This window comes from Streptomyces sp. NPDC006655, assembly GCF_040703965.1.
In the GTDB taxonomy this organism is placed as follows: Bacteria; Actinomycetota; Actinomycetes; order Streptomycetales; family Streptomycetaceae; genus Streptomyces.
On sequence record NZ_JBEYJU010000016.1, the window covers coordinates 1 to 57,306 of the forward strand.

Sequence of the window (57,306 nt, forward strand, 5' to 3'; positions counted from 1 at the left end):
GCGCCCCTTTCAGGGGCGTACACGTGGCGCCCCTGAAAGGGGCGCGGGGAACTGCGCGACCAGCCCCCACGCGCCCGCACCCGACCACGCTCCCTCACCTCTCCAGCAGCATCCTCTGCAACTCCCTGGCGGCCCGTGGCGGCGCCACATCGCTCCGGTGCGCCAAGGCGATGGTCCGATGCAACCCCGGCTTGGCCAACGGAGTGACCCGCAGCCCCCGCCCCGACCGAGCGGCGACCATCCGAGGTACGACGGCCACCCCCAGCCCCGCCCGCACGAACCCCAGCACCGCGTCCATCTCACCCCCCTCGACCGCGAAACTGGGCTCGAACCCCGCGGAGCGGCACGCGGCCACGGTCAGTTCCCGCAGGTCGTACCCGTGCCGGAACATCACGAGCCGCTCGCCCTCCAGGTCGGCGATCCGTACGCCGCCGCGCCCCCGCCCGGGCACCGTCGCCTCGGGCGCGGACACCACCACCAGGTCCTCCCGCAACAGCTCCACCGTGGTCAGCGCGGGCGACGCCGGGGGCAGCGGCAGCACGATCAGCGCCAGGTCGAGCGCCCCGCGCGCCAGCTCCCGTACGAGATCGTGCGACCCGCTCTCCTCGATCAGCAGCTGGATCCCCGGGTACCGGTCGTGGAAGGCGCGCAGCACGTCGGGCAGGAGTCCGGTGCACAGACTCGGCGTCGCCCCCAGGCGCACCCGCCCGCCGCGCAGCTGCGCCAGCTCCTGCACCTCGTGCCGGGCCGTGTCGGCGTCCGCCAGGATCCGCCGGGCCAGCGGCAGCAGCGCCTCGCCCGCGTCGGTCAGGGTGATGTTCCCGCGCGCCCGCAGGAACAGGTCCGCCCCCAGCTCCCGCTCCAGCGCCTTGATCTGCTGGGACAGCGACGGCTGGGCGACGTGCACCAGCTCGGCGGCGCGGGTGAAGTGCCGGGTCTCGGCCACGGCGACGAAGTACTGAAGCTGCTGGAACTGCACGGTGTCATGATAGCTCGTGCCTATCGAATCAAGCCGGAGCATGTCTTGGACCGATCGGCCCTCGGCGGCCTACCGTCCTGAGCATGGCTCTGGCAACGCGGACGGACCGACGGCCGTCCATGGCACGCACCGTGTGGGACTCCTCCGTCGGCAAGAAGACCGTCATGGCGGTCAGCGGCCTGATCATGCTGCTGTACCTGGTCGTCCACATGATCGGCAACCTGAAGATCTTCTTCGGGGCCGGCGAGTTCAACCACTACGCGCACTGGCTGCGCACCGTCGGCGAACCGTTCATGCACTACGAGTGGACGCTCTGGCTCATCCGGATCGTCCTGGTCGTCGCCGTGGTGGCCCACGCCACGTCCGCCTACCAGCTCAGCCGCCGGGACATCAGGGCCCGCCCCAGCAAGTACGTGCACAAGAAGCCCCGGGCGTCCTACGCCACCCGCACCATGCGCTGGGGCGGGATCATCCTCGGCCTCTTCATCGTCTGGCACATCCTGGACCTGACCACCGGCACCGTGCACTCCGGCGGCTTCCAGCCCGGCCACCCGTACCAGAACGTCGTGGACACCTTCTCCACCTGGTACGGCAACGTCATCTACATCGTCGCGATGCTCGCCCTCGGCCTGCACGTGCGGCACGGCTTCTGGAGCGCCGCCCAGACCCTCGGCGCCGGCAGCCGCACCCGCGACCGCGCCTTGAAGACCGTCGCGAACGTCCTCGCGCTGCTGCTCACGGCCGGCTTCATCGCCGTACCCGTGGGCGTCATGACCGGAGTGGTGAGCTGACATGACCTACACCGACTACGTCACCGGCGCACCCGTCGCCGACACCAAGGCGCCCTCCGGGCCCGTCCACGAGCGCTGGGACAAGCGCCGGTTCGAGGCCAGACTGGTCAACCCAGCCAACCGGCGCAAGCACACGGTGATCGTCGTGGGCACCGGCCTCGCGGGTGGCTCCGCCGGCGCGACCCTCGCCGAACAGGGCTACCACGTCGTCCAGTTCTGCTACCAGGACTCCCCGCGCCGCGCCCATTCCATCGCCGCGCAGGGCGGCATCAACGCGGCGAAGAACTACCGCAACGACGGCGACTCCGTGCACCGCCTGTTCTACGACACCGTCAAGGGCGGCGACTTCCGCGCCCGCGAGTCCAACGTCCACCGCCTGGCGCAGATCTCCGTCGAGATCATCGACCAGTGCGTGGCGCAGGGCGTGCCGTTCGCCCGTGAGTACGGCGGTCTGCTCGACACCCGGTCGTTCGGCGGCGTCCAGGTGTCCCGGACCTTCTACGCCCGCGGCCAGACGGGCCAGCAGCTGCTCCTCGGGGCGTACCAGGCACTGAGCCGGCAGATCGCCGCGGGCAACGTGGAGATGCACCCGCGCACCGAGATGCTCGACGTGATCGTCGTCGACGGACGGGCCCGCGGGATCGTGGCCCGGGACCTGATCACGGGGAAGATCGACACGTACTTCGCGGACGCCGTCGTCCTGGCGAGCGGTGGGTACGGCAACGTCTTCTACCTGTCGACGAACGCCATGAACTCCAACGCCACCGCGATCTGGCGGGCACACCGGCGCGGCGCGTACTTCGCCAACCCGTGCTTCACCCAGATCCACCCCACCTGCATCCCGCGCACCGGCGACCACCAGTCAAAGCTCACCCTGATGAGCGAGTCGCTGCGCAACGACGGCCGGATCTGGGTGCCCAAGGCCAAGGGCGACAGCCGACCGGCGAACCAGATCCCCGAGGACGAGCGCGACTACTACCTGGAGCGCATCTACCCGTCCTTCGGCAACCTGGTCCCGCGTGACATCGCCTCCCGCGCCGCGAAGAACGTCTGCGACGAGGGCCGCGGCGTCGGCCCGGGCGGGCAGGGCGTCTACCTGGACTTCGCCGACGCCATCAAGCGGATGGGACGGGGGGCCGTCGAGGCCAAGTACGGCAACCTCTTCGACATGTACCAGCGGATCACCGACGAGGATCCGTACCAGGTGCCGATGCGGATCTATCCCGCCGTGCACTACACGATGGGCGGGCTGTGGGTCGACTACGACCTCCAGACCACCGTCCCCGGCCTGTTCGCGATCGGCGAGGCCAACTTCTCCGACCACGGCGCCAACCGGCTCGGGGCGAGCGCGCTGATGCAGGGCCTCGCCGACGGCTACTTCGTGCTCCCGGCCACCATCAACGACTACCTCGCCCGCCACCCCCACCAGGAACCGGTGACGGCCGAACACCCCGTCGTCCAGGAGGTGCTGGCCGAGACGGAGGACCGGCTGAACCTGCTGCTCTCCGTCGACGGCGACCGCACGCCGGACTCCTTCCACCGTGAACTCGGCGAACTGATGTGGGAGTTCTGCGGCATGGCCCGGACGGACGCGGGGCTGCGCAAGGCACTCGAGCGCATTCCGCAGATCCGCGAGGAGTTCTGGCGGCGGATCAAGGTCCCGGGGACCGGCGAGGAGTTCAACCAGTCCCTGGAGAAGGCCAACCGCATCGTCGACTACCTGGAACTGGCCGAGCTGATGTGCCTCGACGCGCTGCACCGCGCCGAGTCCTGCGGCGGCCACTTCCGGGAGGAGTCCCAGACGCCCGACGGCGAGGCCGCCCGCAAGGACGACGAGTTCGCGTACGCGGCCGCCTGGGAGTTCACCGGCACCGGGGACGCCCCGGTGCTGCACAAGGAAGACCTGGTCTTCGAGTACGTCCACCCCACCCAGCGGAGCTACGCATGAAGCTCACCCTGCGCGTCTGGCGGCAGAAGAACGCCGACGCCGACGGCGCGATGTCCACGTACGAGGTGGACGGCATCTCCTCCGACATGTCCTTCCTGGAGATGCTCGACACCCTCAACGAGGAACTCATCCTGCGCGGCGAGGACCCGGTGGCCTTCGACCACGACTGCCGTGAGGGCATCTGCGGCGCGTGCTCGCTGGTGATCAACGGGGACGCGCACGGGCCGGAGCGCACCACCACCTGCCAGCTGCACATGCGGTCCTTCAAGGACGGCGACACGATCGACATCGAGCCGTGGCGGGCGTCCGCGTTCCCGGTGATCAAGGACCTGGTCGTGGACCGGTCCGCGTTCGACCGGATCATCCAGGCCGGCGGGTACGTCACCGCGCCCACCGGTTCGGCGCCGGAGGCCCATGCCACTGCGGTGCCGAAGGCCGACGCCGACTTCGCGTTCGAGCACGCGGAGTGCATCGGGTGCGGGGCGTGTGTCGCGGCCTGCCCGAACGGGGCGGCGATGCTGTTCACGTCCGCCAAGGTGAACCACCTGAACGTCCTGCCGCAGGGGGCGCCCGAGCGGGAGACGCGGGTGCTGGACATGGTGGCGCAGATGGACGCCGAGGGGTTCGGTGGGTGCACGCTGGCGGGGGAGTGCGCGACGGCGTGCCCGAAGGGGATTCCGCTGGTGTCCATCACGAGCATGAACAAGGAGTGGCTGCGGGCGACCCGGAAGGCGGGGAAGCGGTAGCGCCCGCGGCGCTTCGGTGAACGTTCGCCGAAAGGTGCGAACGGGCGGGGTCGGGGTCGGTGCTCCCCGGCCCCGTCTCGCGCGTCCGGGTGGCCGTCGGGTCTCCCGGCATTCAGCAGTCCCACATCCACGGGTCCCGCGCATGTCACGCCGAGTCCAGCCTGCCACGGAAGAAAGCAGGTGCAGATTTCCTCAGCTACCGCTCGGCGCAGGAGACCTCCATGACCGCCATGCCCGCCTCACCCCCCGCCCTCGCCGCCCCGCCCGGGGGCGCAGGCTATCTGGTGCAGCTCGCCCGTGACGAGGACGACGTCCGGGCCGCACAGCGACTGCGCCACCACGTGTTCGCCGGAGAGATGGGCGCCCGGCTCGACGGGCCGGAGCCGGGACTGGACGCGGACGCCTTCGACGCGTACTGCGACCACCTCCTCATCCGCGAGGCCCTCACCGGCGAGGTCGTCGGCACCTACCGGCTGCTGCCCCCGGAGCGTGCCGCGGTCGCCGGCCGCCTGTACTCCGACGGGGAGTTCGACCTGTCCCGGCTCGACGGCATCCGCTCCGGTCTGGTCGAGGTCGGCCGTTCCTGTGTGCACCCCGCGCACCGCGACGGCGCCGTCATCGGCCTCATCTGGGCCGGCATAGCCCGCTACATGGTGGACCGCGGCCACGAGTGGCTGGCCGGCTGCTGCTCCGTCCCGCTCGCCGACGGCGGCGCCCTCGCTGCCGCCACCTGGGACCTGGTCCAGGCCAAGCACCTCGCCCCGGAGGAGTTCCGGGTACGGCCGCTGCGGCCCTGGGTGCCCGGCGGTCCCGCTCCCGAGGGCCGCGCCGACCTCCCCGCGCTGCTGCGCGGCTACCTGCGCCTCGGCGCCTGGGTGTGCGGCGCGCCCGCGCACGACCCGGACTTCGGGGTCGCCGACCTGTACGTGCTGCTGTCGATGCGCCGCGTCAACGCGCGCTATCTGCGGCACTTCCTGTCGCTCGTCCCGGCCTGATGAGCGTCTGGCTGCCCAGCGCGCCCTGCACCCCGGGCGCGTGTGTGGAACGCGCGGGGTCCCTCACGGCCGTCCCCCGGGCCGTGCTGCGGTTCGCCGCGGTCGTGGCCCTGATGCTGACCGCGATCGCGCTGCTCCCGCTCGGCGGCAGGATCCCCGCCGAGTGGGTGCGGCGGTTCTGCCGGCTGCTGGTGCGGGCCGCGGGCGTCCGGGTCCGGCTCACCGGCAGCGTGCCGGGCACCGGCGGTGTGCTGCTCGTCGCCAACCACATCTCCTGGCTGGACATACCGCTGCTGGCCTCCGTCCGGCCGGCGCGGATGCTCGCCAAGCAGGAGATCCGCACGTGGCCGGTGGCCGGCGCGCTGGTGGCCGGGGCCGGGGCCCTGTTCATCGACCGTGACCGGCTGCGCGCGCTGCCGGGCACCGTCGCCCGGATCGCCGGGGCGCTGCGGGAAGGGGCCGCGGTGGTCGCCTTCCCCGAGGGCAGCACCTGGTGCGGCCGGGCGCAGGGACGCTTCCGCCGGGCCGTGTTCCAGGCGGCGCTGGACGCCGGCGCGCCCGTGCAGCCGGTGCGGCTGCGGTACCGGCTGGCCGCAGGAGGGGCCAGCACCGTGCCCGCCTATGTCGGCCAGGACACCCTGCTGGCCTCCCTGTGGCGGGTGGTGTCGACCCGTGGCCTGGTGGCCGAGGTGGACGTACGGCCGTTGATACCGGCCGGCAGCCACCCGGACCGGCGCGCCCTCGCCCGCGCCGCCCAGCCGCCGGCCCACGAGCCGGCCTGGACGCACGCGGCCCTGGTGAACCCCGAGCCGGGTGCCACGTGGCCGCTCTCCCCGTTGTGTCTCGGCGGGTCGACGCCGTAGCCACCGTCGTCGCAGCCGGCCGGTTCCGGTGGGCGGGCTCCGGGTCGGCCGCGCCCGCGCCCGCACCTCCGGTACGGCCGGACGCGGGTGCGGAGGTCACCGGGCGAGGACGCGGGAGAGATAGGGAGCCGTGACGCTGCCCTCGGCCCGCGCCACCTCGGCCGGCGGACCCGCCGCCACGATCCGGCCGCCCCGGTCGCCGCCGCCCGGGCCCAGGTCGATCACCCAGTCGGCGCCCGCGACCACGGACATGTCGTGCTCCACGACCACGACGGTGTGCCCCGCGTCGGCCAGCCCGTGCAGCTGCCGCATCAGCACCTCGACGTCGGCCGGATGCAGTCCCGTCGTCGGCTCGTCCAGGAGATAGAGGGTGTGACCGCGCCGGCCGCGCTGCAACTCGTTGGCCAGTTTGATCCGTTGCGCCTCGCCGCCGGACAGTTCCGTGGCGGGCTGTCCCAGGCGCAGATAGCCGAGCCCCACGTCGAGCAGGGCGGCCAGACTGCGCGCCACGGCGGGGGTGTCCGCGAAGAACCCGGCGGCGCCCTCCACCGTCAGGTCCAGCACTTCGGCGATGTTCCGGCCCCGGTACGACACCTGGAGCGTCTCCGGGTTGTAGCGGGCCCCGCCGCAGTCCGGGCAGGGCGCGTAGGTGCTCGGCAGGAACAGCAGCTCCACGCTGACGAAGCCCTCGCCCTGGCAGGTCTCGCACCGGCCGCCCGCGACGTTGAAGGAGAACCGGCCCACGCCGTAACCGCGCTGCGCCGCCTGGTCGGTGGCGGCGAACACCTTCCGTACGACGTCGAACAGACCGGTGTAGGTGGCCAGGTTGGAACGCGGGGTGCGGCCGATCGGCTTCTGGTCGACCGACACCAGCCGGCCGACGCCGGCCAGTTCCCCGGTGATCTCGCCGATCAGCGTCGACTTGCCCGATCCGGAGACCCCGGTGACCGCGGTGAGGACGCCGAGCGGGAACTCGGCGGTGACCTCGCGCAGGTTGTGCCGGGTGACCGGCCCGATCCGCAGCGAGCCCCTCGCGGGCCGGGGCCTGCGCGACGGCACGGGGGACTCGTCGAAGAGGTAGCGGGCCGTGGCCGACCCGGCGACCTTCGCCAGCTCCGCCACCGGCCCGCTGTGCAGCACCTCCCCGCCGTGCTCCCCGGCGCGCGGACCCACGTCCACCAGCCAGTCGGCGCCGCGCATCACGTCCAGGTGGTGCTCCACCACGAACACCGAGTTCCCGGCCGACTTGAGCCGTTCGAGGACCGTGAGCAGCGCCTCGGTGTCCGCCGGGTGCAGCCCGGCCGACGGCTCGTCCAGGACGTACACGACACCGAAGAGCCCGGAGCGCAGCTGCGTGGCCAGGCGCAGGCGCTGGAGCTCGCCCGCCGAGAGGGTGGGCGTCGCACGGTCCAGGCTGAGATAGCCGAGGCCCAGCTCGACGACCGGGGCGATCCGGGAGGTGAGGTCACCTGTGAGCACCCGGACGGTCTCCGAACCGCCCGCGGCGCCGAGGAGTCCGGCCAGTTCGGTCAGCGGCAACGCGACGAGTTCGGCGATGTTACGGCCGCCGAAGGTCACCGCGAGCGCCTCCGGACGCAGCCTGCCGCCCCCGCACACCGGGCAGGGCGCACTGGTCAGGAACCGCTCCGCCCGCGCCCGCAGGGCCGGGCTCTTGGAGTCCGCGAAGGTCTTCAGCACATACCGGCGGGCGCTCATGTAGGTGCCCTGGTAGGGGCGTTGGATACGGTCGGCGTCCCGGACCGGGTGCACGGTGACCACGGGCTGCTCGTCGGTGAAGAGGATCCACTCGCGCTGCGCGGCGGGCAGTTCGCGCCAGGGCCGGTCCACGTCGTGGCCGAGGGCGTCCAGGATGTCCCGCAGGTTCTTGCCCTGCCAGGCGCCCGGCCAGGCGGCGATCGCGCCCTCGCGGATCGACAGCGAGGGATCCGGGACCAGCGACTGTTCGGTCGTACGGTGCACACGTCCCTGGCCGTGGCACTCCGGGCAGGCGCCGACCGCCGTGTTCGGGGAGAACGCGTCCGAATCCAGCCGTGCGGCGCCCGGCGGACGGTCACCGGCGCGTGAGAACAGCATCCGCAGGGAGTTGGAGAGGTTGGTGACCGTGCCGACCGAGGAGCGGGAGGTGGGGGCGGAGCGGCGCTGCTGGAGCGAGACCGCCGGCGGCAGCCCGCTGATCTCCGTGACCCTGGGCGCCCCGACCTGGTGGATCAGCCGGCGCGCGTACGGCGCGACCGACTCGAAGTAGCGCCGCTGGGCCTCGGCGTAGATCGTGCCGAAGGCCAGGGACGACTTCCCCGAGCCGGACACGCCGGTGAAGACGGCCAGCACGTCCCGGGGCACGTCCACGTCGACGCCCTTGAGGTTGTGCTCACGGGCGCCACGGACGCGGACGAAGGGATCGTGGGGGCTCTGCATCGGGCGGGACTCCGTGTCGGCGCGGGGGCAGACCCGGCGATCGTAGCCCGTGCGTCCCCTACTGCGGAGGCGGGTTCCCCTGGTCGCGACTCCGGTCGATGTAGTCGTCGGCCTGCTTCTGGGCCATGTCGACCTGGGACTGGTACTTGTTCCCGGTTCGCTGGTCGATCATGTCACCGCCCTTGTCGACGCCCCGTTTGGCCTGGTCCTCGTGCCCCTTCAGCATCCCCTTGAGCTTGTCCAGCATCGACATGGCAGCCCTCCTCGCTGGTTGCGGCTTACCTCCCCAGCGTCACCGGCCCGGGCCGGGTCCGCATCTCGGCGGGTGTCCCCGTACGGGCCCGGCATGCCTGCGCCGACTCGGAAGAAGCCGGCCCGCGGTCGTCTACGGGTTCACGAGCGCGGCCAGCCGCCGGTAGGAGTCCAGGAGGGCCGTGCGGTCGTAGGTACTGGTGGTGACCAGTACCTCGTCCGCGGCGGTCTCCTTCAGCACCGTCTCCAGCTCGTGCGCCACCTGGTCCGCCGTCCCGGCGATGTGGCCGGTGAGCCCGGACTCGTAGAAGCCGCGCTCCTTGGCGGTCATCGGCCGTGCCGCCACGGTGTCGGCCGGGGGCAGCGGGGGGAAGGTGCCGTGGGTGCGTGAGTACGCCATCGACCAGGCCTCCGGGATCAGCAGCCGCCGGGCGGCCTCGGGGGTGTCGGCGACGGCGACCGTCCCCGAGATCATGACGTACGGCTCGGCGGCCCACGGGGACGGGCGGAAGCGGTCGCGGTAGTGGTCGATGCCGCGGCGCATCGTGTCCCGGCGGCGCAGGTCGCCGATGACCAGGGGCAGCCCGGCGCGCGCCGCGACGTCCGCGCCCTCGCCCATCGCCAGCACGAACGGCGGCACCCGCAGCCCCTGCGCGGGACGGGCCCGCACACCGGTCGGTGAGGTCCCCTCGAACCAGCCGAGCAGCTCGCCGAGTTGTGCCGCGAAGTCCTCGGCGTCGCCCTTGTCGCGGCCCAGCGCCCTGCGCACCCCGTCGGTGAAGCCCACGGACCGGCCGAGGCCCATGTCGATCCGGCCCGGGAACAGCGACTCCAGCACCCCGAACTGCTCGGCCACGACCAGCGGCCGGTGGTTGGGCAGCATGACGCCACCGGTGCCCACCCGCACGGTCCGGGTCGCGCCCGCCACGGCGGCGGCCAGCACCGTCGGCGCCGAACCGGCGACTCCGGGCACACCGTGGTGCTCCGACACCCAGAAGCGGTGGTAGCCGAGGGCCTCCACCTCCCGGGCCAGCGCCACGGTGTCCCGCAGCGCCTCGCCGGGCGTGTCCCCCTCCCGGGTGCGCGAGCGGTCGAGGACGGAGAACCTGGTCCGGGCGATGACTGCGTTCACAGAGGGTTCAACACCCGGGCGGCCGAAGGATTCCCGGACGCCCGACCGGGCCGGTCCGGCGCGCCGTTCTAGGGTTGCCCTGTGACAGAGAGCAGCAAGCGGCCGGTCGCCGTGTTCGACATCGACAACACCCTCGCCGACACCGCGCACCGGCAGCGGTTCCTGGAGCGCAGACCCCGGGACTGGGACGCGTTCTTCGCGGCCGCGCCGCACGATCCGCCGCTCGCCGAGGGGATCGCGCTGGCCGTGGCGAGCGCGGCGGAGTGCGAGATCGTCTACCTGACCGGCAGGCCCGAGCGCTGCCGCCGCGACACGCTGGACTGGCTCGTCGCGCACGGGCTGCCCGAGGGCCGGGTGCACATGCGGCGCAACGCCGACCGCAGGCCCGCCCGGCACACCAAGCTGGAGATCCTGCGCCGTCTCGCCGAACGCCGGGAGATCCGCGTCCTGGTCGATGACGACGAGCTGGTGTGCGACGACGCCGAACGGGCCGGGTTCACCGTCGTACGGGCCCGCTGGGCCGACCGCTCGGCCGTGCTGGAGCAGGCCCAGGAAGGGGAGGGGCGGACCTGAGCGGCCGCGCCTCAGTCCCCGTCGTCGATGCGGAAGCCCACCTTCAGGCCCACCTGGTAGTGCTCGATCTGCCCGTTCTCGATCTGGCCCCTGACCTGCGTCACCTCGAACCAGTCCAGGTTGCGCAGGGTCTGGCCGGCGCGGGCGACACCGTTGCGGATGGCCTGGTCGAGGCCTTCGTGCGAGGTGCCGACGATCTCGGTGACCCGGTAGGTGTGGTTCGTCATCGGGAAGCTCCTCTCGTCGTCACTCCACCGTGCCGCACGCGGAAGCGGAACGCGAGACATCGGTTCCGAACAGCTGACAGCCCTTGACCCTTCGCATTGGTCCATACCAAAATCCCGTACACCCGTACGGGCACCCTTGCTCGTTCCCCCACGCCGGGCCCCTTCGCTGTCCGCCCAGACAGAACAGGACCCCCGCAGTGAGACGTCGCCGCCCGCTCGCCCTCGTCTGTGTGTCCGCCGCCCTGCTGAGCGCCTGTGGAGTGCTGCCGGGCAGTGGGGGCGGGCGGCACACCGTGACGGTGTGGCTGATGCAGAACAGCGCCTCGCCGGACTTCCTGCGCCGGTTCACCGCCGACTTCGAACACACCCACCAGGACATCCGGCTCGACATCCGGGTCCAGCAGTGGTCCGGGATCGTCGCCAAGGTCCAGGCCGCGCTGAAGGACGGCTCCGGCGACGGCCCCGACGTCATCGAGGTCGGCAACACGCAGGTCCCCGAGTACGTCGAGGACGGACGGCTCACCGACCTGACGCTGGAGTCGATGCGCGACTGGGGCAAGGAGCACTGGCTGCCCGGACTCGCCGAACCCGGCAGCGACGACTCCCGCCAGTACGGCATCCCCTGGTACGCCGCGAACCGCGTGGTCATCTACCGCAAGGACCTGTTCGCCAAGGCGGGCATCACCTCGCCGCCGAAGACCCGGGCCCAGTGGCTGGCCGACACCGCAAGGCTGAACTCCCGTGGGAACCAGGGGATATACCTGGCCGGACAGGACTGGTACACCCTCTCCGGGTTCGTCTGGGACGAAGGCGGCGACCTCGCCCGGGAGACCGACGGCGGCTGGAAGGGGACCCTGGACAGTCCGGCCGCGCTGCGCGGGATGGACTTCTACCGGCGGCTCCAGGCACTCGGCCGGGGGCCCGTCGACGCCGACGAGGAACACCCGCCGCAAGCTTCGGTGTTCGCGGGCGGCAAGGTCGCGCAGATCGTCGCGGTGCCCGGCCTCGTCCAGTCCGTCGTGCAGGAGAACCCCGAACTCAAGGACGAGATCGGTTACTTCCCGGTGCCGGGGCTCACCGCCGACCACCCCGGTGCCGTCTTCACCGGCGGCTCGGACCTCGTCGTACCGCAGAACACCGACCGGCCCTACGACGCGACCGCCGTCGTCGGCGCACTGACCGGGGCCAAGTGGGACACCGAACTGGCCCGCACCATGAACTACGTGCCCAACAAGACCACGCTGGCCGGCGCGGTCGCCGGGGAGCCCGGGGTCGCCGCCATGGCGGCGGGGGCCGCGCGGGGGCGCGCGACCCCCCACACCCCGGACTGGCCGGCGGTCGAGGCCGACAACCCGATCAAGGGCTACATGACCAGGGTGCTCGACGGCGCGGACCCCACGACCGAGGCCCGCCGCGCCTCCCGGCGGATCACCGAGCTGCTCGCACCGAACTTCGGCTGAGCCGCGCCCCAAAGGGGCGCTGGGGGTACCCCCGGCCGAAGGCTGGGGGAGGAACTGCGCGACCAGCCACGATGGCGCCGCAGACGACCGGCGACGAGGCTCGGCACTCACATCGGAGTTGGACCAGACCGTCGACTCAACGGGCGACGCTCAGCGACAGCGCGAAACGCCCCTCCGAGTCGGTCCACCAGTGCGTCAACTCCAGCTCGGCCGCCGCCAGTTCCGCGGTCACCCCGTCCCGCCGGAACTTCGCCGACACCTCGGTGCGCAACTCCTCGCCCGCCGCGAAGTCCACGGCGAGATCGAGCGCGGGCACCTTCACGGTCTGCGCGACGCGCGAGCGCAGCCGCATCTCGATCCACTCCTGCTCGGCGTCCCACAGGGCGACGTGGTCGAAGGCGTCCGGGTCGAAGTCGGCGTCCAGCTCCCGGTCCACGACGGCCAGCACGTTCTTGTTGAACTCGGCCGTCACCCCGGCCGCGTCGTCGTACGCCCTGACCAGCACGTCCTCGTCCTTGACCAGGTCGGTGCCGAGCAGCAGCGCGTCACCGGGCGCGAGCAGCCCCCGGACGGAGGCCAGGAAGGCGGCCCGCTCGGCAGGCAGCAGATTGCCGATGGTGCCGCCGAGGAACGCCAGCAGCCGCGGCCCCGGCGCCTCGGGCAACGCCATCCGGCCGGTGAAGTCGGCGATCAGGGCGTGCACGGTCAGCCCCGGCCGCTCCGCGACGAGGGCCTGACCGGCCTGCGTGAGCGCGCTCTCGCTGACGTCGACCGGGACGTACACCTCGAGGGCGGTGAGCGCGTCGATGAGCAGCCGGGTCTTCTCGGAGGAGCCCGAGCCCAGCTCGACCAGGGTGCGGGCACCGCTCGCGGCGGCGATCTCGCCCGAGCGGGTGAGCAGGATCTCCCGCTCGGCCCTGGTCGGGTAGTACTCGGGCAACTCGGTGATGCGCTCGAAGAGTTCGCTGCCCCGGGCGTCGTAGAACCACTTCGGCGGCAGCGTCTTGGGGGTGGCGGTGAGGCCGTTCAGGACGTCGGCGCGCAGCGCGGCGTCCGTCGCGTCCTCGGGAAGGGTGCGGGTGACACGGAGGGGACTCACGAACAGGGCTCCTTCGGGGATGCGGAGGCCGGGTCCTCGACCTGGGCGGACTCCACCGGGGCGGGCTCGACCGGCGCGAGTTCGACGCCGTCGCGGCTCGCGGTGAGCAGCGTGCGGTCGGGGACCTCCCGCCAGTGCGGGTCGTCGTCGTACGGCTCGGAGGCGACGACGGTGCGGTGGCCGGGTTCCGAGAGGTAGAAGAGGCTGTCGCCCCAGGCGGTGGCGGCGATGGTCTCGCCGTCGGTGAGCAGGAGGTTGAGGCGGGCGGCGGGCGCGGCCCCGGCCACCTGGAGAACCGTTTCGGCAAGGGCCGGGCCCGGTTCCGCGCCGGACCGCAGCCGGTGCAGCGCCAGCGCCCAGACGAACGCCGAGTCGGTCCGTGCCTCCATCGCCAGCAGGTCGGCCGGGGGCAGCAGCGGGACGAGCGGGGCCAGGGACCGCGGCCAGCCGGGGACCGCTCCGTTGTGGCTGAACAGCCAGCGGCCCGCGGCGAACGGCGCCGCCGCGGCCTCCGCGTCGGCACCGGCCAGGGTCGCGTCCCGGACGGCGGCGAGCAGCGCGCCGGTGCGCACCACCCGGGCCAGGTCGGCGAAGGACTGGTCGGCCCAGATCGGCCCGGCCCGCCGGTAGCGGGCCGGCTGCGGATCCTCCGGGGCGTACCAGCCCACCCCGAAACCGTCGGCGTTGACCGTCCCGTACCGCTGCCGCCGCGGTGCCCACGACTGGCGGTACAGGGAGTGCGCGGGCGCCACGAGGAGCCGGCCCAGCGGCTCCTCGGGACCCAGACAGGCCAGGTGGCGGCACATCAGGCCGTCTCCGCGGTCCGGGCGGTGCGGAAGCCGGAGAAGATCTGCCGCCGGATCGGGTAGTCCCAGTTGCGGAACGTGCCCCGGCAGGCCACCTGGTCCACGGCGAACGAACCGCCGCGCAGCACCTTGTACTCGGGGCCGAAGAACACCTCCGAGTACTCCTTGTACGGGAAGGCGCTGAAGCCGGGGTAGGGGAGCAGGTCGCTCGACGTCCACTCCCACACGTCGCCGATCAACTGCCGTACGCCCAGCGGCGACTCCCCCTCGGGGTAGCTGCCCGCCGGAGCGGGCCGCAGATGCCGCTGGCCCAGGTTGGCGTGGACCGGGGTGGGGTCGGCGTCGCCCCACGGGTAGCGGCGCGAACGGTTCGCGACCGGGTCGTGCCGGGCCGCCTTCTCCCACTCGGCCTCGGTGGGCAGCCGGCGGCCGGCCCAACGGGCGTAGGCGTCCGCCTCGTACCAGCTCACGTGCAGCACCGGCTCCTCGGGCGGCACGAGTTCCGTGATCCCGAACCGGCGGCGCAGCCACCGGCCGTCCTCGCGCCGCCAGAACAGCGGGGCGTGGATGCCGTGTTCCCGGACGTGCGCCCAGCCCTCCGGGGTCCACCAGCGCTCCTGCTCGTAGCCGCCGTCCTCGATGAACGCCAGGTACTGGGCGTTGGTGGTGGGGGTCGTGTCGATCCAGAAGGGCGCCACCTCCCGCCGGTGCGCGGGGCGCTCGTTGTCCAGCGCCCAGGGCTCGGTGGAGGTGCCCATGGTGAACGGACCGCCGGGCACCAGGACTTCGGCCGGTCCGGTGAACGGCGGCGCCGGGTCGGGGTCGGGCGCGGTCAGAGCCGGTGGACCCTGGCGGAGCTGATGGGTGATCAGCATCGTCTCGTCGTGCTGCTGTTCGTGCTGCGCGATCATCCCGAAGGCGAAGCCCGCCTCGGTCAGCCGGCTGTCACCGAACGCCGCCCCCTCCAGCAGGTCGAGCGCCCGGCCGCGCACCTCCGCCGCGTACCGCCGGGCCTCGGCGGGCGGGAGCAGCGGCAGTGAGGGCCGCTCGGACCGCGGGTGCTCGAAGGCGTCGTACAGGCTGTCGATCTCGGGGCGCATCGCCTCCCGGCCGCCGACGTTGCGCAGCAGCCAGAGCTCCTCCTGGTTGCCGATGTGCGCGAGGTCCCAGACCAGCGGGGACATCAACGGGGAGTGCTGGGCGGTGAGGTCGGGTTCCTCGACGCAGTCGGTGAGGAGCGTGGTGCGGGCCCGCGCCGTGGTCAGGGAGCGCAGCGCCCGCTCCCGCAGCGTCTCGATATCGATGTCGGTCTCGGTCTCGGTCATGCGCTGATTTCCCTCTCGTGGGCGCGACCCGCCGTGCCGCGCAGTCGGTCCAGCAGGTCGTCGGCCGGGCTGCGGCCCCGCAGCACGTACCGGTCCCGGTGCTCCCGGACGGCGGCGACGACCTCGGGGGTCGCGCCCAGCCGCGGCAGGGCCCGCAGCGCGGCCGTGAAGCAGCCGTCGGCCGCCTCCCGCAGCTCCGGGTCGCCGAGCCCGGTGCGGGCCGCGTCCAGCCACAGCGGGTTGTGCGGGGCCGGGCGCGACCGGGCCCGCTCGGCCAGCGGCTTCACCGTCCGGTACGCGGTCTCGGCGGCCTCCGGGTCGTCGAACAGCGCCGCCGTCACCGCCAGCGGCACGATCCACCCGTCGTCGCCGGGTTGCGCGTCGATCATCCGCAGTTCCAGGTGGCCGCGCGGCCTGACCGGCGGGAACAGCGTCGTCAGGTGGTACGCGAGATCCTCCCTGGTGGGCGTACCCGAACGGGTCCACGCCCGGAAGGTGAGGTCCTCGGGCACCTCCCACGGGCCGCCGTCCCGTCGTACGCACATCACCGGCGCGTCGAGGACGTGCCGGGCCCACGCAGCTCGCGGATCACCGTCCAGCGGGGGCGCGCCCGCGCGCCCCGCGCCGATCTCCATCCACAGCAGCTGGCGGGTGGAGACCCAGCCGGTGGGCCGGTGCCCGATCAGCGGACTGTTGGCGAACGCGGCGACCAGCACCGGACCCAGCTGATGGGCCAGCCACCAGCGGCGCGCGTGGCCCAGCGGGCCGGGCTCCTCGTGGCCGGCGTCCAGGCAGACCTGCACGGAGGCCGAGGCGCACATCATGTGGCGGCCCGCCGTGCCGGTGCGGTCCAGGCACGCCTCCATCGCGTCGTAGCGCGGCTCGCGCAGGAAGCGGCGGGGGGTGTGCCAGGGATCGTGACCGACGCCCACCAGGCCGAGGCCCTGTCGGGCCAGGACCGCTCGGACGGCGTCCAGGTCGGCGGAGACGGTACCGATGCACTCCATCAGGGAGGCGGCGGGCGGCGAGCTCAGCTCCAGCTGGCCGCCGGGTTCGACGGTGAGTGCCGAGCCCAGGGGTACCGTGCGCAGTGCGGCGTAGGCCGCTTCGAGTCGTTCGGGTGTCACCGGGAGCTGCGGCTGCCGCAGCTCGTGGACCAGCCATTCCACTTCGACCCCGAGGGTGCGGGGCGGTCCCGTCTTGAAGCAGATGCCCTTGACCAGGGCCTCCACCTCGGCCTCGGTGACAGCGGTGCGGTCGTCCGAGAAGTCGGTCTTCACCGAGCCGTCGGTACAGTCGCCGCCGTCGGATATCGAGTCGGACATGTAGGGATCCTCCTGAGATTCCACCATGCCACCGGCCCGGCCGTGGGTGGCTCGGGACGGCATCGTCCCTCCCACCCAAGACCTCCGCGCGGATTCGCACAAGGGTGCCAAACGGCAGGTTCGAGATCGGTAACCTCCGTTTCATCCAGTGTTTCCGGCCGTTTCCGGCTGTTTCAAGCCCGGAAAACTCCGTTGCACGGCATCCCCAGGATCACCCAGGATGCGGGTATGAGCACGACGGGGGAGACCGCGCGGGTCGCGGTCATGGCGTCCACGGGGGTGGCGCCATGAGCGCGCGCCTGCGCGGTATCGCGCGGGGGACCGAGGAGATCGTGGCGGCCGGGGCCTACCGGGCGCCGGACGGCCGCGAGGTCCTGCTGGCGGCCGACATCGCGGCCGCACGGGCCGGGACGCGTCTGTACGGCCCGGAGCCCGTGCCGGTCGTGGCAGACGACGACGCGGACACGGTCTTCGAGGTCACCGGCGAAAGCAGCCTGGAGGCCGCCCGCCGGCTGGCCGACGCCCCGGTGGCCGTCCTGAACTTCGCCTCGGCCCGCAATCCGGGTGGCGGCTACCTGAACGGCGCGCAGGCGCAGGAGGAGGCCCTGTGCCGGGCCTCCGCGCTGTACGCCTGCCAGTTGCACGCCCGCGCCTTCTACGACCACCACCGCGCCCACCGCGACCCGTTCTACTCGGACCGGGTGATCCACTCCCCGGCCGTCCCGGTCTTCCGCGACGACCGCGGCGCGCTGCTCGCCGAGCCCTACCGGGCGGGCTTCCTCACGGCCGCCGCGCCCAACGCGGGTGTGATCCGCCGTACCGCCCCCGAACGCGTCGGCGAGGTGCCCGGCGCCCTCGCCGTCCGGGCCGAGCGGGTGCTGGAGGTGGCCGCCGCGCAGGGCTACCGGCGGCTGGTCCTCGGTGCCTGGGGGTGCGGCGTCTTCCAGAACGACCCCGCGCAGGTCGCGGGAGCCTTCCGGGGGCTGCTGGGCCCCGGCGGACGGTTCGCGCGCCACTTCGAGCACGTGGTGTTCGGGATCCTGGACCGTGCCCCGGCATCCGTGGTCCGGGCCGCCTTCACGGAGGCGTTCCGCGGGGCCGCCCTCGGCGCCTGAGGGTGGACCGGCGGCTCAGTTCCAGCCGTAGCGCTCGTGCAGCCGGTGGCGCACGAGGTTGAAGCGGCCCCGGTCCAGGGCGCAGGCCTCCCGGCGCATCCCGTCCTCGTGCAGCCGCAGCACGCGGTCCACGTTCACCCAGGAGTCGCGGCCGGAGCGGTCCCAGGGCCCGCTGCCGATCGCCACCCACTCGCGGTCGTCGTCGTGCCGCTTGCTGGACAGCTGCACGGCGAGCAGGGTGCCGCCCGCCTCCCGGGCGACGACCAGGACCGGCCGGTCCTTGCCCCGTCCGTCGTTCTCCTCGAAGGGCACCCAGGTCCACACGATCTCACCGGGGTCGGGGTCGCCGTCGTGGGCGGGGGAGTACTCGGTGCGCACCGTGCCGACCTCGTTCGGGTCGGCCTCGGTGGTCGCGGTGGGGCCGTAACGGCCGGGGACGCTCTCGTCGTCGATGTACGCAGTCACGAGGGCACCCTAAAGCGGCCTCAGCCTGCGGGGACCGGCGGGGTGGCGGTGCGGCGCAGCTCCGCCTCGATCAATTCCGCCGTCACGTCGGGCCGTTCGAGGTGCGGAAGGTGACCGGCCTCGGGGATCGGCTCGAACCGGCCCTGCGGGAAGGCCTTCGCGTAGGCGGCTCCGTACGCGGGGGTGACGATCCGGTCGCTCTCGCCCCAGATCACCAACGCGGGCTGCCGCACCCGCCCCAGCCGGGGGAGCAGCCTCGGGTCGGTCATCCGGCCGCCGTCCGTGAGCAGTCGCATGGTGGCCATGTTGGCCTGGCGGCGGGCGAGTTCGGCGGCCGGGAGGGTGGCCGGGTCGACGTAGACGCGGTCCGGGTCGTGCCAGGAGTGCTCGGCCTGGGCGCGCGGGTCGAGCGAGAAGAAGTCGGTGACCCGTTCGCCGGCGATGTCGGCGCCGACCGCGTTGATCAGGACCAGACCGGTGATCAGGCCGCCCGTGTCGCGTATCGCCATCTCGGCGGCGAGTTGGCCGCCCAGTGAGGAGCCGATGACCAGGACGTCGCGCCACTCGTTGTCCTGGAGCAGGTGCAGGTAGGCGACGGCGAGGTCGTCGAGGCGGGTCAGCCAGTCGGGGCGGGGCGTGCCGTCCCAGCCGGGGTGGACCGGGGCGACGGTGTGGGCCGATCCGGCGAGGCGGGCCGCGAGACCGGCGACGGTGGCGGGTCCGCCGCCGCCGTGCAGGACCAGTACCGGGCGGCCGGAGCCGGCCTCGGTGAGGGAGAGGGGGAGGTCGGGACAGACATGGGCGATGCGGTGCGTCGTCATGCCGTGGACTCTAACTAAGGATGTTTATTTAAACAAGCTTAGTCATCGGCTATGCTGGAGCCATGCACGATGACCTGCAACTTCTCGGAAGAGCGGTGAAACAGGCCCAGTACCGGCAGCACCGGGCGCTGGACAGCGCGCTCTCGGCCGTCGGGACCACCCTCGCGCAGTGGGACGCGCTGCGCGCCGTGGACCGGACACCGGGCGCCTCCGCGCGGGAGCTGGCGGCGGCCACTTTCCAGAGCGAGCAGGCCTTCGGCACGCTGGTGGGCCGGCTGGTCGCGCAGGGCCTGGTGGAACGGCGACCGGGCCACGGGCGGCGGATCCAGCACCATCTGACCCCGGAGGGCGAGCGGACGCTCCAGACCGGGCACGCGGTGGCCGCGGAGGTGCTCGCCGACTGCTTCGCCGGGCTGTCCACGGCGGAACGCGCCACGCTGCTCGGCCTGCTGGAGCGCCTCAACGCGCGGGAGTGAGGGGGCGCGCCGCGCGGTCCCCGGTGTGCCGCAGGGCAGCTGCCCCGCACGACGGTGCGCCCCCCGAACCGGTCGGAGGGCGCACCGCAGCCGTGGGCCGACCCGTCACCCGGCGTCCGGCTCCAACGGCACCTGCTGTGGCTTCGGGGACGTCGCCCCGTTGAGGACCGGCGAAGCCCCGTTCGGCGTCGACCCGTTCTGGTTCATCGACGCCAGGAGCTGGCGGGCCAGGCCGAGCCCCGTGCCGCCCATCGTGAGCGCCTTGGCGAACATCTCGGCCATCCCGTCGGCCCCGTTGAGCAGCACCATGTTGTCGACATTGCCGAAGGCGGACGCCCCGGCCTTGACGATCTCCGGCCAGTTCTCGGCGAGTTGCTGGGCGACGACCGCCTCCTGGTTCTCCGCGAGGGCGGCGGCACGGGCCTTGATGGCCTCCGCCTCGGCGAGCCCCTTGGCCCTGGTCGCCTCGGCGTCCGCCAGACCCCTGGCCTGCGCGGCGGCCGCCTCGGCTTCACCGGTGGCCCGGGTCGCCGCCGCGCTGGCCGCGCCCCGGGACTTGGTCGCCTCGGCCTCGGCGCCCGCGGCCGCCTTGACCCGGGTCGCCTCGGCCGCCGCCGCCAGCTCCGTCTCCTTCGCCTTGGCCTGGGCCGCCGAGATACGCGCGTCACGCTCGGCCTCGGCCAGCGTCCGCTTCTCGTAGGCCTTGGCGTCGGCCGGCTTGCGGACGTCCGCCTGGAGCTGCTGCTCCCGCCGGTGCGCCTCCAGTTCGGCGACCCGCGTCTCCTGGACGACGACCTCCTGCCGGGCCGCCGCGTCGGCGAGCGGACCGGCCTGGCGGGCCTGGGCCGCAGCCTTGTCCCGTTGGGCCTGGTAGCCGGCCTGGAGGATCTCGCTGTCCCGGGTCGCCTCCGCCATCCGGGCGAAGGACTGCTGCTCCGCCTCGGTGGCGAGCCGGTTCGCCTCCGCCTGGGCGATCCGCGCGTCCCGCTGCACGGCCGCCGCGTGCGGCATCGCCAGGTTCCGGATGTACCCCGTCGGGTCCTCGATCTCATGGATCTGCAGGGAGTCCACGATGAGACCCAGCTTCTCCATCTCCGTGCCGCAGGCGGCCCGGGTCTGCCCGGTCAGCTTGTCCCGGTCGCGGATCATGTCCTCGACCGTCAACCCGCCCACGATGGAACGCAGATGACCGGCGAACACGTTGTGCACCCGCTCCGACATCATCTTCTGCTGGTCCAGGAAACGACGGCCCGCGTTGGCGATCGACACGAAGTCGTCGCCCACCTTGAAGATGACCACCCCACGCACCTTCAGTGGAATGCCCTGCTGGGTCACGCAGTCCACCGACAACTCGGTCTCGTTCAGGTCGAGGGAGAGCTTGCGCACCGCCTGCACACCCGGCAACACCAGCGTGCCGCGCCCCGTGACGATGCGGAATCCCATGCCCTCTTCGAGGCCCTCGGTCCGGTGCTTCGAACCGGAGATGATGAGCGCCTCGTTCGGCTCGGCCACCCGCCACATCATCTTGAACAGACCGATCAACACGAGTACGGCGAGAACCGCCGCACCCGCAACGACGCCGACAACCATCGGCATACGCCCCCTTTGGATGGTGCCCTTTCGGCACCGAACGAAGGGAGTCTGCGCTCGTGCGGGCACCGGGTGAAGACGTCCGTGAATCCTTGTTGCAATCTTGACGCACACGCCCCTCACCTGGGGCTCCACCTGCTCAACTGTCGTATGCGGGCGTGACGTAGACCGTCCTCGGCGGCAGGTACTCGACCACCATCACCACCGTGCCGCGTTCGAACCGGCCGGTGCCGTCGGCGGCGTACGCGAGGAAGTGCTCGGCGCCCCCGCGGACCCGCACGATCACCTCGCCGACGAGCCCGGGTCCCACCGTGCCGGTGACCCGCCCCATCAGCCCCACCATCGACGCATCGTCCATGGCCAGAGAGTACGGGCGGCTCGCACGAGGGGAAAGCGGCGGGGCGCAGGGGAACCCCGAGGGACAAGGACCCCCGGCTCGACCACCACTCCCTCGCGGTCGCGGGCACCCCTCATCGTTGATGCCACAGATCCCGAGCGGCTCGCTGTGTTCTGGTCCGAACTGCTCGGCAGGCCGGTCGTGGGACGTATGGGCCCGTACGTCTGGCTGCGGCGGGAGAACGGCCTGGGTCTGGGCTTTCAGCGAACTGCCGAACCCAAGTCGGGCAAGAACCGGATGCACTTCGACATCACCTCTCCCGATCCCGCCGCCGAGCAGCAACGGATCGAGCTGCTCGGCGGGCACCGGTTGGAGCAGTACGCCGGCGGCCAGTTCCTGGTGATGGCGGACCCCGAGGGCAATGAGTTCTGCATCATCCCTGAGGGCCCCTTCGAGTTCGACGACGAGGGGCGCGCGAACTACCCCGGCTGATGGTCGGGCTTCGATGGCACCGGACACGTACTGGTGGGGGCCAGTCCCGGCCCCAGACCAGCCACTACCAGCAACAGGCCGCCCGCAAAGCGGCCCGGACAGCTTCACCTTTCCGAGCAGCGCGAAGATCTCTTGGGCACCGGTGCTGTGGGCGTCCAGCAGCGTGAGGTACTCGCGGTCCTTGGCCGCGCTCGGTGAGTCCGTGCGCGGGGCCTGTGCCAGCAGTGCGGCGAGGGCGGGGGAGACGGGCCCGGTCGCGCCGGGCGGGTCGGCGAGCAGGGCACCGAGTCGGCGGCGGCGCTCCCGGATGGCGGCCTCCTGGCGGCCCAGGTCTGCGTCCAGTTCCTCCAGTACCTCGGTGAGCTCGCGCCCGGCGTCGTCGGCGAGTGCGTCGCGCACTTCATCGAGACCGAGGCCGAGTTCGGTGAGCCGGCGCACCCGTGCGAGCAGGACGGCATCGCGGACGCCGTAGACCCGGTACCCGTTGGGGCGCCGCTCCGGTTCCGGAAGCAAGCCCACGTGATGGTAGTGCCGGATCGCCCGGGTGGTGAGCCCCACGAGCGCGGCGATCTCTCCGATTCGCATGCCGTCAGTAGAAACTCTGCCGTCGCGTCAAGGCCAAGTGGAGGCGAACGCATGGTGAAGCGGGCCGCACCCCGTCGTTCGCGTCGTCCGAACCGCTGATGTGGAGGCTCCCCTGCCGTGGCTACCGGAACCTCGGGCGTCAGCTCGAGGAGCACGTCAAAGCGGTGCCGGTGAGGAGGCGTCCGGGATCAGCAGGTGGGGCTTTCCGGTGCCGTCGGCGGGGACGCTCCACAGGTCGGTGCTCCGCACGTCGCCGTCGCTCGGCAGGGCGTACGCCACGGTGTCGTCGTCGAGCCAGGTGGCCTGGTCGTCGACGCTGTGGCGCTCGGCCAGCGGCGTCTCGCGCAGGGTCTTCAGGTCGAGCACGTACTCGTGCCAGAGATCGGTACGGGACAGCACCCGCTTCTTGAAGGCGATCCGGGTGCCGTCCGGGGAGAGCGAGGGGCACTCCACGTTCTCGGTCAGCGTGGTGACCGTACGCCGGGACAGCGAACCGCGCACCAGGTAGGTCTTGTTCGCGCTGTTGAGCGTGGCGTAGAAGGTGTCGTCGTCGGTCGCGAAGGTGACGCCCCAGAAGTTGACGTCCGCGGCCTGGTAGGGCTTGCCGTCCTTGATGACGGAGAACGTCTCCAGGCTCGGCGTGAGCTTCATGGTGCGGGTGTCCAGGACCGAGGTCCGGGTGGAGAAGAAGGCGGACGAATAGGACTCGCCGGAGACGAAGACGGTCCAGGCGACGAAGCGGCCGCTGGGCGAGACCCGGGCCCGGCTGGGGGTGCCGGCCAGCGGGAAGGTGCGCTCGGTGCGCAGGTCGGCGTCCAGGAGCAGGGCACGGTTGCTCTGGCGGAGGACGCCGGGGTTGGACTGGAGGCAGATCCCGGTGCCGGCCGCCGCGTAGAAGCGCGCGCACGTCAGGCCGGAGCCGGTCCTGCGGCCTCCCGGGTCGGTCCTGGGGACCGAGGCGACCGCGGTGCGGTGCGGGCCCGCGGCCGCGTTGACGAACAGCAGGCGGTTCTGCCGGCCGAGCGTCAGCCGGCCCGCGCGGACCGTGGGGTCCCCGGCGTGCGGCCGGTCGGCCCGGTCGGCGCGCGCGGCGGCGTGCAGGACCGCGCCGGTGCCCACGCCGGCGAGCACCAGGACCGCCGCGACGAGGACGAGCAGACGGCGGCGCGTGGATGTCATCCGGTTCTCCTGGTTCCCCGTGGTGTTCGGTGTGGCCGTGGTGGTCATCGGTCTCCCCCGGCGGGGCGCAGCACCAGGCCCGCGACGGCCGCGCAGCACAGCAGGCCGACCGCCGAGCCGGCCAGTGCCGGGCCGTCGCCCCACACCGTCCAGGTGGCGCCGAAGGCCAGCGAGCAGCAGAACCGGGCCAGCGCCTGGCTGGTGCCGACGATGGCGAGGCCGCTGGCGCGCAGGTGTTCGGGCACGAGACCGGCGAGGGCTGCCGGGAGCACCCCGTCGGTCGCCGCGTAGAACGTGCCGTGCAGGCCGAGGACGAGCGGTACGAGAACCGGCATGCCCGGGGTGGCCGGGGCCCAGAGCAGCAGCGCGTAGGCGGTGAGCAGGGACGCGTGTCCGGCGAGGAACACCGTGCGCCGTCCCACGCGGTCGGCGAGCGCGCCGACGGGCACGGCCAGCAGCAGGAACACCACGGCGGTACCGAGCGGCAGCAGCGGGAACCACTCCTCGCCGATCCCGGCCCGCCGCTGGACGAGCAGATAGACGAAGGCGTCGCTGACGGTGGTCAGCCCGAGCAGCGCGGCGCACCCGGCGAGGGCGCGCAGCCGCGGTACCCGCAGCAGGGCCAGTGCCTCCCGCACCCGGACGGGCGGCCCGGCGGCCGGCCCGTCCTCCTCGTCGGTCCCGGAACTCCTCCCCTTCCCCGGGACGAACAGCACCAGCACGAGCACGCCCAGCACCGCGACACAGGCGCTCACCCCGAACACCGCGTCGTACCCGTCGGCCGCGGCGCGCAGGATGAGGAAGGCGGCCAGCGGGCCGAGCATCGCGCCGGTGGTGTCCATCGCGCGGTGCACGCCGAAGGCGCGGCCCTGGTGCGCGGCGGGGGTGGACAGGGAGATCATCGCGTCGCGCGGGGCGGTGCGCAGACCCTTGCCGGTCCGCTCCAGGGCGAGGACCGCGCCGAGGCTGCCGAGGCCGCCGGCGACCAGCAGGAGCGGTTTGCACAGCGCGGACAGGCCGTACCCGAGCCCGGCCAGCAGCTTGTGGTCGCGGACGCGGTCCGCCAGGTGGCCGCCGGTGAGCTGGACCAGCGCGCTGACGCCGTTGTACACGCCGTCGAGGGTGCCGAACCCCAGGGGGCTGAAGCCGAGCGTGGTGACGAGGTAGAGCGGCAGGACGGCGGTGACCATCTCGGAGGAGATGTCGGTGATCAGGCTGACCGTGCCCAGTACGAGGACGACCGGGGCGACTCGTCGCCCCGGCCCGCGTCTTCGGTCCTGGTCAGGGCCGTCCTGGACGGGCTGCGAGCGGTCGGTGAGGTACAAGAGGGGGACTCCTGGTGCGGTGCGATCAGTTCTGCCGGCTGCTGTCGTCGCGCAGCCAGGTGCCGAAGTCCTGGGCCCGGATCGCCTTCGACGCCTCGCGCCGGGCGGCGACCGCCGCCGCGACGAAGACCACGACGGGCACCAGGAGCCGTGGTTCCCGGCGGAGGATCGCTTTCAGGTCGGCCTTGCCGGTGCGCGCCGAGGCCTCGTCCGGTCCGCGGTGCTGCTCGACCTGGGCGGTGGACACCGCCGCCCGCACCCGCCGTCTCATCAGGTCCCGCCAGGTGCGGGGCGGTCGGATCACCACGGCGGCCGCGTCGACCACGCGCCGCTCCCCGGGGGTGAACGCGAGGGAGGCGGCCAGGTCGTCCGCCATCAGCGGCGGCAGCGCGGCGATCCGGGCGTGCCCGGCCTGGGAGACCGCGATGACGCCCCGGCCGAACAGTCCTTCGCGTACGGCGGGCAGCCGCTGCCACACCTGGTAGTAGGCGCGCACCCGCCAGGCGCAGGAGGCCAGCGGAATGCGCCGGTCCGGTGCGGTGGCGAGGATGCCGGAGGTGCCGTCCTCCAGGGGTTCGGCGAGCGCCCGGACGTCGGCCCCCGTGATCACCACGTCGGCGTCCACGTAGAGGCGCGGGAAGCCGCGCGCGTGGTCGTCGCCCGCCCGCATCGCGGCGTGCTTGGAGGGCACGGGGATCTCCACCACCCGGACCCGCGGGCCACGGGCGGCCGCGATCTTCGCGGTCTCGTCCGTGCAGCCGTTGCACACGACCACGATGTCGGGGTCGTCCGCACGGTCCCCGGTCTTCCCCGCCTCCCCGGGTGGGGAATCGGCCAACAGTGAGTCGAGGAGCCGGCCGATGACTCGGGCCTCGTTGTGGGCCGGGATCACGATGCTGGTCACGGGGGCAGTATGCCGTCGGCGTCACTATTGCGACATGTGTTTCGTCCAACTGTTCCCGACAGTGCGCCCCGTGGTCTAGATTGATGGCCGCCGGACCGGTTTGGGTGGGGAACTCGTTCTTGACTGTACGTCACGGACCGGTGGTTGAACGGATCTCAACAAGCAGAACAACCAGTACGTACCAGCATGCCGGGGGCATGAGGCGGTTGGGGAATCGCCGAGGCTCCCGCTTTCCAGTGTCGCTGTGTCCAGGGCACTTCGGTCAGGGTTGGCGGCGCATGTGGTGGGGGGCGCATGACCATTGAGGTCACGCATGAGCAATCGGCCGTGGAACGCAGAAGTCCACTCGGCCGCCGAAGACGTCGGGAACGGAAGTACCGCATCGTCCTGCTGGTCGCGGACGGCCTCGCGGCCGCCGCCGCGGCCTTCCTGATCCACGCGGCCTACGGTCGCTGGGCGGTGGCCCTGGTGCTGCCGCCGACCTGGATCGTGGCGATGCTGGTCCACCGTTCCTACGACCGCAGCGCCCTGGGTCTGGGGACCGAGGAGTACCGGCGGGTGGTCCGCGGCGCCGTCGCGCTGCCGGCGCTCGCGGCCGCCGCGTACGGGCTGTTCACCCGGGACTCGGACCTCCTTCATGACATGATCATGGCCGCACTGCCGGCCGCGGTGATCGCCCTCGCGATCCGGTACTGGCTGCGCCGTCGGCTGCACCGTCGCTGGGCCCGCGACCCGGACGGCAGCGCGACGCTGCTGGTCGGCCCGTCGAGCGGGGTCGTGGAGCTGGTCGGAGTGCTGGGACGCGGCGGCACCCCGCGCCTGCGGGCCGCCGGAGTCTGTCTGACCGATCCCGAGAACGCCCGGGAGATCCGCAGGTTGGGGCTTCCCGCGCTCGGCGGGCTCGACGGCATGAACGACGTCGTCCGGGCCCTGGGCATCAACACGGTGGTGGTGCTGCCCGCGCCCGAACTGGACGCCTCCGTGCTGCGCCGGATGACGTGGACCGCCGCCGTGCAGGGCGTGGACTTCCTGCTGGCCCCCGTGCTGACCGACGTGTCCGCGGCCCGGCTGGCCGTGCGGCCCACCAACGGGGTGCCGCTGATGCGGATCAAGCCGCCGAACCTCTCCCGGGCCGCGCGGCTGCCCAAGGAACTGCTGGATCGTTTCCTCGCGGCGCTGCTCCTGCTGCTCCTCGCCCTGCCGATGCTCCTGATCGCGCTTGTCGTACGGCTGGACAGCGCCGGTCCCGCCCTGTTCCGGCAGCAGCGGGTCGGCCGCTACGGCGACCACTTCACCATGCTGAAGTTCCGCACCATGCGGCCCGACTCGGAGGCCCTGCGCGCCGAGCTCGAACACCTCAACCAGAACAGCGACGGCCTGCTGTTCAAGGTGAAGGAGGACCCCCGGATCACCCGGGTCGGCTCCTTCCTGCGCCGCAGCTCGCTCGACGAACTCCCGCAGCTCGTCAACGTCGTCAAGGGCCACATGTCGCTGGTCGGCCCCCGGCCACCGCTGCCCGAGGAGGTCGAGGAGTACACGCCGGACATCAAACGCCGGCTGCTGGTGAAGCCCGGTCTCACCGGACTGTGGCAGGTCAGCGGACGCTCCGACCTGCCCTGGGACGAGGCCGTCCGGCTCGATCTCGGATACGTGGACAACTGGTCGATGGGCCTCGACCTGTCGATCCTGGCGCGCACCGGAGCCGTGGTGGTGCGCGGAACGGGGGCCTACTGATGAACCAGAGGAAGAGGGAGAAAGTGACGCAGGAGCCGCTCGGGGTCGCGGTCGTCGGGGCCGGTTACTGGGGCCCCAACCTGGTACGCAACTTCCAGGCCGCCGAAGGGTTCCGGCTGCGTTGGCTGTGCGACCTCGACGTGGACCGGGCCCGGCGGGTCCTCGGCGGCTACTCGACGGTCGAGGCCACCGCGGACTACGCGGCCGTCCTCGCCGACCCCTCCGTCGCCGCCGTCGCCGTGGCCACGCCCGCCGGCACCCACCTCGACATCGCCCTCGCCGCGCTGCGCGCCGGCAAGCACGTCCTCGTGGAGAAGCCGCTCGCGGCCACCTACGCCGACGGACTGCGCCTGGTCACCGAGGCCGAGGAACGCGGCCTCACCCTGATGTGCGACCACACCTACTGCTACACCCCCGCCGTCGGCCGGATCCGCGAACTGGTCCGCTCCGGTGAACTCGGCGAGATCCACTTCGTCGACTCGGTCCGCATCAACCTCGGGCTCGTCCAGAAGGACATCGACGTGATGTGGGACCTCGCCCCGCACGACCTGTCGATCCTGGACTTCATCCTCCCCGCAGGCGTCGAACCGGTCGCCGTCGCCGCCCACGGCGCCGACCCGATCGGCGCCGGACAGGCCTGCGTCGCCTACCTCACCCTCCAGCTCAGCACCGGCGCCATCGCCCACGTGCACGTCAACTGGCTCTCCCCGACCAAGGTGCGCACCACCATGGTCGGCGGCTCCAAGCGCACCCTGATCTGGGACGACCTCAACCCCGCCCAGCGCGTGGCGATCTTCGACCGGGGCGTGGACCTCGCCTCGCCGCAGGAGATCGGCGCGGACGAACGCCGGGACATGCTCGTCTCCTACCGCTCCGGGGACATGGTCGCGCCCGCGATCGGCGAGAAGGAAGCGCTCCGCAGCATGGTCGACGAGTTCGGCGAGGCGATCAGACAGGGCCGGCCCCCGCTGACCGACGGCCGGGCGGGCCTGCGGGTGCTGGACATCCTCGAGGCGGCCTCCCGGAGCCTCGAGTTCAAAGGCGCGGTCGTCGGCCTGCGCGCCGGGCGTTGACCGTTTCACTTCGCTGAAAGGTAAGGGCAGTTGAGCAGCGTACGCGGCAAGAAGATCCTGGTCACCGGGGGAGCGGGCACCATCGGCTCCAACCTGGTCGACCTGCTGGCCGAGGGCGGCGCCCGCGAGGTCGTCGTACTCGACAACTTCGTGCGCGGGCGGCGGGCCAACCTCGACCGGGCCCTGCCCAGCGGCGTGGTGGAGATCGTCGAGGGCGACGTCCGGGACACGGACACCGTACGGAAGGTCACCGAGGGCTGCGACCTGGTGTTCCACCTCGCCGCGATCCGCATCACCCAGTGCGCCGAGGAGCCGAGGCTCGCCAACGAGGTACTGGTCGACGGCACCTTCAACGTCCTGGAGGCGGCGGCCGCCGCCGGGGTCGGCAAGGTGATCGCCTCGTCCTCGGCGTCCGTCTACGGCATGGCCGAGGAATTCCCCACGACCGAGCGCCACCACCCGTACAACAACGACACCTTCTACGGCGCCGCGAAGGCCTTCAACGAGGGCATGCTGCGCAGCTTCCACGCCATGTACGGACTGGACTACGTGGCCCTGCGCTACTTCAACGTCTACGGCCCCCGCATGGACATCCACGGCCTGTACACCGAGGTGCTCATCCGCTGGATGGAGCGCATCGAGGCCGGCGAGCCCCCGCTGATCCTCGGCGACGGCAGCCAGACCATGGACTTCGTCGACGTCCGCGACATCGCCAGGGCCAACGTGCTGGCCGCCGAGTCGGACCTCACCGACGAGGTCTTCAACATCGCGAGCGGCACCGAGACCTCGCTCAAGGAACTCGCCGAGGGGCTGCTCGCGGCCATGGGGGCCGAGGGCCTGGAGCCGGTGCACGGCCCCGCCCGCACGGTGAACTCGGTCGTCCGCCGGCTCGCGGACACCTCGCGGGCCGCCGAGCGGCTCGGCTTCGAGGCGCGGATCGACCTGCGCACCGGGCTGCGGGACCTGGTCCAGTGGTGGCGCGCGGAGCGCGAGGCGGCCAAGTGAGCACCGACCGCATCCCGGTGATGATTCCCTGGCTCGGCGCCGAGGAGGCGCGGGCCGCCTCCGACGCGGTGCTGTCCGGATGGGTCGCCCAGGGCCCGCGGGTCGCCGCCTTCGAGAAGGCCTTCGCCGAGCGGGTGGGCGCCGAGCACGGCATCGCCGTCAGCTCCTGCACGACCGCCCTGCACCTGTCCCTCGTCGCGCTCGGCATCGGCCCCGGCGACGAGGTCGTGGTGCCCTCGCTGTCCTTCATCGCCACCGCCAACGCCGTCCGGTACGTCGGTGCCGAGCCGGTGTTCGCCGACGTCGACGCCGCCACCGCCAACCTGACCCCGGACACCGTGGACGCGGTCCGCACCCCGCGCACCAGGGCCGTGCTCGCCGTCCACCAGGGAGGTGTCCCTGCCGACGTGCACGCCCTGCGGGCCGCCTGCGCCGACTGGGACCTGCCCCTGGTCGAGGACGCGGCCTGCGCCATCGGCTCCACCGTCGGCGGCAAGCCCGTCGGCCACGGTGCCCTGCTCGCCGCCTGGTCCTTCCACCCCCGCAAGGTCGTCACCACCGGCGAGGGCGGCATGATCACCACCGACGACGCCGAGTGGGCGGCCCGGCTGCGCCGGCTGCGCGAGCACGGCATGAACGCCTCGGCGGCCGAACGCCACGCGAGCGACAGACCGGTCCTGGAGAGCTACCTCGAAGTCGGCTTCAACTACCGGATGACCGACATCCAGGCCGCCGTCGGCCTGGTCCAGCTCGGCAAGCTCGACGTGATGATCAGCCGCCGCCGCGAACTGGCCGCCCGCTACGACACGTTGCTGCACGACGTGCCCGGCCTCACCCCCGTGCGCGACCCCGCGCACGGCCAGAGCAACTTCCAGTCCTACTGGGTGCTGCTGGACGAGGACTTTCCCGTCGGCCGGGACGACCTGCTCGGCGCGCTCTCCGCGGCAGGTGTCTCCGCCCGGCGCGGGATCATGGCCGCGCACCTCGAACCCGCCTACGCGGACCAGCCGCACGCGCCGCTGCCGGTCACCGAGCGGATCAGCCGCGACTCGCTGATCCTGCCGCTGTTCCACACCATGACCGAGGCCCAGCAGGACCGGGTCGTGGCGGCCCTGCGGGAACAGGCCCGAAGATGACCGGACTCGTGATCGTCGGCGCCGGCGGCTTCGCCCGGGAGACCGCACAGGCCGTCCGGGACGCGGGCGAGGCCGAGCTGCTCGGGCACCTGGACGACAACCCGGCCCTGCACGGCACCGAGGTGGACGGCGTGCCCGTCCTCGGCGGCTGCGACCTGGTGCACGACCTGCCCGGGGTCCGGGTGGTGGTCTGCGTGGGCAACCCACGGGACTACGCGGCCCGGGCCCGGCTGGTCGGCAGGCTCGCCCTGCCCGAGGACCGCTACGCCACCGTCGTCCACCCGACGGCGGCGGTCTCCCGGACGTCCCGGATCGGCCCCGGCACGGTGCTGCTCGCGCACTGCGCGCTCACCGCCGCCGTGCGGGTCGGCGCGCACGTCGCCGTGATGCCCCAGGCCGTCCTGACCCATGACGACGTGGTCGAGGACTTCGCGACGATCACCTCCGGTGTCCGGCTGGGCGGGGGGACGCGGTTGGAGCAGGGCGCCTACGTGGGTTCCGGGGCCCTGGTCCGGGAGGGCACCACGGTCGGCGCCTGGTCGCTGGTCGGGATGGGCAGTGCCGTGCTCGGCGATGTGCCGCCGGGCGAGGTCTGGGTGGGGAGCCCGGCCCGGCGGCTGCGCGCGGCGGAGGCGCCCGCGCTGGATCAACTCGCGATGCGAACAGTGGGGGGACCGCTGACATGAACCAGATTCCTCTTGTGGACCTCAAGGCGGCCCACCAGGAGGTCGCCGACGAGGTACGGGCCGGATTCGACAGGGTCCTGGCGGGTACCGCGTTCATCGGCGGCGACGAAGTGCGTGCCTTCGAGCGCGAGTACGCCGCGTTCGGTGGCGTCGAGCACTGCGTGGGCGTCGCCAACGGCACCGACGCCGTCGAGCTCGCCCTGCGCGCGAGCGGGGTGGGGCCCGGCGACGAGGTGGTGGTGCCCGCCAACACCTTCATCGCCACGGCCGGCGCGGTGGCCAGGATCGGGGCCCGCCCGGTCCTCGCCGACTGCCTGCCCGGCAGCCACCTGCTCGACCCCGAGGCCGCGCTGGACGCCGTCGGCCCCGCCACCCGCGCGGTCGTACCGGTGCACCTGTACGGGCAGCTGGCCGAGGTCGCGGCGCTGACCGCCGCACTGCCCGAGCGGGTACGGGTCGTGGAGGACGCGGCCCAGTGCCAGGGCGCCACCCGCGACGGCCGCACGCCCGGCAGCGGCTCCATCGCGGCCACCAGCTTCTACCCGGGCAAGAACCTCGGCGCCTACGGCGACGCGGGCGCGGTGCTCACCGACGACGAGGAACGCGCCGGGCAGGTGCGGGCGATCGCCAACCACGGCGGCGTCGCCAAGTACCGCCATGACGTCCCCGGCTTCAACAGCCGCCTGGACGGGCTGCAGGCCGTGGTCCTGCGGGCCAAGCTCAAGCGGCTGGCCGACGGCAACGCGGCCCGCCGGGCGGCGGCGGCCCGCTACGACGAACTGCTCGCCGATCTGGCGGCCGCGGGCCGCGTCGTCCTCCCGGTCACCGCCCCCGGCAACGTCCACGTCTGGCACCTGTACGTCGTCCAGGTGGCCGACGCCGACCGCGACGCCGTGGTCGGGAAGCTGGGCGCCGAGGGCATCGGCGCCGGGGTGCACTACCCGGCCCCGGTCCACCTGACGCCCGCGTACCGCCATCTCGGGTACGCCCGGGGCGACTTCCCGAACGCGGAGCGGGCGGCCGACCGGATCCTGTCGCTGCCGCTGTACCCGCAGATCACCCCCGCCCAGCAGCAGCGCGTCGTGGACGCGTTCGCGGACGCGCTCCGCGGCTGACCGGCACCCGACTCACCGCCACCCCCCGCACCACCTCGGCCCCGCGGGTCGGACCAGCACAGCACCGCTGAGAGGTACACATGGAAAAATGGAGCAGACGGATCCGGGGCGGGCGCCTCGCCGTCGTGGTCGCATTGATACTGGCGGTGCTCCCGCTGGCCGGGTCCGCCCAGGCGGCGTCCGATCCCTGCGGTTCGGGGTCGAACCCGATCGTGTGCGAGAACTCCAAGCCGGGCAGCCCCAAGACCGACTGGTTCTCACCCAACGCCTACGGTGACATCAAGGGCTTCACCACCAAGCAGAGCGTCCAGGCGGGGGACACCGTCCAGTTCAAGGTCCAGTCGAAGACCCCGTACAACATCCAGATCTACCGGCTGGGCTGGTACGGCGGTGACGGTGCCCGCCAGATGTCGACGGCGGCCCAGGCGGCGGTCACCTACCCGGCCAACTTCACCACCAAGCCCGCGAGCTGCACGACGAAGAGCAGCACGGGGCTGGTGGACTGCGGCAACTGGCCGGTGACCGCGACCTGGACGGTGCCCGGCGACGCCGTGTCCGGCCTGTACATCGCGAACCTCACGCAGACCGACGGGGACGGCCTGATGCCGTACCCGTTCGTCGTCCGCAACGACTCCAGCACCGCCGCCATGGTCGTGCAGACCAGCGACCAGACCTGGCAGGCCTACAACGAGTACGGCGGCCAGGACCTGTACGACGGCGCCGGGCCCGCGCCGGACGGCCGCGCCTACGAGGTCAGCTACAACCGGCCGCTGGACATCGGCGGCGACAACGGCATCTACGGCTCCGAGTACATGATGCTGGCCTGGCTGGAGCGCAACGGCTACGACGTCACCTACACCTCCGGCGTGGACGTGTCGCAGCCGGGCGGCGCCGCCCAGCTGGAGAAGCACAAGGTGTACATGTCCTCGGGACACGACGAGTACTGGACGGGGACCCAGTACTCCAACGTCCTGGCGGCCCGCAAGGCCGGTGTCCGGGAGGCCTTCTTCAGCGGCAACGAGGTCTTCTGGAAGACCAGGCTCGCCCCCAGCATCGACGGCACGAACACCGCGGACCGCACCCTGGTCTGCTACAAGATGACCAAGATGGCGCAGAACAACGGCGTCGCCGACCCCAGCGGCGTCTGGACCGGCACCTGGATGGACCCGACCAGCACCACCTACGGCCAGTCCTACCAGCCGCCGAACATCCTCACCGGCTCCATGTTCACGGTGAACGGCTACCGCAGCGACGCGATCACGGTCCCCGGCTCGTACGGCAGGAACCGCATCTGGCGCAACACCTCCATCGCCAACCTGACCTCCGGCCAGACCGCGACCTTCCCGACCGGCACGCTCGGCTACGAGTGGGACAGCGACATCGACAACGCCACCAGACCGGCCGGCGCCATCGACGTGTCGTCCACCACGGTCGACATCCAGGACGGCAAGCTCCGCCAGGACTGGGGCAACGTCTACGGCAACGGCACGGCCACCCACAACCTGGTCGAGTTCCGGGACCAGGACTCCGGGGCGCTGGTGTTCGGGTCGGGCACCGTGCAGTGGTCCTGGGGCCTGACCGACGTGCCCACCTACAACCCCGCCGACACGGTGGTCACCGAGGACTCCCGGATGCAGCAGGCGACGGTGAACATCCTCGCCGACATGGGCGTCCAGCCGCTGACCCTGCAGAGCAACCTGGTCGCGGCCGCCGCCTCCACCGACACCACCGGGCCCACGGTCACCGTGACCAGTCCGGCGTCCGGGATCACCGTCCCGGCGCTGAAGCCGGTCACCGTCAAGGGCTCCGCCACCGACTCCGGCGGCGTGGTCGCCCGCGTCGAGGTGTCCACGGACGGCGGCTCGACCTGGCAGGCCGCCACCGGCCTGGCCTCCTGGAGCTACACCTGGACCCCGAGCACCCCGGGCGCGGCGTCCGTCAAGGTCCGCGCGGTCGACGACAGCGTCAACATCGGATCCGTCACCACCATCCCGCTGACCGTCGGACCGCAGGCCTGCCCCTGCACCATCTGGCCGGCCTCCGCCGTGCCCGGCACCGTCAACGCCGGTGACGGCAGCTCCCTGGAGCTGGGCGTCAAGTTCCGCACCACCGTGGCCGGTTCGGTCACCGGGGTGCGCTTCTACAAGTCGCCCGCCAACACCGGCACCCACACCGGCAGCCTGTGGACCGCCTCCGGCACCCGGCTCGCCACCGGCACCTTCACCAACGAGACGGCCTCCGGCTGGCAGCAGCTGAACTTCGCCACCCCGGTCACCGTCAAGGCCAACACCACCTACGTCGCCTCGTACTTCGCCCCCAACGGCGGCTACTCCTTCGACACCAGCCTCGCCGGCAGTGACGCGGGACTGGCTCCGCTGACGGCGCTGAAGTCGGGCGTCGACGGCGGCAACGGCGTCTTCCACTACGGTTCGGCCAGCGCCTTCCCGTCCTCGCAGTCCTCGGGCAGCAACTACTGGGTCGACGTGGTGCTGGACACCTCGACGGCCGGCACCACCCCGCCCACCGTCAGCTCGACCTCCCCGACCTCCGGGGCGACCGGGGCGTCCATCACGGCACCGGTGTCGGCCACCTTCAGCTCGGCCGTCGACACCGGCAGCGTGACCTTCACCGTGAAGGACGCGGCCGGTGACACCGTGCCCGGGACCGTCACCTTCCCCGCGTCGAACAAGGCGACCTTCACGCCGTCGACGGAGCTGGACCTGAACACCGCGTACACCGCGTCCGTGCAGGCCTCCGACGTCTGGGGCAACGCCATGACGGACCCGGTGACCTGGTCCTTCACCACCAGTTCCACGCCACCGGCGGTCACCTGCCCCTGTTCGCTGTGGAGTTCCGCAACCGTGCCGGCGACCACCGACATGACCGCCGACTCCAACTCCGTGGAGCTGGGCACCCGGTTCACCTCGTCGGCGGCCGGCTGGGTCACCGGCGTCACCTTCTACAAGGGCACCGGCAACACCGGCACCCACACCGGCAGCCTGTGGACCGACGGCGGCACCCTGCTCGCCAGCGGCACCTTCACCAACGAGACGGCCTCCGGCTGGCAGACGCTGACCTTCGCCTCCCCGGTGGCGATCACCGCGGACACCCCGTACGTGGTCTCCTACCACGCACCCAACGGCAACTACGCCGTGGACGGCGGCTACTTCGCGGCGGCCCACAAGTCCTATCCGCTGACGGCCACCGCCGACACCACCACCCACCACAACGGGCTCTACAGGTACGGCAGCGACGCGGCCTTCCCCAGCGGTTCCTACGGCTCCTCGAACTACTGGGTCGGCCCCGTCTTCACCGCCGACGACCCGAGCACGTCGCTGGCCGCGTCGGTCGCCGCCTCGGAGGTGACCGCGGCCACCGTGGCGCACACCGCCGACGCGGCGAGTCCCCTCGTCCTGGCCGTCCCGGCCAAGGCCGCGGTGACGTCCGTCAAGGCGACCGTGACCGTCCTGAAGGGTTCCGCGGCGGCCCGGAAGCTCCACATCACGGCCGTCGTCTCCTACGACCGCAGGACCCACCGGGCGACCGTCCACCTGTCGGCCCCGCTGCCGGACGGCACCCGGTTCGCGATCACGGTCACGGCGAAGGACAGGCACCGCGACACGGTGACGTCCCGGAGTTGGACCCTCACCAGCAGGACCACCTACAAGAAGAAGAACGACTGACCCGTCCCCACACACCGTCGGTGGCCCGTGCCCGGCAGGGCGCGGGCCACCGACGGGGATTGGCTTCACCACCGATGAGCACCGTCAGTGTTGTGATCCCCTGCTACAAGTACGGCCACTTCCTCGCCGACTGCGTGAGCAGCGTCCTGGACGAGCAGGACGGCGTCGACGTCCGCGTGCTCATCATCGACGACGCCTCGCCCGACGACTCGGCCGAGGTCGCGCTCAAGCTGGCCGCCGCCGACCCGCGGATCGAGGTCCTCGTCCACGAGACGAACAAGGGACACATCGCCACCTACAACGAGGGTCTGATGGAGTGGGCCGACGGGGACTACGTGGCCCTCCTGTCCGCCGACGACCGGCTGGTGCCGGGCGCGCTGGTCCGCGCCGCCGCGCTGCTGGACGCCCACCCGGAGGCGGGGTTCGCCTACGGGCGCCCGCTGCGCTTCCAGCACGGCGGGCCCCTGCCCAAGGCCCGTACGACCAGCACCGGTTCGGTCGTCTACCCCGGCCACTGGTGGCTGGAGCGCCGCTTCCGGGAGGGCACCGGCTGCATCACCTCCCCGGAGGTCGTCGTCCGCACCGCCCTCCAGCGCACGGTCGGCGGCTACGACCCCGCCCTGCCGCACGCCGGTGACATCGAGATGTGGATGCGGCTCGCCGCCCACGCCGACGTCGGCTACGTACGCGGCGCCGACCAGGCCTACTACCGCGTGCACGGCAAGAACATGTCCACCGTCGACTTCGGCGGCCAGCTCGACGACCTGCGCCAGCGCCTGGTCGCCTTCGACTCGGTGCTCACCAAGTGCGGGGACCGGCTGCCGGGCGCCGACCGCCTGTCCGAGCAGGTCCACACCCGTCTCGCCCGCCACGCCCTGCGCCGCGCCTACCGGGCCTACGACCGGGGCCGTACCGACGTCGTACCGGTCGAGGAGTGCGTGGCCTTCGCCGCGCAGTGCCTGCCGGGATACCGGGCGCTGCCCGAGTACCGCGCGCTGCGGCTGCGCAGACGGATCGGGCCGAGGGCGATGCCGTACCTTCAGCCGCTGGTGTGGTCGGCCGTGGCCGAGCGCGGCAGGGAGGCGCTGTGGTGGGAGTCCTGGAAGCGCCGCGGCATCTGATGGGCCACCAGTTCCGGTCAGCCCGCGACGGGGAGCCGGCCGACGGGGCGGACCGGCTCCGCCAGACCGCCCCTCCCGGCCCTGCGGCGCAGCGCGTACCGGTCGCACCAGAGCGCCACCACGATCCCGCCGACGCCGCCCAGCAGAGCGGTGCCGGCCAGGGCCCGGGTCCTGGTGCCCTGCACCGGCGCGGCGCTCGCGGCGACCAGGACCGAGGCGCTGATCCGCGCCTCGGGGGCGACGCCCTCGGCGGTCTGGAGAGCCGTCACGTGCCGGGTGTACACGTCGATGACCCGGCTCACCGCGGTGTCGGCGTCGACGGCGGAGGAGCGCTGGGCCTGCACCTGGACCGAGGGGATCAGGTAGCGCGGTGTCGCGCTGGTGCCGCTGTTGCGCGGGATCAGCTGGTACGTCCCGGCCACCCCGGCGGCAGCCAGCTCCCTGTGCCCGGCGGGGGACTCCAACTGCTGGATCACGCCGTACGACAGGGTGGCCAGCGGCGGTTGGAGGTTCGTCAGCTGGTTGGGCTGGTTGCCGGTCACGGGCGGCTTGAGCACGATCACCGCCGAACTCAGGTACCGCGGTGCGGGATGCAGCACCTGGTAGGCGCCGGCCACCGTCAGCGCGAGCGCCAACAGCAGCACGTACCACCGGCGGAGCAGCGCTTCGGCGACGTCACGAGGCGACACGGGGATTCCTTCCGTCGTCACCGATCCTCGCAGGCGCCGGGGCGAACCGCCACCAAAAGGGAGATCTCATGAGCCTCGCCGACCTCTTGGCGATCATGCGCAGGCGCTGGTACTTCATGGTGCCGCTCACCCTGCTCAGCCTGCTCGCCGGCGGATACCTGTACCGCACCATCCCGGTGTCCTACGAGTCGCAGAGCTCCGTCACCCTGCTCGACTCCACGGCGATCGCCGACATGGCGCCCACCTTCGGCAACCCGATCTCGAACGCGGGCGGTTCGCTGGTCGTCACCGCCGACGTGCTGATCAGGACGCTCCAGTCCGGCGACTCCGCGAAGGAACTGCGCTCGCGCGGCGTCACGGACCCGTACACGGTCGGCTTCGCCGCGCAGTCCGACAGCCCGCTGCTCACCCTGGGCGTCACCGGGACCGACCGGGCGAAGGTGCTCCGCGAGACCACCACCCTCACCGACTTCACGGGGGAGCAGCTCAAAGCCCTGCAGGCCGCCTCCAGGGTGCCGAAGGGGTACACGGTGCAGACCGCGCCGGTCGTCCTGCCGCAGACCCCGGTCTCCCAGTCGAAGAGCCGCTACCAGAACATCGCGGCGGTCCTCATCGCCGGGATGGTCGGCGCGTTCCTGCTGTCCATCCTGGCCGAGGGCGTCGCCGTGGTACGCCGCCGCGGACGCGCCCTGGCCGGCTACGTGCCCCGGCGCCACCGCGCGAGCCCACCCGAGCGGCCCAGGGGGCTGCTGGTGCGCAGGCTGGACGCCACGACGATCCTCAGCGGCTACCTGGTGCTGGCCTTCTTCGTCCCCTCGAACCTCACCCTGCCCGCGCTCGGCGGCGTCGGCACCCCGGCCAACGTGTTCGCCCTGCTGGGACTCCTCTGGTACCTCGCGACCTGGCTCGGCGGCCGCATCCTGCCGGCCAGGGACACCAGGCTCCCGCGCGTGGCCATGTGCGTGCTCGCGGCGGCGGTCCTGCTGTCGTACCTCGCGGACGCGACCCGCGAGAGCTCGCACGAGGAGGTGCTGGGCGCCGACCGGGGCCTCATCGGACTCGGCGTGTGGACCGCGCTGGTGGTGCTCTCCTCGGCCGGCATCCAGGAGCGCAGCCGCCTGGACACGCTGATGCGCCGGGTCGTCGTGCTGGGCACGGTGGTGGCCCTCATCGGCTACTACGACTTCTTCGCGGCCACCAACATCGCGGACTCCATCCACATCCCGGGCCTGCACTCCAGCACGGCCGGCATCAGCACCATGGACCGCGGCTCGTTCACCCGGCCGCGCTCCACCACGTCGCATCCGCTGGAGTTCGGCGGCATGCTCGCCATCCTGGTCCCCTTCGCCGTCCACCAGGCCTTCGACCCGGTGCGCCGGCACGCGGGCGCGCTGCGCCGGTGGGGCCCGGTCGCGATCATGGCGGGCGCGCTGCCGCTGACGGTGTCCCGCACCTCCATCATCGGCGTCTTCATCGTGATCCTGGTGATGGTCCCGCGCTGGAAGCCGCAGCGCCGCTGGTCCGCGATCGGTCTGATCCTGGGTTCGGTGGCCGGCTTCAAGGTGATCATCCCGGGGCTGATCGGAACCATCACCGGTCTGTTCGCCAGCTTCCTGTCCAACTCCGACAGCAGCACCCAGGCACGCACCGTGAAGTACAGCGCGATCGTCCCCTACCTCAAGGAACACCCCTGGTTCGGGCGCGGGTTCGGCACCTTCACCCCCGACCTGTACTTCTTCACGGACAACCAGTACATGCTGACCCTCGCCGAGATGGGCGTCCTCGGACTGGTCGCGCTGCTCGTGCTGTTCGTCACCGGGATCCACCAGGGCGGGGCGATCCGCAGGCTCGCCCGCACCGAGTCGGACCGGGAACTCGGACAGGCGTTCCTCGCCTCGGCCCTGGTCGCCCTGGTCATCAGCGCCACCTTCGACGCGCTGAGCTTCCCCATGTACGCCGGGATGTTCTTCCTGACCCTGGGCGCCGGCGGCAGCTACCTCGGTTTCGTCCGGCGCGAGGCGGCCGGCGCCGTCCCCGTGCCCCGTGCGGCACCCGCGGTACCCGAAGCCGACCTTCCCCGACTCGTGGAGTCCCGATGAGCAGCGTCGCCGTCATCGTCGTCACCTGGAACAGCGCCCAGGTGCTGCCGGGGTTCCTCGCCGCGCTGCCGCACGCCATGACCGGCCTCGACTGGCGGCTGGTCGTCGCCGACAACGACTCCGCCGACGACACCGTCGAGGTGCTGCGGACCCTGGCCCCGGACGCCACCGTCGTCGGGACCGGCCGCAACGCCGGGTACGCGGCCGGGATCAACGCCGCGCTGCGGGCGGCCGGGGAGCACGACGCCGTGCTGATCTGCAACCCCGACGTCCGGATGCGGCCGGGCTGCGCCGCACGCCTCGTCGGCGGTCTCGGGGACGGGGTCGGGATCGCCGTACCCCTGCTCTACGAGGAGGGCTCGGACACCCCGCACCGTTCGCTGCGCCGGGAGCCGACCGTGCTGCGGGCGCTCGGCGAGGCGGTGATCGGCAACACCAGGGCGGGGCGCTTCCCGGCCCTGAGCGAGCTGGTCACCGACCCCGGCGCCTACCGGAGTCCGACCCGCGCGGACTGGGCGACCGGCGCGCTGATGGCCGTCTCCGCCGAGTGCCTGGCCGCCTGCGGGCCCTGGGACGAGTCCTTCTTCCTCTACTCGGAGGAGACCGAGTTCTGCCTGCGGGCCCGCGACCTGGGCTACGCCACCCGCCTGGAGCCGACCGCCGACGCCGTCCACCTGGGTGGCGACTCCCGCGTCTCGCCCCGGCTGTGGACCCTGCTCACCGTCAACCGGGTCCGGCTGTACCGGCGTCGGCACGGTCCGCTGGCGACGGCCGCGTTCCGTACCGCGGTGCTGCTCCGCGAGGCCTCACGCGCCGCCCTGGGCCGCCCGGCCAGCAGGGCGGCCGCGGCCGAACTGGCCCGCCCGGGAGCGCTGCGCGGGGTGCCGGGACCATGATGCGGGCGGCGGTGCGCGGGCGCCGCCGTCCCCGGCGGGCCGGCCGGGCGGAGCGTCAGCGCGCCGGCCGCGTCCGCACCGCGATCAGCGACTTCGGCACCCCGAGCACCCGTTCGCTCAGCAGCTCCGAGCGGGGGAAGAGGTAGCGCATCTCGGCGCGGGTCAGCAGTTCGATGTTGACGACGGCGTCCATCGCGGACTCGGGGCTGTCGGGGCGGCTGTGCACCAGCGGCCAGCGCCGCACCAGACGCGCCCGCGCGGCCAGCGGCAGGAACTGGAAGCCGGGGGCCACGAAGTGCGGCTCGACCGGGAAGTAGCGGTACGGCGTCTGGATCCAGTGCAGCGGGGCCAGCCGCTCCACGGCGGCGACGAACCTCCGCCGCTGGCTGTGGCCGCCGACGTGCTCGATGGTCGAGTTGGAGAACACCAGGTCGTAGCCGCCGTCGGCGCTCAGCGCGGCGGCGGTCTCCGGGTCGGTGACGTCGGCGTTCTGGGCGGTGATCCAGTCGGGCAGTTCGGCGGGGTGCGCCTCCAGGTTGATCAGGTGGACGTGCTTGGCGCGCACGGGGGCGCGCAGCCACATCTCCGCCGTGCCGCCCAGGTCCACCACGCTCATGTTCTCGATGCCGGGGAAGCAGCGCCGGAAGCGTTCCCAGCGGGCGATGCGGAGTTTCTCGCCGAGTGAGCCGGGGGCGTCGACGAACTTGTTCCTGAGGGCGCGGGACGGTGCCACGGGATCAACCACCTGGGATCGGAGGGGACGGAAGAGCGGGCCTCAACTGGGCTGTCGCCATCGGGTGTAGAAGCTGGCCGGGTTCATCAGGTACCGGACGGTGGGGTGCGGCACGTGGCGTACCCGGTGCCTGCGCGCGTACCGGCGGATCAGCTCCCAGTCCTCCCGGGGCAGCACCTCGGGGGTCCGGCGCAGCCGGCTGAAGTACAGGGCGCGGGTGCGGCGGGCGACGAAGGCGTTGGTGTCCAGGAAGGCCTCGCGGGCGGCCCGGCGCCGCTCGTACGGGACCGAGAGGACGTCGTTCTCGCTGCCGTCGGGCAGCACGCGACGCAGCGCCGTGTACACGCCGTCCGGCCCGCCGGGAGCCTCCAGGACCGCCAACGCCCGCTCCAGGTGGTCGGGTTCCCACAGGTTGTCGTCGTCGAGGAACGCCACGTACCGGGAGCGGGTGAGGCGGATGCCCACGTTGCGCACCACGCCCGCGACGCCGGTGTTGCGGGCCAGCGAGACGGCGAACAGGCGGGGATCGTCCGGTAGTTCGGGCAGTCCGGCGCCGTCGTCGACCACCATGACGACCTGGTCGCCCACCGTCTGGTCCAGCGCCGAGCGGACCGCGGCCCGCAGCGCCTCGGGCCGCCGGTGGGTGGCGATCACCGTGGCGACCAGCGCCGTGGGCGGCGCGGGCAGCGCGGCCGCCAGCCGCCGGGTCTCGGCGTCCTCCGTCCGGCGCAGCCGCACCGCGCTCGGGGCGAGCAGCACCTTGTTCCTGGCCTCGAACAGCACCAGCCAGCCGAACAGCGCCTTCAGCAGCGTCCAGGGCGCCCGGGCGAGGCGGCGCGCCACGGTGCCGGTCACGGGGACGGCTCCGGCTGCACCGGGCGGCCGTCGGACAGCCGGTTGCCGCGCCACTCGTTCCCGGCGCCGTCCGCGTTCCAGTGGGCGACCGTGCCGTAACCGCCGGACGCGGGGTGGTACTGGGTGGAGAACACGTTGTTCGTGACCTTGATCCCGGTGGCACCGGTGGCACCGCCGTAGAGGGCGTAGGCGCCGCCCGCGATCCAGTTGTGGTCGACGGTGACGTTGCGGACGACCCCGGCGTCGGCGAACAGGCCGATGCTGCCCGAGGCCCCCTGCTTCAGACCGGTGGGGTTGAGCAGCGTGTTGTGGCGGACGACCAGGTGCCCGGTGTTGCCGCCGCCGCTGATCACCGCGTTGGTGTGCTGCCACTCGCCGCTCTGGTTCACGAACGGCGCGATGTCGTGGACGTAGTTGTCGTGGATGTCGCCCTGGCCCATGGACAGGGCGTCGCCGAACACCGAGACGTCGCACCAGCCGACCTCGACGGAGCTGGTCCCCATGTTCGACACCGCGTAGTCGACGCCGCCGTTGTCCGGACCCTTGCCGGGGACGGCGGTGATGGTGGTGTGCAGGATCCGCAGTCCCTTGTGGCCGGGGCGCAGGTTGACGCCCCACCAGTTGGCGGAGGTGATCCTCGTGTCGATGACGGTGACGTCGTCGGCGTAGACGTCGAGGGAGCCGGTGATGTCCCAGCCCCGGATGACCGTGCCGTTCTCGCGGACGGACAGGTTGCCGGTCCTGTGCGGGGTGAGCGGGATGCGCGGTCCGGTGCTGCGGGCGTCGGGGAACCCGCAGGCGGCGGGGGAGGCACACGCGGCCTGCGGCGCCGGCTTGCCGGACGCGCCGCTGCTGCCGGGGGCCGTCGCGCCGGGGCCGGAGGGCGTCCCGGTGGCCGCGGTCGGCGCGGCGGTGCCCGCTGTTCCCGGCGTTCGCCGCGTTCCCGGCGTTCCCGTCGATCCGCTCGCCGGGCAGGTCAGCGCGGAGTCCGGGCAGTCCGGCCGGGCGGGCCCGGCCGATCCCGAGCAGGCGGTCGCGAGGACCGCGAGCAGTCCCGCGAGCAGCGGTCCCGCGACCCTGGCGAGGCCGGTACGTCGTGACATGGGATCACCTCGTGCCCTGGGGTGAGGAGCCGACGCGGGCGGCCGCCCGGGGGTGCTCCACCCCGCGCAGGAAGTCCCGGCTGGGCAGCACGCACACCGTGTAGCCGACCAGCGCGACGGTGGTGATGATGAGGAGCGCGAGCCGCCCGTCGCCGAGCGGAGCCCGCAGACCGAGGACGATCACGGTCATCACGGCGCCGCCCAGGAACGGCCAGGCACAGGCCCGGGCGATCCGGCCGAGGCCGATGCCGCCGCGGTGCAGGGCGACCAGGAAGACGGGCACCACCAGGCCGCCCGCGACCAGGACATGCCCCTGGGAGACCCCGACGATGCCGTTCAGGTGCGCGGCCACCAGGAGCACCGGGACCAGGGCCACCAGCCACAGACCCTGCACCAGGAAGAGCGAACGGCGTTGGCCGATCGCGACCAGGCAGTCGTAGGCCAGTTCGCCACCGATGCGGATCAGGCCGAGCGCCATCAGCCAGGGCAGCGCGGCCGCCGCGGGGACCCACTGGCCGCCGTAGACCAGCCGGATGACCGGCTCCGCGAGGCCGGCCAGCAGCACGCACAGCGGGACGGTACCGGTGATCAGCACGCCCAGGGCCCGGCTGAAGCCCTTGGCGAGCGCCTGCGGCGAGCCGGCCAGACGGGAGAACCCGGCGAAGGAGACCCGGCGCGCGGCCTCGGAGATGATGCGCACGGGCCAGCCGGAGATGTTGAAGGCGAGCACGTAGAACCCGAGCGACACGTTGCCGAGGGTCGCGCCCACCACCATGGTGTCGACGTTGACCACCGCCAGGGCCAGCATGCTCGCCCCCGCCAGGGGCAGCCCGAACCGCAGCAGCGCGCGGGCCTGTCCGGAGTCCCAGCCGAACCTCAGGGTGCCGGGGGCCGCCAGCGCGCAGCCGATCAGCGTGACGACGTTCCCGGCCACCGCCCCCCAGGCGAAGCTCATCGCGCCCCGGCCCGCGAAGGCCAGCAACAGCGTCACCGCGGTGCTGATCGCGAAGTTGAGCGCATCGATGATCATCCGCTTGCCCTGGGCGAACTCCCGGGTGAGGAAGCCTGCGGGGACCTGGGCCACCCCGTCGATCAGCACGCACAGGCACATCACCCGCAGGACGCCCGCGGCGTGCGGCGAGCCCAGCAGGCCCGCCACGCCCGGCGCCGTCGCGAACAGCGCCACGTACAGCAGCCCGCTGGAGAGGGTGCTCAGGGTCAGCACGGTCGGCGCGAACCGCCGGGCGTCCCCCTCCCAGCGCACGATGGCCAGGCCCACGCCCAGTTCGTTCGCGGACAGCAGGACCAGCAGGACGGTCTGGGCGATGCCGTACACGCCCCATTCCGCGGGGCCGAGGGCGAAGCGGGCCAGCAGGATGCCGGTCGCGAAGTTGCCCAGCCGCATCACGACGGTGTTGACCAGGCTCCACCGCGCCGCCGAACGCACCTTGCGGCCGAGGGAGGGAGCGGTGACGGTCGCGGCGGCTGTCACCGGGCCGGGGGGAGCGGGCGCGTCGCTCGTCTCACCGGTCCCGCTGTCCGGTGCGCGGGCGATGTCCATGAGTCGACTCCTCGTCGAGTGGCTCGGCGGCGGACGCCACGGCCATGGCGGGCCGCGGCGGGTCGGGCTCTGCGGCGGCCGGAGCGGTGCCGGCGGACTGCGACCAGCTGGGCGGCTGCCGGATGGCGAGCGTCTCCTCGACGAGCGACCTCCCGGCCGGCGCGGTCGCGGCGGCCGGCTTCTCGTCGGGTCCGGCGGGACCGGCGGGTCCGGCCTCCGCGGCCGGGCCGTGCGGGCGCTTGCGCGCCTCCGCGTAGAAGGCGGCGGCCAGGGTGAGGACGAGACCCAGGGCCCCGGCCATGACCATGTACTCCAGCCGCGTCTTGGTCTGCGCCGCCGGGTTCTGCGGCGGCACGATCGTCGTCATCCGGATCATGGCCTTGGGGGCGACCGACTGCTGCTTCTGGAACTGGTCGAGACGTTCCTCGGCGTACGCGGTCAGGAGCCTGTCCGAGGACAGCACCGCGGCCTTGTCGGTGCCGGTGACGGTGAGCCACAGCAGCGGCCCCTGCGCGTTGTCGGCGAGCTTGGCCTCGACGGTGCCCTTGGCGCCGCGGGCCTTGAGATCCCGCAGCGAGTCGTCGGAGTTGAGGTTGCGGGCCAGGCTGTCGGCCATGCCGGTGAGCGAGGTCTGGGTGCTGAGGAAGGGATTGCCGTCGTAGGCCACCGTCGCCTTCTGGGAGTTCAGCAGCACCACGGTGCTCTGCGACTGGTACGTCACCGGGACCAGCACGGTCACCGCGAAGACCAGGCCGGCGGTCAGCAGCAGCCCCGGCAGCAGGACGTACCAGCGCCTGCGCAGCACCCGGGCGATCTCAGCGAGATCCATGACGGTTCCCCCTCGCGACCAGACGTTCGACGAGCATATGTTGCAAGCGGATCATATGGGGAACGTTCGATCCTTGGGTCGGGGCCGATCGGTCGGTCTCGGGCGGGAGTCGGCGGTGCCGCCGGCCAGCAGCACCTCGGCGATGCGGTCGCTCGCGCGGCCGTCCCACAGGTCGGGCCGGCGCGGCGCGGGCGGCGCGTCCAGCACCGCGTGCACGGTGGCCGTGATCCGCGCGGGATCCCGGCCGGCCAGCACGTTGGTGCCCTGCTCGACGGTGACCGGCCGCTCGGTGTTGTCCCGCAGCGTCACGCACGGCACGCCGAGCGCGGTGGTCTCCTCCTGCACCCCGCCCGAATCGGTGAGGACGACCCGGGCGGCATCCTGCAGCGCGATGAAGTCGAGGTATCCGGCGGGCGGTACGAGCCGCACACCCCCCGGCACGCCGATCTCGGCCAGCCGGCCGGCCGCCCGTGGGTGCACGGGCAGCACGAGCGGCAGGCGGCCGGCGACCTCTCCCAGGGCCTTCAGCAGCCCCGTGAGGACCTCGGGGTCGTCCACGTTGGCCGGCCGGTGCAGGGTGACCAGGCCGAACCCGCCCTCGGCCAGGTCGAACCGGTCCAGGACGTCCGAGGCGCGGGCCCGCTCCAGGTTGGCGAGGAGCGTGTCGATCATGACGTTGCCGACCAGGTGGATCTGGTCCTCCCGGTAGCCCTCGGCGCGCAGGTTGTCGACGGCGTCGGGGGAGGGGGCCAGCAGGTAGTCGCTGACCCGGTCGGTGGCGACCCGGTTGACCTCCTCCGGCATGCTCCAGTCACGGCTGCGCAGCCCCGCCTCGACATGGGCCAGCAGCGGCCCGGCCTTGGCGGTGACCAGGGCGCAGGCCAGCGTGGAGTTGATGTCGCCGACCACCACGACGACGTCCGGGGCCACCTCGGCGAGCAGCGGCTCGAACGCGGTCATCACGCGGCCCGTCTGCTCGGCGTGGCTGCCGGAGCCGACGCCGAGGAAGCGGTCGGGCGGGCGGATGCCGAGGTCGGCGAAGAACACGTCGTTCATCGCCGGGTCGTAGTGCTGGCCGGTGTGGACGAGGAGCACCTCGGCGCCCCGGGCCTCCAGGGCGTCCATCACCGGTTTGATCTTCATGTAGTTGGGGCGGGCCCCGGCCACACAGACGACTCGCATGGTTCAGAGCACCTCGATGGTGGGTCCGGACGGCAGCCTGCGGCGGCAGTCCAGGACGAAGGGGGCGTGTTCGGCGACGAGTTCGTAGTCGAAGCCGTCGTGGTCGGTGAGCAGCACCACCACGTCGGCGTCCGCCAGCTCCCGCTGGGTCGGTTCGACCCGCACCAGCCGGCTGTCCACCGGCAGGCTCTCCACCACGTGCGGGTCGGCCGCCCTGACCTGCGCGCCCATGTCCAGCAGCAGCTGGGAGATGCGCAGCGCGGGCGACTCGCGAGCGTCGCCGGTGTTTTTCTTGTACGCGAGGCCCAGCAGCAGGATGCGCGAGCCGTTCACCGAGCGGCGCCTGTCGTTGAACAGCTCGCTGATGCGCCGTGTCACGTACTCGGGCATGTGGCTGTTGATGTCGTTGGCCAGCTCCACGAAGCGGAAGCTCTGCCCGAGTTCGCGCTGCACCCGCCAGGACAGGTACGAGGGGTCGATCGGCAGGCAGTGCCCGCCGACACCCGGCCCGGGCGTGAACCTCATGAAGCCGAAGGGCTTGGTCGAGGCGGCGTCGATGGCCTGCCAGACGTCGATGTCCAGGTGGTGCGCGAACATCGCGATCTCGTTGACCAGCGCGATGTTCACGTGCCGGAACGTGTTCTCCAGGAGCTTGGCGAGCTCCGCCTCCTTGGGCGAGCCCACCGGCACGGTGGTGTCGACGAGTTGGGCGTAGAAGCCCTGAACGGCCTTGAGCGAGGCCTCGTTGACGCCGGAGACCACCTTCGGGGTCTCCTTGAAGCCCCACACCGTGTTGCCCGGGTCGATCCGCTCGGGGCTGTACCCCAGGTGGAAGTCGGAGCCCGCGGTCAGGCCCGACCCCTCCTCCAGGATCGGGGCGAACAGCTCCTGGGTGGTGCCGGGGTAGGTGGTCGACTCCAGGACGACGGTGGCCCCGGGGCGCAGATAGCGGGCGAGGGTGACCGCCGAATCCCTGATGTAGCGCAGGTCGGGGGTGCCCTCGTGCAGCGGGGTCGGCACGGTCACCACGGCGATGTCGAAACCGCCGCAGTCCCGGGCCGCGTCGCTCGGGCGGTAGGTGCCGTTGTCCAGGGCCGCCCGGATGCGCTCGGAGGAGACGTCCTCGACGAAGGACTCACCGGCGGCGAGACTCTTGATCCGCCGGGTGTCGACGTCGTAGCCGATCACCTCGTGGCCGACCTCGGCGGCCCGGACGGCCAGCGGGAGGCCGACGTATCCCTGTCCAACCACGACGACACGCATCAGTGACTCCTGTTCGCGGGAGCGGCCGGCGGGGCGGGGCGGAACCGCTCGCGCGCCGTCATGAGGAGGAAGGCCACATTGGTGGTGAGATAGCGGCGGCCCAGCCGGCGCGGCTCCTGGAGCGCGCGGTAGAGCCATTCCATGCCCAGCCGCTGCCAGGACTGCGGGGCCCGCTTGGTGACCCCGGCCAGGATGTCGAAGGAGCCGCCCACGCCGTGCACCACACGGGCGCCGGTGCGGGTGCCGTACGCGGCGGTGAAGATCTCCTTCTTCGGCGAGGTCATGCCGAGGAACAGCAACTGGCCGCCGCTGCGGGCGATCCCGTCCGCTATCTCCTCCTGCTCGGAGTCGTCGAAGTAGCCGTTGCGGCTGCCGGCCACCTTCAGGCCGGGGAAGCGGTCGGCCACCTGGAGCAGCATCCGCTCCAGCACCTCCTGCCGCGCGCCGAGGAAGTACACCGAGAAGCCCGCGGCCTCCGCCTCCGCCAGCAGCCGCAGGAACAGGTCGATCCCGGCCACCCGCTCCGGCAGCGGGGCGCGCAGCACCCGGCCGGCCCAGACCACGGCCTGTCCGTCGGCCAGCACCAGGTCGCAGCCGGCCACGGCCCTGGCGAGCCGTTCGTCCCGCCGCATGGTGACCAGCTTCGCGGCGTTGACCACGCCGATCTCCAGCTGTCCGCCGTCCCGGACCGCCGCCAGGCAGCGTGCCACGGTCTCGTCCATCGTCAGCGGGTCGAGCTCGACCCCGAACAGCGTTCTTCGCTCGCTCATATCCGGCCCCCCTGCCAGGCGTAGAGCATCCAGCCGAGTTCGTACGGCCGGCATTCACGGTCCACGGCGACCGGCCGGTACACCCGGTCCAGGGCCTTCAGCCGAAGGCTCGGGGCGATGCGGGTGGACAGGCCCCGGGCCGCCCGTACGGCCTTCTTCGGGTCCCCCCGGTACACCTTGCGCCAGGTGGCGCCGAGTTCGTCCAGGATCATGGGTTCCCGGGACCCGGAGCCGGCCAGTTCGGGAACGTCCGTCATCCAGCGCAGGCCCCTGCGGATCGCCGCGCCGAAGTCGGAGCCGCCCGCGTCGGCCAGGTCGAACAGGGCCGTCGGCGCCATCGCGTGCTGGTGGACGCTGTAGACCGGGTAGCCCTCGACGACACCTCCGGTGCGCGCGTCGTAGTGCCACCACCACTGCCCGTCCTCGCCCTGCAGCTCACAGATGCGCGCCGCGCACGCGTCCGCCGCGGCCAGCGCCTGCGGATCGCCGTCCCCGTCGCCACTGGCGTGGGCACGGGCCAGGGCCTGCAACGGGTACGTCTGATCGGCGAAGCAGCAGACATGCGCCCGGTACCAGGGCAGCAGGCCGGGTCCGGTGGCGTGGGGGAAGAGCGGGCTGTCGCCGATCCGGGCCCGCAGCAGCCGGTCGCGAGCCGCGCTGAAACGTCTCTCCACATCGACCGTGTCACGCGCCGCCGCGAGGGCGGACAGCACCCAGGCGGCCTCGACGGTGTACTGCGGACGGTCCGGGTCGTCCAGCGCCTCGACCCGGGCCAGGGCGTCGGACAGCTTGGGGTGCCCGGTCTCCGCGGCGGCCCAGGCGATGAGCGCGGAGTCGCCCAGGTTGGTCACCGCGGGCAGCGACTCCACCAGCAGCCCGGCGAACTCCTGGGCGGTACGGCCGCCGAGCACCGCGCGCTGGCGGTCCTCGGGCAGGTACTGCGCACCGAGCACGGTGATCGCCGCGTACCGGGTGCTGATCCCGCGCCGCTCCAGCGTCCAGCGGCCATCGGGGTCCTGGTGCCCGGCCATGGTGAAGGCGAAGGCCTCACCGCCCGGCAGCAGCATCGACGGCAGCCCCGACTCGGCAACGGTGAGCAGCCGTTGGGCGAGCGCGAACAGCGAAGGGTCCGCGAGTTCGAGCGCTGCCAGGCGTGTCGTGGTCATGATCTGGGCACACCAACCCCCCTGTGGGTCCTTTATGCGCATGCTTGAGTACGCCTCGGCACAGTCGGCCGGGCGGGACGAAGAAGGCGGACGTCAGTGGTCAGCCGTCAGGACGGTCGTCGCTCCCGGCTGGAGGCGTAGCTGTCCACACCACGTAGTAACCCCCCCTGGGCACTTATGGTTTGTGCGCTCATTGTGCTTTGTCTGCACAGTTCGCGCACATGTTATGCCACTAGATGTTCGAGGAATTGCGTTTTGCGGGAAACAGCTGAAAACAGCTGTCATGAGCGTTCGACGAGCTCGCCGTCCTTCTCGTCGTGCAGCGCGCCCGTCTCGGGACACTCCCAGACGCCCGGCTCCGCGTCCCGCTCGACCAGCCGTACGCCGGCCCGGCCCACCCAGCCGATCCGGCGCGCCGGAACCCCGGCCACGAGCGCGAAGTCCGGCACGTCCCGGGTCACCACCGCACCCGCCGCCACCAGCGCCCAGCGGCCCACCCGCACCGGCGCCACACACACCGAACGAGCTCCCAGCGACGCCCCCTCGGCCACCACCACGGCCACGGCCTCCCAGTCGCCCCCGCGCTTGAGCCTGCCCCGCGGATCCACCGAACGCGGGAAGTAGTCGTTGGTGAGGACCGCGGCCGGGCCCACGAACACCCCGTCGCCGAGCACCGCGGGTTCGTAGACCAGCGCGTAGTTCTGCAACTTCACGTTGTCGCCGATCCGCACGCCCGGGCCGACGTAGGCGCCCCGGCCCACGATGCAGCCGCTGCCCAGCCTCGCGTCCTCCCGGATCTGGGCCAGATCCCAGACCGCCGTTCCGTCGCCGACCGTGGCCCTGTCGTCGACCTGGGCGGTGGGCTGGACCTTGAAGTTCACCTGGTTGAACCTTTCTTCTCAGTGGGTCGTCGAGGTGTCCGTAGGCGTCGGCCGGATCCCTGATGCCGCCGACCGCGAGGTCGTCACCGACCGACTCCACGAGACGACAAAGGTGCCTTCATGCGCATCACCCTACTTGTCCAGGACACGCCGAAGGGGCGGAATCCGCACACTGTGGGGGTGGGGTGACCCGTGCGAGTGGCCGGGGCGGGCTCCCGGTGTCAGCCTGGGGTTCCGGGTGTGCAAGGGACGGAAGCGGATGACCTCTGAGATCGGCGGGCCGGCCGTCCCCCGGGAGGAGTTCGACGCGTTGTTCGCGGCGCTCCGTACCTGGGGGCGCTGGCAGCGTGCCGACCGGGGTGCCTTCAACCGGGTGACCGCCGGACACGCCCGCCGGGCCGCCGCCCTGGTGCGGTCCGGGACGGTCGTGCCGACGGCGCTGCCCTGGAACACCCGCTCCGGACCGGACAACCCCACTCCGGCGCTGCACCACATGACGGATCTCGGCGACGTGGAGAGCCCGGAGCCGGCCACCCACAAGGACTTCGTCGCGGCCGACTACCACGGCAAGGGCGTCACCCATCTCGACGCCCTCAGCCATGTCGCCTACCGCGGGGAGCTGTACGACGGCCGGCGCGCCCGCGACCACATCGACGCCGCGGGCGCCCGCTTCGGCGCGGTGTCGGCGCTCGGGCCGCTCGTCACGACGGGCGTGCTGCTCGACATGCCCGCCGTCCTCGGCCTCGACTGGCTCGAACCGGGGCGGGCGGTACGCGCGGCCGACGTCCTCACGGCCGAGCGGGCGCTCGGCGTGACCGTCGGCGAAGGCGACGCCGTACTGCTGCGCTCCGGCCACGCCAGGCGCCGACGGGAACGCGGCGCCTGGGACTCGGCGGCGTCGAGCGCGGGCTTCCACGTGGACGCGCTGCCGCTGCTGGCGGAACGGGGCATCGCGCTGCTCGGCGGAGATGGCGACAGCGACGTACGGCCCTCACCGGTGCCCGGGGTGCACTCGCCCGTGCACGCCCTCGCGGTGGCCGCGCTCGGAGTGCCGCTGCTCGACAACCTCGACCTGGAAGCGCTGTCCGCCGCTGCCGCCGAGGCGGGCCGGTACACCTTCATGCTGGTCGTGGCGCCGCTGGACATTCCGGGCGGGACCGGATCGCCCGTCAACCCGGTCGCGGTCCTGTGACCGCCGCGGGCCGCGGGCGGGATCCGGCAGGCGATGACTCTCGCGTTCAATGTCCGTATTCTCGTTTATGTCGCTTTCTTTGCGAAAAACTGATTCTTGCGACGGTGAGCGAGGCGCAGAGTGATGCGGTCCGGCGGGCAACCAGTTCCGGCCAGGCGGCCGACGGGTGATGCGGGTCCCGTACGTTTCCGTGAGCGGTTCCTGCAGGGTGAGCAGGTCGACAGCGGAGTACGGGCGCCGATCCTGGGCTCCTGGCTGCGCTGCCGGTCCCTCGGTCTCTCCTCCGACCGGGCCGACCTGCCCTTCCACGGGGACTTCGACCCCGACGGGCCGCTCGTGCGGGCCGCGGTTCCCGTGCTGGACCGGCTCCAGGCCCGGTTCTCGGGCAGCCAGATCAACATCTCGCTCGCGGACGCGGGCGGCACCGTCCTGCTGCGCCGCTTCGGCGACCCGGCGATGTCCCGCAGCCTGCCCGCGATCCAGGTGGAGCCCGGCTTCGTCTTCGCCGAACGGTTCGCCGGCACCAACGGGATCGGGCTCGCCCTCGCCGAGCGCGGCCTCGTCCGGGTCTTCGGCGCCGAGCACTTCGCGGAACGCGCCCAGGGCAACGCCTGTATCGCCGCGCCCGTCCGGGACCCGCTGAGCGGGCGCATGGAGGGCGTGCTGTGCTTCGGCTACCACCGCAGCGCCGAGGCCCCGGTCCTGGGCGACATCATCTGCCGGGCGGTACGGGCCGTGGAGGGCAGGCTGCTACGGCAGAGCTCGGCCCGCGAGCGGGTCCTGCTCAGGGCGTACGAGGCCGCCGCCGACCTCCCCCCGGGGCGCCCGGTGGACGAACGGGTCCTGGACCTGCGCCCCGGTGACCGGGCCATCCTCATGGAGAAGGCGGCCGAGCTCATCTCCCGCGGCCGGTACGCCGCCATGGGCGTCTCCCTCTCCGACGGCCGCCGCGTCACGCTCGTCAGCCGCCGGGTGACCGGCCCCTCGGGGGTGCAGGGCCTCGCCGTGGAGATGCTGCTGCCCGGCCTCGCGGCGACGACGCCCCTGGACGTCTCGCGTCATCAGGTGCGGCTGGACACGGCCTTCGGGGCCGTGGCGGGGAACGGGCTCGGGGCTCCGGGGGGCACCCTCATGGTCGGTCGGCTGCACGCCGCCGCACGGCACGCGGTGGCGGCGGGAACGCCCGGAGGCACGACCCGGACGAACCCGGCCGGGCCCCCGGACCGTTCCCCCGCCGGACGCCCACCCGCCCTCCTCCTCGCCCCCGCCCCGCCCGGTCCCCCCACGGAGGCTGCGGTCGCCGCCCCGTCCGGTTCTCCCGCCGAGGGCTCCGTCGCCGCCCCGTCCGGTTCTCCCGCCGAGGGCTCCGTCGCCGCCCCCTGCGGTCCTCCCGCCGAGCCCTCCGCCGCCGCCTCGCCCTGGTCGGCCCTGCGTCCCGCCTCCCCGCCGCTGTCAACCGGGCCGGTCCCCGAGGGTGCAGCCCGCACCGGCACGGGCGACGGGGGTGCCGCCCGCACCGGCGCAGCCGTCCCGGGCCCCGAACCTCCCGGCGCCGCGCGACGGCTCGTCCTCTTCGGTGAGCCCGAGGTCGGCGCCTACGCCCTGGCCGCGCGCCGCAGGCTGGAGCTGCTGTCCGAGGCCAGCACACGGATCGGCACGACGCTCGACGTCCGCCGCACCGCCGAGGAAATGGCGCTGACGGCCGTACCGAGGCTCGCCGACCACGTGACCGTCGACCTGCCCGACGCGGTACTGCGCGGCGAGGAGGCCGACGACCCGCTCGGCGACCTGCGCCGGACGGTGGTGCACGGAGTCCGGGACGGACTGCCCTTCACTCCGGTCGGCAAGCGGATCGACTTCGGTCCCGCCACCCCGCAGCTGCGCTGTCTCAGCAACGGCCGGGCCGAGCTGGAGCCGGACCTCCAGGCCGCCGCCGGCTGGCTCGCACAGGATCCCGAGCACACCGAACGGCTGCTCGCGGAGGTGCACTCGCTCATCGCCGTACCGCTGGTGGCCCGGGGCGTCGTCCTCGGCATCGCCAGCTTCTACCGCGGGCAGGGTTCCGCCCCCTTCGGCGACGACGACCGCTCGCTGGCGCTGGAACTGGCCAGCAGGGCCGCCCTCTCGATCGACAACGCCCGCCGGTACACCCACGAACGTTCGATGGTGCTGGCCCTCCAGCGCAGACTGCTCCCGCACGGGCTGCCCGACCAGGACGCCGCGGAGATCGCCCACCGCTACCTGCCCGCCGAGTCGGACGTGGGCGGCGACTGGTACGACGTCATCCCGCTCTCCGGCACCCGGATCGGGCTGCTCGTCGGCGACGTCGTCGGACACGGCATGCTGTCGGCGGCCACCATGGGCCGGCTGCGCACCGCCGCCCGCAGCTTCGCCGAGCTGGACTTCCCGCCGGACGAGGTGCTCACCCACCTCGACAACCTGGTCGGCCGACTGGACCGCGACGACCCCGACGGCGAGGGCTCCGGCATCATCGGCGCGACCTGCCTGTACGTCGTCTACGACCCCACCACGCAACGCTGCGTCATGGCCCGCGCCGGCCACCCGCCGCCCGCGCTGGTCGGCCCCGACGGCAGCGTCCGCTACCCCGACCTGCCCGCGGGACCCCCGCTCGGGCTCGGCGGGCTGCCCTTCGACGCCGTCGAGGTCGACCTGCCGGAGGACAGCCAACTGGTCCTCTACACGGACGGACTCATCGAGGACCGCCACCGCGACGTCGACGCCGTACTCGAACAGCTGCGCGGTGCCCTGGCCGGCCACCCGGAGCGCACGCCCGAGGAGACCTGCCGGGCCATCCTGGACCGGGTGGCACCCGCCCACCCCTGCGACGACATCGCCCTGCTCGTGGTCCGCACCCACGGACTGGCCGCCGACCGGATCGCCACCTGGGAACTGGCCCCCGACCCGGCCCTCGTCGGCGAGGTCCGTGCCGCCGCCCTCGCCAAGCTCACCGAATGGGGTCTGGACGACACCGCGTTCGCCATGGAGCTGATCCTGAGCGAGCTGGTCACCAACGCCATCCGGCACGGCACCGGCCCCATCCGGGTACGGCTGCTGCACCACCGCACCGTGATCTGCGAGGTCGTCGACACCAGCAGCACCGCCCCGCACCTGCGCCGGGCGGCCAGCACCGACGAGGGCGGCCGCGGCCTGTTCCTGGTCGCCCAGCTCGCCCGGGCCTGGGGCACCCGGCACCTGTCCCAGGGCAAGGTCATCTGGGCCGAATGCGGACTCGACGGCGTGTGAGGCGAAGACAGCCACCCCGTATCGTACGGATTGATGTAATTTTCTACCGTGTGTGACGCTCCCGGTCAGGACGCGGCTTCCCCCGTCGCGCCGGAATCCGTGGTCGCCGTCCGCGGACTCGTCAAACGGTTCGGCGGCACCCTCGCACTGGACGGCGTCGACCTCGACGTGCACGCCGGCAGCGTCCTCGCCCTGCTCGGACCCAACGGCGCCGGGAAGTCCACGCTCATCAAGGTGCTCGCCGGCGTCCACCGTCCGGACGCGGGCCGGATCACCGTCGCCGGAGCGCCCCTCGGCAGCCGTGCCGCCACCCGCGCGATGTCCTTCATCCACCAGGACCTGGGCCTCGTGGACTGGATGACGGTCGCCGAGAACGTCGCCCTGGTCGGCGGATATCCACGCCGCGCCGGCCTGATCTCCTGGCGCCGCACCCGTGAGCGCTGTGCCGAGGCCCTGCGGATCGTCGCCGCCCACCTCGACCCCGACGAGCCCCTCGCCGGGCTCGCCCCCGCCGAGCGCTCCCTGGTCGCCCTCGCCCGGGCCCTCGCGGTCGACGCGCGGCTCATCGTCCTGGACGAGCCCACCGCCCGCCTGCCGGCCGCCGACTGCGCCCGGCTCTTCCGGGTCCTGCACGACCTGCGCGACCAGGGCCGCGCGATCCTCTACGTCAGCCACCGCCTCGACGAGGTCCGCCAGGTCGCCGACACCTTCGCCGTGCTGCGCGACGGCCGGCCGGTCAGCCACGGCCGGCTCGCCGGGTACGGGGCCGCCCGGCTCGTCCACGACATCACCGGCGAGCAGCCCCCCGACCGGCGTCCCGCCGCTGCCGGCGGCCCGCCGGGAGCGGTCGTCCTCACCCTCGACGGCTTCCGCACCACCGGCACGGGCCCGGTGAGCCTGACACTGCGGGCAGGCGAGTCCGTGGGCCTCGTCGGTCTCTCCGGTGCCGGGCACGTCGAACTCGGCCGTGCGCTCGCGGGCGCCCTGCCCGTCCTCGGCGGCACGGCCACGCTCGACGGCCGGC

The 57,306-nt window shown here is 72.6% G+C and carries 49 protein-coding genes and 1 pseudogene (1 of these 50 only partly in view); 23 read left to right on the top strand and 27 right to left on the bottom strand.

Going from position 1 to position 57,306, the window contains the following annotated elements:
- Window positions 1-94: 94 nt before the first annotated feature.
- Complete coding sequence (locus tag AB0958_RS12135; RefSeq protein WP_366890269.1) at window positions 95-979, bottom strand: LysR substrate-binding domain-containing protein; 885 nt, start codon at window positions 977-979, stop codon at window positions 95-97.
- A 119-nt stretch (window positions 980-1,098) separates the two neighbouring features.
- Here AB0958_RS12135 and AB0958_RS12140 point away from each other — a divergent pair, with 119 nt between their 5' ends.
- The 5 genes from AB0958_RS12140 to AB0958_RS12160 all read left to right on the top strand — a co-directional run bounded on the left by AB0958_RS12140 (window position 1,099) and on the right by AB0958_RS12160 (window position 6,322).
- Window positions 1,099-1,770, top strand: a complete 672-nt coding sequence (locus AB0958_RS12140; protein ID WP_366890388.1) for a succinate dehydrogenase — start codon at window positions 1,099-1,101, stop codon at window positions 1,768-1,770.
- A 1-nt stretch (window position 1,771) separates the two neighbouring features.
- Complete coding sequence (locus tag AB0958_RS12145) at window positions 1,772-3,718, top strand: fumarate reductase/succinate dehydrogenase flavoprotein subunit (protein WP_366890270.1); 1,947 nt, start codon at window positions 1,772-1,774, stop codon at window positions 3,716-3,718.
- A complete protein-coding gene (locus tag AB0958_RS12150) occupies window positions 3,715-4,464 on the top strand; it encodes a succinate dehydrogenase/fumarate reductase iron-sulfur subunit (RefSeq protein WP_366890272.1) in 750 nt (249 codons plus the stop codon). The genes AB0958_RS12145 and AB0958_RS12150 overlap by 4 nt, the downstream gene beginning before the upstream one ends.
- A gap of 230 nt (window positions 4,465-4,694) precedes the next feature.
- The gene (locus AB0958_RS12155) at window positions 4,695-5,459 is read left to right on the top strand and encodes a GNAT family N-acyltransferase (protein WP_366890389.1); all 765 of its coding nucleotides are present in this window, start codon (window positions 4,695-4,697) and stop codon (window positions 5,457-5,459) included.
- Window positions 5,459-6,322 carry a lysophospholipid acyltransferase family protein gene (locus AB0958_RS12160; protein ID WP_366890273.1) on the top strand — a complete coding sequence of 288 codons (864 nt, stop codon included), beginning with the start codon at window positions 5,459-5,461 and terminating at the stop codon, window positions 6,320-6,322. Before AB0958_RS12155 ends, AB0958_RS12160 begins: the two co-directional genes overlap by 1 nt.
- Before the next feature lie 96 nt (window positions 6,323-6,418).
- Here AB0958_RS12160 and AB0958_RS12165 read toward each other — a convergent pair whose 3' ends face one another.
- From AB0958_RS12165 to AB0958_RS12175, 3 genes are all read right to left on the bottom strand, one after another.
- Complete coding sequence (locus AB0958_RS12165) at window positions 6,419-8,758, bottom strand: excinuclease ABC subunit UvrA (protein ID WP_366890274.1); 2,340 nt, start codon at window positions 8,756-8,758, stop codon at window positions 6,419-6,421.
- 58 nt (window positions 8,759-8,816) lie between these two features.
- Complete coding sequence (locus AB0958_RS12170) at window positions 8,817-9,011, bottom strand: antitoxin (protein WP_366890275.1); 195 nt, start codon at window positions 9,009-9,011, stop codon at window positions 8,817-8,819.
- Window positions 9,012-9,143: 132 nt separating this feature from the next.
- The gene (locus AB0958_RS12175) at window positions 9,144-10,142 is read right to left on the bottom strand and encodes an LLM class flavin-dependent oxidoreductase (RefSeq protein ID WP_366890276.1); all 999 of its coding nucleotides are present in this window, start codon (window positions 10,140-10,142) and stop codon (window positions 9,144-9,146) included.
- Between the two features lie 81 nt (window positions 10,143-10,223).
- Here AB0958_RS12175 and AB0958_RS12180 point away from each other — a divergent pair, with 81 nt between their 5' ends.
- Window positions 10,224-10,715, top strand: a complete 492-nt coding sequence (locus AB0958_RS12180) for a hypothetical protein (protein ID WP_366890277.1) — start codon at window positions 10,224-10,226, stop codon at window positions 10,713-10,715.
- A gap of 11 nt (window positions 10,716-10,726) precedes the next feature.
- On the opposite strand, the gene AB0958_RS12185 is transcribed toward AB0958_RS12180, so the two are convergent.
- Entirely contained in the window at window positions 10,727-10,942 is a 216-nt protein-coding gene (locus AB0958_RS12185; protein ID WP_132888014.1) for a dodecin, read from the bottom strand.
- 197 nt (window positions 10,943-11,139) lie between these two features.
- Between AB0958_RS12185 and AB0958_RS12190 the strand changes: the two genes are divergently transcribed.
- The gene (locus AB0958_RS12190) at window positions 11,140-12,402 is read left to right on the top strand and encodes an extracellular solute-binding protein (protein WP_366890278.1); all 1,263 of its coding nucleotides are present in this window, start codon (window positions 11,140-11,142) and stop codon (window positions 12,400-12,402) included.
- Window positions 12,403-12,538: 136 nt separating this feature from the next.
- Here the strand turns inward: AB0958_RS12190 and egtD are convergent, their stop codons facing one another.
- From egtD to egtA, 4 genes are read right to left on the bottom strand one after another with little or no spacing between them, the layout of a single operon-like run.
- On the bottom strand, window positions 12,539-13,501 hold the full coding sequence (egtD, locus tag AB0958_RS12195) for an L-histidine N(alpha)-methyltransferase (protein WP_366890279.1): 963 nt from the start codon (window positions 13,499-13,501) through the stop codon (window positions 12,539-12,541).
- Complete coding sequence (gene egtC, locus AB0958_RS12200; protein WP_366890280.1) at window positions 13,498-14,307, bottom strand: ergothioneine biosynthesis protein EgtC; 810 nt, start codon at window positions 14,305-14,307, stop codon at window positions 13,498-13,500. Before egtC ends, egtD begins: the two co-directional genes overlap by 4 nt.
- Complete coding sequence (gene egtB, locus AB0958_RS12205) at window positions 14,307-15,632, bottom strand: ergothioneine biosynthesis protein EgtB (RefSeq protein WP_366890281.1); 1,326 nt, start codon at window positions 15,630-15,632, stop codon at window positions 14,307-14,309. Before egtB ends, egtC begins: the two co-directional genes overlap by 1 nt.
- Window positions 15,629-16,957 carry an ergothioneine biosynthesis glutamate--cysteine ligase EgtA gene (egtA, locus tag AB0958_RS12210; protein ID WP_366890283.1) on the bottom strand — a complete coding sequence of 443 codons (1,329 nt, stop codon included), beginning with the start codon at window positions 16,955-16,957 and terminating at the stop codon, window positions 15,629-15,631. The genes egtB and egtA overlap by 4 nt, the downstream gene beginning before the upstream one ends.
- A 287-nt stretch (window positions 16,958-17,244) precedes the next feature.
- Between egtA and AB0958_RS12215 the strand changes: the two genes are divergently transcribed.
- The gene (locus tag AB0958_RS12215) at window positions 17,245-18,072 is read left to right on the top strand and encodes a TIGR02452 family protein (RefSeq protein WP_366890285.1); all 828 of its coding nucleotides are present in this window, start codon (window positions 17,245-17,247) and stop codon (window positions 18,070-18,072) included.
- A gap of 15 nt (window positions 18,073-18,087) precedes the next feature.
- Here AB0958_RS12215 and AB0958_RS12220 read toward each other — a convergent pair whose 3' ends face one another.
- Together AB0958_RS12220 and AB0958_RS12225 are read right to left on the bottom strand one after the other, a co-directional pair.
- Window positions 18,088-18,537, bottom strand: coding sequence for a type II toxin-antitoxin system PemK/MazF family toxin (locus AB0958_RS12220; protein WP_366890286.1), 450 nt, complete (start codon window positions 18,535-18,537; stop codon window positions 18,088-18,090).
- 20 nt (window positions 18,538-18,557) lie between these two features.
- Window positions 18,558-19,358 (bottom strand): alpha/beta hydrolase, encoded by an 801-nt coding sequence (locus tag AB0958_RS12225; RefSeq protein WP_366890288.1) that lies wholly within the window; start codon window positions 19,356-19,358, stop codon window positions 18,558-18,560.
- Between the two features lie 62 nt (window positions 19,359-19,420).
- Between AB0958_RS12225 and AB0958_RS12230 the strand changes: the two genes are divergently transcribed.
- Window positions 19,421-19,834, top strand: a complete 414-nt coding sequence (locus AB0958_RS12230) for a MarR family winged helix-turn-helix transcriptional regulator (protein WP_366890289.1) — start codon at window positions 19,421-19,423, stop codon at window positions 19,832-19,834.
- Window positions 19,835-19,939: 105 nt separating this feature from the next.
- Here AB0958_RS12230 and AB0958_RS12235 read toward each other — a convergent pair whose 3' ends face one another.
- Window positions 19,940-21,430 (bottom strand): SPFH domain-containing protein, encoded by a 1,491-nt coding sequence (locus AB0958_RS12235; RefSeq protein WP_366890291.1) that lies wholly within the window; start codon window positions 21,428-21,430, stop codon window positions 19,940-19,942.
- Window positions 21,431-21,896: 466 nt separating this feature from the next.
- Between AB0958_RS12235 and AB0958_RS12240 the strand changes: the two genes are divergently transcribed.
- Complete coding sequence (locus tag AB0958_RS12240; protein WP_366890390.1) at window positions 21,897-22,253, top strand: VOC family protein; 357 nt, start codon at window positions 21,897-21,899, stop codon at window positions 22,251-22,253.
- A gap of 117 nt (window positions 22,254-22,370) precedes the next feature.
- Here the strand turns inward: AB0958_RS12240 and AB0958_RS12245 are convergent.
- The 4 genes and pseudogenes from AB0958_RS12245 to AB0958_RS12260 form a co-directional block, all read right to left on the bottom strand.
- A pseudogene (locus AB0958_RS12245) lies at window positions 22,371-22,838 on the bottom strand (MerR family transcriptional regulator); the annotation flags it as partial.
- Between the two features lie 156 nt (window positions 22,839-22,994).
- Window positions 22,995-24,017 (bottom strand): TolB-like translocation protein, encoded by a 1,023-nt coding sequence (locus tag AB0958_RS12250; protein ID WP_366890292.1) that lies wholly within the window; start codon window positions 24,015-24,017, stop codon window positions 22,995-22,997.
- Window positions 24,018-24,061: 44 nt separating this feature from the next.
- A complete protein-coding gene (locus tag AB0958_RS12255; RefSeq protein ID WP_366890293.1) occupies window positions 24,062-25,342 on the bottom strand; it encodes an MFS transporter in 1,281 nt (426 codons plus the stop codon).
- 25 nt (window positions 25,343-25,367) lie between these two features.
- The gene (locus tag AB0958_RS12260) at window positions 25,368-26,246 is read right to left on the bottom strand and encodes a glycosyltransferase family 2 protein (protein ID WP_366890294.1); all 879 of its coding nucleotides are present in this window, start codon (window positions 26,244-26,246) and stop codon (window positions 25,368-25,370) included.
- Between the two features lie 327 nt (window positions 26,247-26,573).
- On the opposite strand from AB0958_RS12260, the gene AB0958_RS12265 reads away from it, so the two are divergent.
- The 8 genes from AB0958_RS12265 (at window position 26,574) to AB0958_RS12300 (ending at window position 37,799) form a co-directional block, all read left to right on the top strand.
- A complete protein-coding gene (locus AB0958_RS12265) occupies window positions 26,574-27,980 on the top strand; it encodes an exopolysaccharide biosynthesis polyprenyl glycosylphosphotransferase (RefSeq protein WP_366890295.1) in 1,407 nt (468 codons plus the stop codon).
- A 23-nt stretch (window positions 27,981-28,003) separates the two neighbouring features.
- Window positions 28,004-29,053 (top strand): Gfo/Idh/MocA family oxidoreductase, encoded by a 1,050-nt coding sequence (locus AB0958_RS12270; RefSeq protein ID WP_366890296.1) that lies wholly within the window; start codon window positions 28,004-28,006, stop codon window positions 29,051-29,053.
- A 30-nt stretch (window positions 29,054-29,083) separates the two neighbouring features.
- On the top strand, window positions 29,084-30,058 hold the full coding sequence (locus tag AB0958_RS12275) for an SDR family NAD(P)-dependent oxidoreductase (protein WP_366890297.1): 975 nt from the start codon (window positions 29,084-29,086) through the stop codon (window positions 30,056-30,058).
- Window positions 30,055-31,194 carry a DegT/DnrJ/EryC1/StrS family aminotransferase gene (locus tag AB0958_RS12280; protein WP_366890298.1) on the top strand — a complete coding sequence of 380 codons (1,140 nt, stop codon included), beginning with the start codon at window positions 30,055-30,057 and terminating at the stop codon, window positions 31,192-31,194. The genes AB0958_RS12275 and AB0958_RS12280 overlap by 4 nt, the downstream gene beginning before the upstream one ends.
- Window positions 31,191-31,880 (top strand): acetyltransferase, encoded by a 690-nt coding sequence (locus AB0958_RS12285; RefSeq protein WP_366890299.1) that lies wholly within the window; start codon window positions 31,191-31,193, stop codon window positions 31,878-31,880. Before AB0958_RS12280 ends, AB0958_RS12285 begins: the two co-directional genes overlap by 4 nt.
- Window positions 31,877-32,995 carry a DegT/DnrJ/EryC1/StrS family aminotransferase gene (locus AB0958_RS12290; protein ID WP_366890301.1) on the top strand — a complete coding sequence of 373 codons (1,119 nt, stop codon included), beginning with the start codon at window positions 31,877-31,879 and terminating at the stop codon, window positions 32,993-32,995. Before AB0958_RS12285 ends, AB0958_RS12290 begins: the two co-directional genes overlap by 4 nt.
- 125 nt (window positions 32,996-33,120) lie before the next feature.
- The gene (locus AB0958_RS12295) at window positions 33,121-36,678 is read left to right on the top strand and encodes a DUF4082 domain-containing protein (protein ID WP_366890302.1); all 3,558 of its coding nucleotides are present in this window, start codon (window positions 33,121-33,123) and stop codon (window positions 36,676-36,678) included.
- 74 nt (window positions 36,679-36,752) lie between these two features.
- Window positions 36,753-37,799, top strand: a complete 1,047-nt coding sequence (locus AB0958_RS12300; protein ID WP_366890303.1) for a glycosyltransferase — start codon at window positions 36,753-36,755, stop codon at window positions 37,797-37,799.
- A gap of 17 nt (window positions 37,800-37,816) precedes the next feature.
- Here AB0958_RS12300 and AB0958_RS12305 read toward each other — a convergent pair whose 3' ends face one another.
- Window positions 37,817-38,488, bottom strand: a complete 672-nt coding sequence (locus tag AB0958_RS12305; protein ID WP_366890304.1) for a hypothetical protein — start codon at window positions 38,486-38,488, stop codon at window positions 37,817-37,819.
- Between the two features lie 68 nt (window positions 38,489-38,556).
- Between AB0958_RS12305 and AB0958_RS12310 the strand changes: the two genes are divergently transcribed.
- Complete coding sequence (locus AB0958_RS12310; protein WP_366890306.1) at window positions 38,557-40,587, top strand: O-antigen ligase family protein; 2,031 nt, start codon at window positions 38,557-38,559, stop codon at window positions 40,585-40,587.
- Window positions 40,584-41,483 carry a glycosyltransferase family 2 protein gene (locus AB0958_RS12315; protein ID WP_366890307.1) on the top strand — a complete coding sequence of 300 codons (900 nt, stop codon included), beginning with the start codon at window positions 40,584-40,586 and terminating at the stop codon, window positions 41,481-41,483. Before AB0958_RS12310 ends, AB0958_RS12315 begins: the two co-directional genes overlap by 4 nt.
- 55 nt (window positions 41,484-41,538) lie before the next feature.
- On the opposite strand, the gene AB0958_RS12320 is transcribed toward AB0958_RS12315, so the two are convergent.
- From AB0958_RS12320 to AB0958_RS12365, 10 genes are all read right to left on the bottom strand, one after another.
- Complete coding sequence (locus AB0958_RS12320; protein ID WP_366890308.1) at window positions 41,539-42,216, bottom strand: class I SAM-dependent methyltransferase; 678 nt, start codon at window positions 42,214-42,216, stop codon at window positions 41,539-41,541.
- Window positions 42,217-42,258: 42 nt separating this feature from the next.
- Complete coding sequence (locus AB0958_RS12325; protein ID WP_366890309.1) at window positions 42,259-43,071, bottom strand: glycosyltransferase family 2 protein; 813 nt, start codon at window positions 43,069-43,071, stop codon at window positions 42,259-42,261.
- Window positions 43,068-44,174, bottom strand: a complete 1,107-nt coding sequence (locus AB0958_RS12330; RefSeq protein ID WP_366890310.1) for a hypothetical protein — start codon at window positions 44,172-44,174, stop codon at window positions 43,068-43,070. Before AB0958_RS12330 ends, AB0958_RS12325 begins: the two co-directional genes overlap by 4 nt.
- A gap of 4 nt (window positions 44,175-44,178) precedes the next feature.
- Window positions 44,179-45,735, bottom strand: coding sequence for an oligosaccharide flippase family protein (locus tag AB0958_RS12335; RefSeq protein ID WP_366890311.1), 1,557 nt, complete (start codon window positions 45,733-45,735; stop codon window positions 44,179-44,181).
- Window positions 45,698-46,564 (bottom strand): chain length determinant protein, encoded by an 867-nt coding sequence (locus AB0958_RS12340; RefSeq protein ID WP_366890312.1) that lies wholly within the window; start codon window positions 46,562-46,564, stop codon window positions 45,698-45,700. The genes AB0958_RS12335 and AB0958_RS12340 overlap by 38 nt, the downstream gene beginning before the upstream one ends.
- Before the next feature lie 51 nt (window positions 46,565-46,615).
- Window positions 46,616-47,746, bottom strand: a complete 1,131-nt coding sequence (gene wecB / locus AB0958_RS12345) for a UDP-N-acetylglucosamine 2-epimerase (non-hydrolyzing) (protein ID WP_366890313.1) — start codon at window positions 47,744-47,746, stop codon at window positions 46,616-46,618.
- A gap of 3 nt (window positions 47,747-47,749) precedes the next feature.
- Window positions 47,750-49,009, bottom strand: a complete 1,260-nt coding sequence (locus tag AB0958_RS12350; protein ID WP_366890314.1) for a nucleotide sugar dehydrogenase — start codon at window positions 49,007-49,009, stop codon at window positions 47,750-47,752.
- Complete coding sequence (locus AB0958_RS12355) at window positions 49,009-49,779, bottom strand: WecB/TagA/CpsF family glycosyltransferase (protein ID WP_366890315.1); 771 nt, start codon at window positions 49,777-49,779, stop codon at window positions 49,009-49,011. The genes AB0958_RS12350 and AB0958_RS12355 overlap by 1 nt, the downstream gene beginning before the upstream one ends.
- Window positions 49,776-50,945, bottom strand: coding sequence for a hypothetical protein (locus AB0958_RS12360; RefSeq protein WP_366890316.1), 1,170 nt, complete (start codon window positions 50,943-50,945; stop codon window positions 49,776-49,778). The genes AB0958_RS12355 and AB0958_RS12360 overlap by 4 nt, the downstream gene beginning before the upstream one ends.
- 281 nt (window positions 50,946-51,226) lie before the next feature.
- Window positions 51,227-51,826 carry an acyltransferase gene (locus AB0958_RS12365; RefSeq protein ID WP_366890317.1) on the bottom strand — a complete coding sequence of 200 codons (600 nt, stop codon included), beginning with the start codon at window positions 51,824-51,826 and terminating at the stop codon, window positions 51,227-51,229.
- Window positions 51,827-52,085: 259 nt separating this feature from the next.
- Between AB0958_RS12365 and AB0958_RS12370 the strand changes: the two genes are divergently transcribed.
- The 3 genes from AB0958_RS12370 to AB0958_RS12380 all read left to right on the top strand — a co-directional run.
- Window positions 52,086-53,018: a cyclase family protein gene (locus tag AB0958_RS12370; protein ID WP_366890318.1), complete on the top strand. Its 933-nt coding sequence runs from the start codon at window positions 52,086-52,088 to the stop codon at window positions 53,016-53,018.
- Between the two features lie 123 nt (window positions 53,019-53,141).
- A complete protein-coding gene (locus AB0958_RS12375; protein WP_366890319.1) occupies window positions 53,142-56,282 on the top strand; it encodes a SpoIIE family protein phosphatase in 3,141 nt (1,046 codons plus the stop codon).
- A gap of 48 nt (window positions 56,283-56,330) precedes the next feature.
- Window positions 56,331-57,306, top strand: the 5' portion of a protein-coding gene (locus tag AB0958_RS12380) for a sugar ABC transporter ATP-binding protein (RefSeq protein WP_366890320.1). It continues 569 nt past the right edge of the window; the window shows 976 of its 1,545 coding nt (coding positions 1-976); the start codon lies at window positions 56,331-56,333; its stop codon lies beyond the right edge, outside the window.

What these genes read in the sequence shown, in the direction of transcription:
- AB0958_RS12310 (WP_366890306.1), top strand. Translation starts at nt 38,557, where the DNA reads ATGAGCCTCGCCGACCTCTTGGCGATCATGCGCAGGCGCTGGTACTTC.
- AB0958_RS12360 (WP_366890316.1), bottom strand. Translation starts at nt 50,945, where the DNA reads ATGACCACGACACGCCTGGCAGCGCTCGAACTCGCGGACCCTTCGCTG.
- egtA (WP_366890283.1), bottom strand. Translation starts at nt 16,957, where the DNA reads ATGTCCGACTCGATATCCGACGGCGGCGACTGTACCGACGGCTCGGTG.
- AB0958_RS12150 (WP_366890272.1), top strand. Translation starts at nt 3,715, where the DNA reads ATGAAGCTCACCCTGCGCGTCTGGCGGCAGAAGAACGCCGACGCCGAC.
- AB0958_RS12285 (WP_366890299.1), top strand. Translation starts at nt 31,191, where the DNA reads ATGACCGGACTCGTGATCGTCGGCGCCGGCGGCTTCGCCCGGGAGACC.
- AB0958_RS12330 (WP_366890310.1), bottom strand. Translation starts at nt 44,174, where the DNA reads ATGTCACGACGTACCGGCCTCGCCAGGGTCGCGGGACCGCTGCTCGCG.
- AB0958_RS12155 (WP_366890389.1), top strand. Translation starts at nt 4,695, where the DNA reads ATGCCCGCCTCACCCCCCGCCCTCGCCGCCCCGCCCGGGGGCGCAGGC.
- AB0958_RS12290 (WP_366890301.1), top strand. Translation starts at nt 31,877, where the DNA reads ATGAACCAGATTCCTCTTGTGGACCTCAAGGCGGCCCACCAGGAGGTC.
- AB0958_RS12160 (WP_366890273.1), top strand. Translation starts at nt 5,459, where the DNA reads ATGAGCGTCTGGCTGCCCAGCGCGCCCTGCACCCCGGGCGCGTGTGTG.
- egtB (WP_366890281.1), bottom strand. Translation starts at nt 15,632, where the DNA reads ATGACCGAGACCGAGACCGACATCGATATCGAGACGCTGCGGGAGCGG.
- egtC (WP_366890280.1), bottom strand. Translation starts at nt 14,307, where the DNA reads ATGTGCCGCCACCTGGCCTGTCTGGGTCCCGAGGAGCCGCTGGGCCGG.
- AB0958_RS12170 (WP_366890275.1), bottom strand. Translation starts at nt 9,011, where the DNA reads ATGTCGATGCTGGACAAGCTCAAGGGGATGCTGAAGGGGCACGAGGAC.
- AB0958_RS12300 (WP_366890303.1), top strand. Translation starts at nt 36,753, where the DNA reads ATGAGCACCGTCAGTGTTGTGATCCCCTGCTACAAGTACGGCCACTTC.
- AB0958_RS12140 (WP_366890388.1), top strand. Translation starts at nt 1,099, where the DNA reads ATGGCACGCACCGTGTGGGACTCCTCCGTCGGCAAGAAGACCGTCATG.
- AB0958_RS12315 (WP_366890307.1), top strand. Translation starts at nt 40,584, where the DNA reads ATGAGCAGCGTCGCCGTCATCGTCGTCACCTGGAACAGCGCCCAGGTG.
- AB0958_RS12375 (WP_366890319.1), top strand. Translation starts at nt 53,142, where the DNA reads ATGCGGTCCGGCGGGCAACCAGTTCCGGCCAGGCGGCCGACGGGTGAT.
- AB0958_RS12370 (WP_366890318.1), top strand. Translation starts at nt 52,086, where the DNA reads ATGACCTCTGAGATCGGCGGGCCGGCCGTCCCCCGGGAGGAGTTCGAC.
- AB0958_RS12350 (WP_366890314.1), bottom strand. Translation starts at nt 49,009, where the DNA reads ATGCGTGTCGTCGTGGTTGGACAGGGATACGTCGGCCTCCCGCTGGCC.
- AB0958_RS12225 (WP_366890288.1), bottom strand. Translation starts at nt 19,358, where the DNA reads ATGACGACGCACCGCATCGCCCATGTCTGTCCCGACCTCCCCCTCTCC.
- AB0958_RS12340 (WP_366890312.1), bottom strand. Translation starts at nt 46,564, where the DNA reads ATGGATCTCGCTGAGATCGCCCGGGTGCTGCGCAGGCGCTGGTACGTC.
- AB0958_RS12335 (WP_366890311.1), bottom strand. Translation starts at nt 45,735, where the DNA reads ATGGACATCGCCCGCGCACCGGACAGCGGGACCGGTGAGACGAGCGAC.
- AB0958_RS12235 (WP_366890291.1), bottom strand. Translation starts at nt 21,430, where the DNA reads ATGCCGATGGTTGTCGGCGTCGTTGCGGGTGCGGCGGTTCTCGCCGTA.
- AB0958_RS12215 (WP_366890285.1), top strand. Translation starts at nt 17,245, where the DNA reads ATGAGCGCGCGCCTGCGCGGTATCGCGCGGGGGACCGAGGAGATCGTG.
- AB0958_RS12355 (WP_366890315.1), bottom strand. Translation starts at nt 49,779, where the DNA reads ATGAGCGAGCGAAGAACGCTGTTCGGGGTCGAGCTCGACCCGCTGACG.
- AB0958_RS12165 (WP_366890274.1), bottom strand. Translation starts at nt 8,758, where the DNA reads ATGCAGAGCCCCCACGATCCCTTCGTCCGCGTCCGTGGCGCCCGTGAG.
- AB0958_RS12185 (WP_132888014.1), bottom strand. Translation starts at nt 10,942, where the DNA reads ATGACGAACCACACCTACCGGGTCACCGAGATCGTCGGCACCTCGCAC.
- AB0958_RS12230 (WP_366890289.1), top strand. Translation starts at nt 19,421, where the DNA reads ATGCACGATGACCTGCAACTTCTCGGAAGAGCGGTGAAACAGGCCCAG.
- AB0958_RS12145 (WP_366890270.1), top strand. Translation starts at nt 1,772, where the DNA reads ATGACCTACACCGACTACGTCACCGGCGCACCCGTCGCCGACACCAAG.
- wecB (WP_366890313.1), bottom strand. Translation starts at nt 47,746, where the DNA reads ATGCGAGTCGTCTGTGTGGCCGGGGCCCGCCCCAACTACATGAAGATC.
- AB0958_RS12250 (WP_366890292.1), bottom strand. Translation starts at nt 24,017, where the DNA reads ATGACATCCACGCGCCGCCGTCTGCTCGTCCTCGTCGCGGCGGTCCTG.